Annotated in this window: 44 protein-coding genes and 1 other RNA gene (1 of these 45 running past the window's edge); 34 read left to right on the top strand and 11 right to left on the bottom strand. The window is 60.5% G+C overall.

The window, feature by feature from the left end:
* On the top strand, positions 1-629 hold the 3' portion of the coding sequence (locus DWY05_RS07200; RefSeq protein ID WP_158558702.1) for an ATP-binding protein. The gene continues 625 nt to the left of window position 1, outside the view; only the last 629 of its 1,254 coding nucleotides appear in the window; its start codon lies beyond the left edge, outside the window; its stop codon occupies positions 627-629.
* Between the two features lie 156 nt (positions 630-785).
* Here DWY05_RS07200 and DWY05_RS07195 read toward each other — a convergent pair whose 3' ends face one another.
* From DWY05_RS07195 to DWY05_RS07185, 3 genes are all read right to left on the bottom strand, one after another.
* Positions 786-1,463, bottom strand: a complete 678-nt coding sequence (locus DWY05_RS07195; RefSeq protein WP_117821035.1) for a YitT family protein — start codon at positions 1,461-1,463, stop codon at positions 786-788.
* Positions 1,464-1,832: 369 nt separating this feature from the next.
* Complete coding sequence (eda, locus tag DWY05_RS07190) at positions 1,833-2,474, bottom strand: bifunctional 4-hydroxy-2-oxoglutarate aldolase/2-dehydro-3-deoxy-phosphogluconate aldolase (RefSeq protein WP_117797082.1); 642 nt, start codon at positions 2,472-2,474, stop codon at positions 1,833-1,835.
* 253 nt (positions 2,475-2,727) lie between these two features.
* A complete protein-coding gene (locus DWY05_RS07185; protein ID WP_117797080.1) occupies positions 2,728-3,762 on the bottom strand; it encodes a sugar kinase in 1,035 nt (344 codons plus the stop codon).
* 235 nt (positions 3,763-3,997) lie between these two features.
* Here DWY05_RS07185 and DWY05_RS07180 point away from each other — a divergent pair, with 235 nt between their 5' ends.
* From DWY05_RS07180 to ligA, 7 genes are all read left to right on the top strand, one after another.
* Complete coding sequence (locus tag DWY05_RS07180; RefSeq protein WP_158558701.1) at positions 3,998-5,020, top strand: LacI family DNA-binding transcriptional regulator; 1,023 nt, start codon at positions 3,998-4,000, stop codon at positions 5,018-5,020.
* A gap of 42 nt (positions 5,021-5,062) precedes the next feature.
* Positions 5,063-5,557 carry a type II toxin-antitoxin system RelB/DinJ family antitoxin gene (locus DWY05_RS07175; protein WP_117821033.1) on the top strand — a complete coding sequence of 165 codons (495 nt, stop codon included), beginning with the start codon at positions 5,063-5,065 and terminating at the stop codon, positions 5,555-5,557.
* Entirely contained in the window at positions 5,544-5,915 is a 372-nt protein-coding gene (locus tag DWY05_RS07170; RefSeq protein ID WP_117821032.1) for a DUF86 domain-containing protein, read from the top strand. The genes DWY05_RS07175 and DWY05_RS07170 overlap by 14 nt, the downstream gene beginning before the upstream one ends.
* A gap of 133 nt (positions 5,916-6,048) precedes the next feature.
* Positions 6,049-7,386 (top strand): glutamine synthetase family protein, encoded by a 1,338-nt coding sequence (locus DWY05_RS07165; RefSeq protein WP_117821031.1) that lies wholly within the window; start codon positions 6,049-6,051, stop codon positions 7,384-7,386.
* Positions 7,387-7,436: 50 nt separating this feature from the next.
* Positions 7,437-8,099, top strand: a complete 663-nt coding sequence (locus DWY05_RS07160; RefSeq protein ID WP_022095077.1) for a response regulator transcription factor — start codon at positions 7,437-7,439, stop codon at positions 8,097-8,099.
* A 208-nt stretch (positions 8,100-8,307) separates the two neighbouring features.
* The gene (locus DWY05_RS07155) at positions 8,308-9,768 is read left to right on the top strand and encodes a S1C family serine protease (RefSeq protein WP_117821030.1); all 1,461 of its coding nucleotides are present in this window, start codon (positions 8,308-8,310) and stop codon (positions 9,766-9,768) included.
* 449 nt (positions 9,769-10,217) lie between these two features.
* Positions 10,218-12,446 carry an NAD-dependent DNA ligase LigA gene (ligA, locus tag DWY05_RS07150; protein WP_117821029.1) on the top strand — a complete coding sequence of 743 codons (2,229 nt, stop codon included), beginning with the start codon at positions 10,218-10,220 and terminating at the stop codon, positions 12,444-12,446.
* Between the two features lie 155 nt (positions 12,447-12,601).
* On the opposite strand, the gene DWY05_RS07145 is transcribed toward ligA, so the two are convergent.
* The gene (locus tag DWY05_RS07145) at positions 12,602-13,948 is read right to left on the bottom strand and encodes an MATE family efflux transporter (RefSeq protein ID WP_035136882.1); all 1,347 of its coding nucleotides are present in this window, start codon (positions 13,946-13,948) and stop codon (positions 12,602-12,604) included.
* 368 nt (positions 13,949-14,316) lie between these two features.
* Here DWY05_RS07145 and DWY05_RS07140 point away from each other — a divergent pair, with 368 nt between their 5' ends.
* The 17 genes from DWY05_RS07140 to DWY05_RS07065 all read left to right on the top strand — a co-directional run bounded on the left by DWY05_RS07140 (position 14,317) and on the right by DWY05_RS07065 (position 37,767).
* Positions 14,317-15,354 (top strand): hypothetical protein, encoded by a 1,038-nt coding sequence (locus DWY05_RS07140; RefSeq protein WP_117821028.1) that lies wholly within the window; start codon positions 14,317-14,319, stop codon positions 15,352-15,354.
* A gap of 234 nt (positions 15,355-15,588) precedes the next feature.
* Complete coding sequence (gene moaA, locus DWY05_RS07135; protein WP_233504032.1) at positions 15,589-16,644, top strand: GTP 3',8-cyclase MoaA; 1,056 nt, start codon at positions 15,589-15,591, stop codon at positions 16,642-16,644.
* 4 nt (positions 16,645-16,648) lie between these two features.
* Positions 16,649-17,953 (top strand): molybdopterin-guanine dinucleotide biosynthesis protein B, encoded by a 1,305-nt coding sequence (gene mobB / locus DWY05_RS10220; RefSeq protein ID WP_117837238.1) that lies wholly within the window; start codon positions 16,649-16,651, stop codon positions 17,951-17,953.
* A gap of 264 nt (positions 17,954-18,217) precedes the next feature.
* Positions 18,218-19,498 (top strand): MFS transporter, encoded by a 1,281-nt coding sequence (locus DWY05_RS07125; protein ID WP_158563737.1) that lies wholly within the window; start codon positions 18,218-18,220, stop codon positions 19,496-19,498.
* Between the two features lie 241 nt (positions 19,499-19,739).
* On the top strand, positions 19,740-20,561 hold the full coding sequence (locus tag DWY05_RS07120; protein WP_117837236.1) for an HAD family hydrolase: 822 nt from the start codon (positions 19,740-19,742) through the stop codon (positions 20,559-20,561).
* Positions 20,562-21,063: 502 nt separating this feature from the next.
* Positions 21,064-24,567, top strand: coding sequence for a Spy0128 family protein (locus DWY05_RS07115; protein WP_117837235.1), 3,504 nt, complete (start codon positions 21,064-21,066; stop codon positions 24,565-24,567).
* A complete protein-coding gene (locus DWY05_RS07110; RefSeq protein ID WP_158563736.1) occupies positions 24,560-26,230 on the top strand; it encodes a SpaA isopeptide-forming pilin-related protein in 1,671 nt (556 codons plus the stop codon). The genes DWY05_RS07115 and DWY05_RS07110 overlap by 8 nt, the downstream gene beginning before the upstream one ends.
* 114 nt (positions 26,231-26,344) lie before the next feature.
* Positions 26,345-28,087 carry an isopeptide-forming domain-containing fimbrial protein gene (locus tag DWY05_RS07105; protein ID WP_158563735.1) on the top strand — a complete coding sequence of 581 codons (1,743 nt, stop codon included), beginning with the start codon at positions 26,345-26,347 and terminating at the stop codon, positions 28,085-28,087.
* Positions 28,088-28,697: 610 nt separating this feature from the next.
* The gene (locus DWY05_RS10035; protein ID WP_022095061.1) at positions 28,698-28,847 is read left to right on the top strand and encodes a hypothetical protein; all 150 of its coding nucleotides are present in this window, start codon (positions 28,698-28,700) and stop codon (positions 28,845-28,847) included.
* Between the two features lie 282 nt (positions 28,848-29,129).
* Entirely contained in the window at positions 29,130-30,047 is a 918-nt protein-coding gene (locus DWY05_RS07095; protein ID WP_158563734.1) for a class C sortase, read from the top strand.
* Positions 30,048-30,373: 326 nt separating this feature from the next.
* Positions 30,374-30,685, top strand: a complete 312-nt coding sequence (gene gatC, locus DWY05_RS07090) for an Asp-tRNA(Asn)/Glu-tRNA(Gln) amidotransferase subunit GatC (protein ID WP_117837230.1) — start codon at positions 30,374-30,376, stop codon at positions 30,683-30,685.
* The gene (gene gatA / locus DWY05_RS07085; RefSeq protein ID WP_117837229.1) at positions 30,685-32,199 is read left to right on the top strand and encodes an Asp-tRNA(Asn)/Glu-tRNA(Gln) amidotransferase subunit GatA; all 1,515 of its coding nucleotides are present in this window, start codon (positions 30,685-30,687) and stop codon (positions 32,197-32,199) included. Before gatC ends, gatA begins: the two co-directional genes overlap by 1 nt.
* The gene (gatB, locus tag DWY05_RS07080) at positions 32,199-33,875 is read left to right on the top strand and encodes an Asp-tRNA(Asn)/Glu-tRNA(Gln) amidotransferase subunit GatB (RefSeq protein WP_117837228.1); all 1,677 of its coding nucleotides are present in this window, start codon (positions 32,199-32,201) and stop codon (positions 33,873-33,875) included. The genes gatA and gatB overlap by 1 nt, the downstream gene beginning before the upstream one ends.
* Before the next feature lie 543 nt (positions 33,876-34,418).
* Positions 34,419-34,664: a DUF6110 family protein gene (locus DWY05_RS07075; RefSeq protein WP_022094642.1), complete on the top strand. Its 246-nt coding sequence runs from the start codon at positions 34,419-34,421 to the stop codon at positions 34,662-34,664.
* 78 nt (positions 34,665-34,742) lie between these two features.
* Positions 34,743-36,758 carry a heavy metal translocating P-type ATPase gene (locus DWY05_RS07070; RefSeq protein ID WP_233511295.1) on the top strand — a complete coding sequence of 672 codons (2,016 nt, stop codon included), beginning with the start codon at positions 34,743-34,745 and terminating at the stop codon, positions 36,756-36,758.
* Positions 36,759-36,901: 143 nt separating this feature from the next.
* The gene (locus tag DWY05_RS09945) at positions 36,902-37,255 is read left to right on the top strand and encodes a hypothetical protein (RefSeq protein ID WP_158563733.1); all 354 of its coding nucleotides are present in this window, start codon (positions 36,902-36,904) and stop codon (positions 37,253-37,255) included.
* Positions 37,252-37,767 (top strand): PIN domain-containing protein, encoded by a 516-nt coding sequence (locus tag DWY05_RS07065; RefSeq protein ID WP_158563732.1) that lies wholly within the window; start codon positions 37,252-37,254, stop codon positions 37,765-37,767. The genes DWY05_RS09945 and DWY05_RS07065 overlap by 4 nt, the downstream gene beginning before the upstream one ends.
* A 58-nt stretch (positions 37,768-37,825) precedes the next feature.
* Here the strand turns inward: DWY05_RS07065 and DWY05_RS07060 are convergent, their stop codons facing one another.
* Positions 37,826-38,260, bottom strand: a complete 435-nt coding sequence (locus DWY05_RS07060) for a hypothetical protein (RefSeq protein ID WP_117821012.1) — start codon at positions 38,258-38,260, stop codon at positions 37,826-37,828.
* A gap of 237 nt (positions 38,261-38,497) precedes the next feature.
* On the opposite strand from DWY05_RS07060, the gene ssrA reads away from it, so the two are divergent.
* The 8 genes from ssrA to DWY05_RS07020 all read left to right on the top strand — a co-directional run bounded on the left by ssrA (position 38,498) and on the right by DWY05_RS07020 (position 47,613).
* Positions 38,498-38,861, top strand: a transfer-messenger RNA (tmRNA) gene (gene ssrA, locus DWY05_RS07055).
* Between the two features lie 359 nt (positions 38,862-39,220).
* A complete protein-coding gene (locus tag DWY05_RS07050; protein ID WP_117821011.1) occupies positions 39,221-40,099 on the top strand; it encodes a patatin family protein in 879 nt (292 codons plus the stop codon).
* A 193-nt stretch (positions 40,100-40,292) separates the two neighbouring features.
* Positions 40,293-40,736: a 50S ribosomal protein L13 gene (gene rplM / locus DWY05_RS07045; protein WP_022094635.1), complete on the top strand. Its 444-nt coding sequence runs from the start codon at positions 40,293-40,295 to the stop codon at positions 40,734-40,736.
* 2 nt (positions 40,737-40,738) lie between these two features.
* A complete protein-coding gene (rpsI, locus tag DWY05_RS07040) occupies positions 40,739-41,134 on the top strand; it encodes a 30S ribosomal protein S9 (protein ID WP_022094634.1) in 396 nt (131 codons plus the stop codon).
* Between the two features lie 123 nt (positions 41,135-41,257).
* A complete protein-coding gene (gene glmM / locus DWY05_RS07035; protein WP_006234694.1) occupies positions 41,258-42,595 on the top strand; it encodes a phosphoglucosamine mutase in 1,338 nt (445 codons plus the stop codon).
* Between the two features lie 101 nt (positions 42,596-42,696).
* Positions 42,697-43,164 (top strand): PTS glucose transporter subunit IIA, encoded by a 468-nt coding sequence (locus DWY05_RS07030; RefSeq protein ID WP_370448090.1) that lies wholly within the window; start codon positions 42,697-42,699, stop codon positions 43,162-43,164.
* Between the two features lie 272 nt (positions 43,165-43,436).
* Positions 43,437-44,165 (top strand): glucosamine-6-phosphate deaminase, encoded by a 729-nt coding sequence (gene nagB / locus DWY05_RS07025; RefSeq protein ID WP_055251013.1) that lies wholly within the window; start codon positions 43,437-43,439, stop codon positions 44,163-44,165.
* 448 nt (positions 44,166-44,613) lie between these two features.
* Positions 44,614-47,613 (top strand): BTAD domain-containing putative transcriptional regulator, encoded by a 3,000-nt coding sequence (locus DWY05_RS07020; RefSeq protein ID WP_117821009.1) that lies wholly within the window; start codon positions 44,614-44,616, stop codon positions 47,611-47,613.
* Between the two features lie 69 nt (positions 47,614-47,682).
* On the opposite strand, the gene DWY05_RS07015 is transcribed toward DWY05_RS07020, so the two are convergent.
* The 6 genes from DWY05_RS07015 to DWY05_RS06990 form a co-directional block, all read right to left on the bottom strand.
* The gene (locus DWY05_RS07015; RefSeq protein WP_006234690.1) at positions 47,683-47,982 is read right to left on the bottom strand and encodes a YhbY family RNA-binding protein; all 300 of its coding nucleotides are present in this window, start codon (positions 47,980-47,982) and stop codon (positions 47,683-47,685) included.
* A gap of 158 nt (positions 47,983-48,140) precedes the next feature.
* On the bottom strand, positions 48,141-49,028 hold the full coding sequence (locus DWY05_RS07010) for a methyltransferase domain-containing protein (protein ID WP_233504030.1): 888 nt from the start codon (positions 49,026-49,028) through the stop codon (positions 48,141-48,143).
* A gap of 318 nt (positions 49,029-49,346) precedes the next feature.
* Positions 49,347-50,711 (bottom strand): PFL family protein, encoded by a 1,365-nt coding sequence (locus tag DWY05_RS07005; RefSeq protein ID WP_035136908.1) that lies wholly within the window; start codon positions 50,709-50,711, stop codon positions 49,347-49,349.
* A 108-nt stretch (positions 50,712-50,819) separates the two neighbouring features.
* On the bottom strand, positions 50,820-53,375 hold the full coding sequence (locus DWY05_RS07000) for a homocysteine S-methyltransferase family protein (RefSeq protein ID WP_199413373.1): 2,556 nt from the start codon (positions 53,373-53,375) through the stop codon (positions 50,820-50,822).
* Positions 53,376-53,384: 9 nt separating this feature from the next.
* On the bottom strand, positions 53,385-54,173 hold the full coding sequence (locus DWY05_RS06995; protein ID WP_117837225.1) for a hypothetical protein: 789 nt from the start codon (positions 54,171-54,173) through the stop codon (positions 53,385-53,387).
* Positions 54,173-55,045 (bottom strand): methylenetetrahydrofolate reductase, encoded by an 873-nt coding sequence (locus DWY05_RS06990; protein WP_117837224.1) that lies wholly within the window; start codon positions 55,043-55,045, stop codon positions 54,173-54,175. The genes DWY05_RS06995 and DWY05_RS06990 overlap by 1 nt, the downstream gene beginning before the upstream one ends.
* 426 nt (positions 55,046-55,471) lie before the next feature.
* Here DWY05_RS06990 and DWY05_RS06985 point away from each other — a divergent pair, with 426 nt between their 5' ends.
* Positions 55,472-57,559, top strand: a complete 2,088-nt coding sequence (locus DWY05_RS06985) for a glutamine synthetase III (protein WP_117837223.1) — start codon at positions 55,472-55,474, stop codon at positions 57,557-57,559.
* Positions 57,560-57,671: the final 112 nt, after the last annotated feature.

Raw genomic sequence — 57,671 nt, 5'->3', positions numbered from 1 at the left:
TATCCGCAATTGAACAGGTGGACAGGGCGGTGGCTATGTTTGCACGCTACTACCGTTATGAACGTATCGAAGGGATGGAACGCGTCCAAACCGATCGAATTCCTCTCGAGGCGTTTCGCGAAGCCGTTGCAAACGCTTTGGTGCATCGGACGTGGGACGTTCGAGCGAATGTTCAAATTGCCCTGTACGACGATCGCGTCGTTGTCACTTCGCCCGGATCGCTGCCTGCCGGTTTGACGACGGAACAATACCTGTATGGGCAGATATCCGTGCTCAGAAACCCAATTGTCGCCGAGGTCTTTTTAAAGCTGGATTACATCGAGAAATTTGGCACGGGAATCGCGCGAATCAGGCGTGCGTATCGAGATTCTTTAAGCCGACCGGTATTTGATGTTCGCGGCGGCATGGTGACCGTCACATTGCCCGTTATCGATGCCTTTGAGGGGTCTGAGGAAGAGGCCCAGGTTCTCAAGGCTTTGTCGGTCGGACGAATAATGTCGCGGGGCGAGATTGAGCAGCAGGCGGGGTTGAGCCGCGCGCGTGCGTTGACGGCGCTTGAATCACTGATTGGGCGGAACGCGGTTGTAAAGCGGGGAACTGGGCGTTCCACGAAATACGAGCGCGCATAGGCCAAAAGAACCATATTGCAAGACAGGCCCCAAGCCTTTGCCCGCTTGAGGCCTGTTGTATGTTGGCTGGCAGCGGTCGATTTATAGCAAGATATAGCAACGTTAGTGAGATATAGCAACGTATAGCGCTGTTCGCGGGTTCTTACGGTGGTGCTATTATCCGAATGCCGCGCGGATAAAGTGCTGGGCGAAGAGCTTGTTGGCGACGTTGATGACGTGGCCCAAGAACAGCGCCGAGATGGCTGTGGTCACGCCAAAGCCGCCTAGGTTGTGCATGAGCGCGAGCGACAGAATGAGGGACACGGCGACATGTGAGCAGTCGAACACGACTTTTACGTCGCCAAAGCGGCGTTTAAGCTTTTCGGCAATGACCTGCACCAAGCCGTCGGGCGCGTTGGGGACAACGCCCATGTTGACGACGAGACTTACGCCAAATGCGGTGACAGCGAGGGAGAGCAGCATGGTCGCAACCTGTGCGGGGAGTGCCGTGGGATGCAGTGGGTTGACCGCCATGAAGAAATCGGTGAAGCCGCCGATGAGCGTCGAGAAGCACAGCTCGAGCAAAATACGCGGCTGGAACTCGCGTCGCAATATGGCCAATTGCGCCAGGATGTAGGCGACATAGGTAGCAGTGATCCAAAAGCCGAGTGTCTTGCCGGTGAGCATGGATATGGTTGTGGCAAAGCACGTGAGCGCAGCGACTCCCAAGCCGGATGCCGTCTGGAGACTCATGCCGAGTGCCAGTACTGCAACGCCCATCAGATACATCAGCATTCTGATAACGGTATGGAACCAATCGATATTCTCGCCATTCATTACGATGAGCGGCCGCATGTCGTGACCTTCCTTTCGGAATTTGGGAGATGCAGTAAAGGCTGCGGCGCCGCTTGGGGGAAAAGATCGGAAGCAAGGATCCATTCCTCCAGACGGCGCCGCAGCTGTTTGGGTGACATGGCTTTTGTCGAAGTGGCTTAGTTGAGTGCGCCTGCCAGCCGCATAAACAAAGCGGCTCGGGGGCGTGTCGCTTCCGTCACGTTCTATCAGCATGCAAGACGGTTTCGGTTCTTGTCCGTGACGGAAACGGCGCGCTTCCGAGCCGTTTTAAAGGGGCGCGGCCTCGGTCGCGCCCCCACGATAGAGAGCGAGTCAAGCGGGGAAGTCAAGCAGAAAATCCACCATTTCACCCCGTCTCAGGCGGCAGGGTTAGCCGCGGACCTTCTTGACGACGTCCATGGCCTCGCGGGCGATCTGCTCGACCTTGGAGAAGTCGCCGTCGGCGAACAGGGCCGGCTTGACCATCCAGGTGCCACCGCAGGCGATGATGGCGCTGGAGCTCAGGTACTCCTCGACGTTGGCGGTGCTCACGCCGCCGGTGGGCATAAAGCGATGGCCGACAAACGGAGCGGCGAGGGCCTTGATGGTGTTCAGGCCGCCATACTGGGCCGCGGGGAAGAACTTGGTGACCTTGAGGCCGAGGTTCTCGGCGGCGGTGACCTCGGAGGGGGTCACGGTGCCGGGCAGCACGGGCAGGTCGATGTCGATGCAGTGCTTCACGACGTCCTCGTTGTAACCCGGGGAGACGATGAACTTGGCACCGGCGGCGCGGGCCTGCTCAACCTGCTCGACGGTCAGGACGGTGCCGGCGCCAACGCACATCTCGGGCTCGGCGGCGGCCATAGCGGTGATGCACTCGGCGGCGCAGGCGGTGCGGAAGGTGACCTCGGCGGACTTCATACCAGCTGCCATAAGGGCGTGAGCGAGCGGAGCGGCGTCCTCGACCTTGTCGAGCACGACGACAGGCACGATGCCCAGGGACTCAAGCGTGGTGTAGAACTGATCGAACATGATGTTCCTTTCGATGTGCGGCGCATGCGGGCGCATGATTGCTAAATGTGCTGGTCAAGAGCCGGTTTTGGATTGGTTATCGGAGGCACTGCTTGGGGTTCAAGCAATTCCAAAACCGGCTGCGCGACCAGTCGTATAGGGAATGCCGGGCAAAACCGGAATGGGACTGGTGGTTTTGCCCGACCGGAAAGATCGGGGAGCGGGCCGCAGGGGTATGGGTATGGAAAGCTGCGGCCCGCGGAATGGAGACGACTTAGCGCGCAACGCGAGTGCCACCGTCGGCGGCGTTGGCGACGGCTGCGATCTCGTCTGCGGTCACCAAGTTGGAATCGCCCTTGATGGTGAGCTTGAGGATCGAGGCCGCGATGGCGTAGTTGACGGCGTCCTGCGGGTCAAAGTCGTTGATGAGGGCATGGACGAGGCCGGCGTTGAAAGCGTCGCCGGCGGCAACGCCCTCGAGCACGTGCACGTCATGAGCAGGGGAGAACCAGTGCTCGCCGCTCTCGGCGTCAAAGAGCATGCCCATCCAGATGGAGCGCTCGACGCAGGAGATGTTGCGGACGACCGAGGCGACCTTCTTGCAACCGTACTCGGCGCAGATCTGACGGGCCATCTCGACGTAGGTGTCGCGCTCCTCGATTCCGTGGGCAAGGGAGCCGGAGACGCAGGTCATACCAAGGCCGGCAGGCGCGTCCTCGTCGTTGGCGATGCAGATGTCGACGAGCGGCAGGAGTTCCTTCATGGTGGCCTGCGACTTCTCGGGTGACCACATCTTGCCGCGATAGTTCACGTCGCACACGGTGGTGATGCCCTTGGCGCGGCAAGCGGTGAGGGCATCCTTGCAGGCAGCGGCCATCTCGTCGGACACGGCGGGCGTCACGCCAGAGAAGTAGAAGACATCGACGCCCTTGAGGATTTCGTCCCAATCAAAGACGTCGCGCTTGGCCATGTTGATGGCGGAATACTTGCGGTCGTAGACGCAGCCGTTGCCGCGCTGCGAGGCGCCAACCTCAAATACATAGGAGCCAAGACGGTCGCCCTGGCGCACGACGCGCGTGGTGTCGACGCCGTAAGCCTTCAGCGAGCGAAGGGCGCACTCGCCCAGGCGGTTGGCCGGAACAACGGAGACGTAAGCGGCCTTGTCGCCCTGATAGGCCAGGGAAAGCGCGGTGTTGGCCTCGGCGCCGCCGTAGCGAACGTCAAACTCGGTGGCCTGTTCAATGCGCAGATGGTCTTTGGGCGAGAGCCTCATCATGATCTCGCCGAAGGTAAGAACCGTTTTACCCATGGTCGCGCAGCTCCTTCTTGTTCGTGCGTACACCTTTGATATGGCGTTGGCACGGAGGTGCCAAGACGGTAGGGTGCATCTTTGCACCTCCGTGCCAACGCTTGCCGAAATCGGTTTACGAAATCGGTTTCGTTTCGAGTTGTAGTATACTCACCTACAGCGTTTTGCAAGCGAGATTTTTAAAAAAATGCCTAAAATGGCTCAGACTGCTAACGATTGGGAAACGGGGTGCGCCATGGCGCAGATGAGGATTAAGGACATTGCTGCCGCGGCGGGCGTGAGCCCGGCCACGGTCTCGCGCTATCTCAATAACCGCCCCGGGCAGATGACCGAGGAAACCCGCGCTCGCATCGCGGCGGTTATCGAGCGCACTGGCTATCGCCCACGTGCCGCCGCACGCAATCTACGCAGCTCACGCACCAACCTCATCGGCGTGATCTTGGCCGACATCGCCAACCCGTTCTCCAGCGCCATGCTCGAAGGGCTTTCCGCCAGCGCCGCCGCGCGCGGCTGCTCGCTCATGACGGCCATTAGCGGCAACGACCCCGCCAAGGAGGCTGAATCACTCACCAGACTTATCGATGCCGGCGTGGACGGCTTGGTCGTCAATACCTGCGGAGGCAATGACGAGGCGATCGCCGCGGCAACGGGACGCTTGCCCGTCGTGCTGCTCGACCGCGATATTGCCGCCGGCGGTGTCGATCTGGTGACCTCCAACAACCGCGAGCTGGTTGCCGGCCTGGTAGACGCCTTGGCCGCCGCTGGCAGTGAGCGCCTGTGCCTGCTCACCGAGGCAAGCGATGACAGCCCCGTGCGTCGCGAGCGCGCCGAGGCCTTTGCCGACGAGCTCTCGCGTCGCGGCCTGACCGGCAAGGTCGTCACCCTGGCCGACGGTGGCGCTGCGGGTGTCGGCCGCTTGGATGAGACCATCCGCGGCCATGCCGGTAAAAAGCTCGGCCTCATTGCCGTCAACGGCCTGGTTTTCCTGCGCCTGACCGAGGCATTAGCGCAGCTGGGGCCCTCGCTGCCGGCGGGTCTCAAGATCGCGACGTTTGACGATTATCCCTGGAACCACGTGCTCTTTGGCGGCGTGACCACGGCCGCGCAGGACACCCTCACCATTGCCGAGCGCGTAGTCGAGCGTCTGTCCGAGCGCATCGACGTCGTTACCACTACGGTAGGCGATGCCGCAAAGCTCGCCCCCAAGCGCATCGAGGTCCCCGGCCACATCGAACACCGCGCCTCGACCTCGCGCTAGTCTGTGTGATAATATATAGACAATGTCATACAGGAGGTATCCATGGCTGCGTCTGTGCTGAGTGTTCGAGTGGATTCGTCAATTAAAGACTCATTTGCCGAGCTGTGCGAAGAGCTTGGCATGACTTCGTCCGTTGCGGTCAATATGTTCATGAGGCAGATGTTGCGCGAGCGCTCGCTGCCGTTTGTGCCTTCACTCGGTAAAAGTTCTGCGAGCGAAAGCGCCGCGGCGGGCATTTTGGATACTGCCCAGATTGAGTCCGCCGTCCGCGAGGCAGCCAGCCCGATTCCCGCCATCAAAACCGTGATCCTATTTGGATCGTATGCCCGTGGCGAGGCGCGTGCAGATAGTGATATCGATTTGCGTCTCGAAGTCGATCGCGATCAGGGCTTTGGTCTTTTCGCGTTATCGGCGTTTGGTGAGGCAGTGCGCAAGGAAACCGGAAGGCAGGTTGACCTTGTCTCGAGCGATTATCTTGATGACGATCTTGCCGCGGTAATCGAGCGCGAAGGAGTGATCCTTTATGATCGCGCGTAAGTCAGACGGCCTCCGCGCCCAAGAGGTTTTGGAGGCTATCTCCGAAACGAACGAGCGCATCAAGGCTTTTGATATCACCGAGGACCAGTTTCTGCATGCGAATGACGTGCGGACGAGGGCGTTGGCGGACTCCCTTTTGATGTGTGCGCTTAGGGTGACGGAAGAAGCGGGCAAATTGTCGGAACGCTCGCAGCGGCTTCATCCCGAAATCGAATGGCGTGGAATTATCGGCATGAGAAATTATCTTGCGCATGATTACGGCAATGTCGACCGCTCGGTTGTTTGGGATGCAGTGACGATGGAGTTCCCTACGCTGGAACGAGCTTGTAGACAAATTGTCTCCGAATCCGAGCGGTAGCTGTTTGTCACACCCGCCTGTTCGCGCACGTTTTTTGAGCGCTTGATACGCTTTAACCCTGCGGAAACATTTTTCTGCGATAGTATCTGCGATATAGACCAGTCGAAACCCGCCCGAAAGAAAGGGGAGCGACATGAACCAGCAGAACATTGATTACGTACTCCGCTCCGTAGAGCAGCGTGACATCCGCTTTGTGCGTCTGTGGTTTGTCGACATTCTCGGCCGCCTCAAGAACTTTGCCATTAGCCCCGAGGACCTCGAGGTCGCTTTTGAGGAGGGTATTGGCTTTGACGGCTCCGCCATCGAGGGCTTTGCCACGCCCGAGGAAGCCGACATGCTGGCGTTTCCCGATGCTTCGACCTTCCAGATTCTGCCGTGGCGCCCGAGCCATAACGGCGTCGCCCGCGTGTTCTGCGACGTGTGCACTCCCGATCGCAAGCCGTTTGCCGGCGACCCGCGCGATGCCCTGCGCCGCATGTTCCATAAGGCCGAGAAGGCCGGCTACCTGCTCAACGTTGGTGCCGAGCTGGAGTACTACTATTTCCCCGACGAGCACACGCCCGAGCCGCTCGACAACGTTGGCTACTTCGATCTTTCGGTGAGCGATGCCGCCCGCGACCTGCGCCGCAACACGGTCCTCACGCTCGAGAAGATGTCCGTGCCCGTGGAGTACACCTTCCACGCCGCCGGTCGCTCACAGCACGGCATGAGCCTGCGCCACGCCGAGGCCCTGAGCATGTCCGACGCCATCACCACGGCCAAGCTCATCATTAAGCAGCAGGCCTACGAGAGCGGTTGCCACGCCTCCTTTATGCCCAAGCCGTTGGCGGGCGAGGACGGCAGCGCCATGTTTTTGCATCAGTCGCTGTTCGACCACGACGGCAACAACGTCTTTTGGGGCGAGGACGACGAGAAGTACCACCTCTCCGATATCGCCAAGCACTACATGGCCGGCATTCTGGCACACGCGCGCGAGATCAGCGCCATCACCAACCCCACGGTCAACTCGTACAAGCGCATCACTACGGGCGGCGATTCCGTGCCGCAGTACGCCACGTGGGGCCTGCGCAACCGCGCGAGCATGGTCCGCATCCCGGTCTACAAGCCCGGCAAGCAGCTGTCCACGCGCATTGAGCTTCGCAGCCCCGACCCCATGGCCAACCCGTACCTGGTCAACGCCGTCACGCTGGCGGCTGGTCTGGACGGCATCGAGCGCAAGCTGGAGCTCCCGCCCGAGGCCACGGCCGAGACGCTCAAGCTTACCGACCGTCAGATGGTCGAGGCCGGCTACACGCCGCTGCCGCGCTCGCTCAAAGAGGCGCTCGACGTGTTTGAGGACTCGCAGTTTATGAAGGATGCCCTCGGTGAGCACATCCACAGCTTCTTCCTCAAAAAGAAGCGCGACGAGTGGCATAAGTTTGAGTCTACGATCACCGAGTGGGAGATCAAGCACTACCTGGCGAACTCCTAATCGCGCTGGCTTGTTCCAGTACGATTGAGCTCATTTCTTTGGAGGCCGATATGTCCGAAAAGAGTGCCCTGTTCATGGCGCGCACGACGCGCTTCCACGAGTTTGCCCGCAGCTTGACGACCACCCTGGGTGTCGAGGTGAGCTTGGCAACCCCCGATTCGCCGACTGCGGCGCACGACTTTGACCTGCTGATCCTCGATTCCGATGGCATCCGCAGCGACCGCATCGATCAGATTGCCAAGTGGCTCGACGACCGCGGTGGCGTTCCCATGCTGGTGATCGTCGACGACGAGGCGCTCGGCACCCTGCGTCTGCCGAACCACGCGCATGCCGACTTTGTATGCCCCACGGCGACGCCCAACGAGCTCAAGGCGCGCGCGCAGCGCCTGATGGGCGAGGAGGAGACCGTTACTGCTGACGACGTGCTCAACATCGATAACCTCGAGATCAACCTTGCCACCTACCAGGTGACTCTCGACGATGAGCCCATCGACCTGACGCTGATGGAGTACTCGCTGCTGAGCTTTTTGGCGACGCACCCCAACCGTGCCTACAGCCGCGAGGTGTTGCTGCACCGCGTGTGGGGCTTTGAGTACTGCGGCGGCACGCGCACCGTCGACGTGCACATCCGACGCATCCGCTCCAAGGTGGGCCCGCAGATCGCGGCACACATCACCACCGTCCGCGGCGTGGGCTATCTGTTTAAGGACTAGCTTTTCACCACAAAGGGGACAGGCACCTTTGTGGTGGTTTTGACGCAGGCGCGGGTTCCTTTCGGGTCTGCGGCAGAACTTAAGCCTTCCTAAAAGATTGCGTTCTCATACACTTGCGCCCACATATTGGGGTACAACTCAACGTGAACAATGATGGCCCGCCACGTGTTTGGCGGGCCTTTGGTTATTTGACGAAAGGATCGCAGCCATGAGCGAGAACGATTCCCAGCGTCCACAGGATGTTGGCAATGCCGGCGAGACTCAGCAGCAGCCGCGCGTGCAGGTGGAGTCGACGCCTGCCGGCAGCAACATTCCCTACGTGCAGGCTTACGACACACAGACCGGAAAGCCGCTGGGCAGCCAGCAGGTTGTAAACAAGCACACAGTGGTCAAGACCAAGACCAAAAAGCTGCCGATCTTTATTACGGCACTCGCCGGCTGTGCCTGCGGCGCCCTGCTGGTCATTGCGCTCATTATGAGCGGTACGCTCGATATCGGTGGCGGAAAGAATGCCGTGACGGCGGGCGCTTCGGGTTCGTCGACGCAAAAGATCACGATTGACTCCGAGGACACCACGCTGGCCGAGGCCGTTTCTGCCAAGGCCCTGCCCTCCGTCGTTTCCATCACTGCCACTTCGAGCGGCAGCCAGAATGGCTCGCTTTCGCAGTCTGCCGACGAGTCGGATAGTTCGGGCAGCGTCGGTTCGGGCGTGGTGCTCGATACCGAGGGCCACATCCTCACCAACAACCATGTGGTCGATGGCTATGACCAGTACGTGGTGACCATGGACGACGGCACCACCTACGAGGCCGAGTTCGTGGGCAACGATGCTTCGAGCGACCTGGCCGTCATCAAGCTCAAGGATGCCGATGCCTCCAAGCTTACCCCGATCGAGATCGGCGACTCCTCCAAGCTCAACGTGGGCGAGTGGGTCATGGCGATTGGCTCACCGTTTGGCAACGAGCAGTCTGTCTCCACCGGTATCGTCTCGGCGCTGTATCGCTCCACGGCCATGAGTTCTACCAGCGGTAACACCATCTATGCCAACATGATTCAGACCGATGCCGCCATCAACCCGGGCAACTCCGGCGGCGCGCTCGTCAACGACAATGGCGAGCTTGTGGGCATCAACTCGCTCATCGAGAGCTACTCGGGCTCCAGCTCGGGTGTGGGCTTTGCCATTCCGGTTAACTACGCCAAGAACATTGCCGACCAGATTATCGACGGCAAGACGCCGGTTCATCCGTACCTGGGCGCCACGCTTTCGAGCGTCAACGCGCTCAACGCCCGCACCAACAAGCTGAGCACCGATAGCGGCGCGTACGTGGCGAGCGTCGTCGAGGACGGTCCTGCTGCCAAGGCCGGCATTCAGGAGGGCGATGTCATCACCAAGCTGGGCGACGACGAGATCACGAGCGCCGATGGCCTGATCATCGCACTGCGCAGCCACGAGGTGGGCGAGAAGGTCGAGATCACGCTCATGCGCGGCAAGGAAGAGAAGAAGGTCACGGTTGAGCTGGGCTCCGACGAGGAGCTGCAGAACCAGCAGCAGGATGACAGCTCGACCGACACCGGTAACGGCGGTATTACCGACGAGCAGCTGCGCCAGTACCTGGAGGAATTGCTCGGCCAGCAGGGCCAGGGCCAGGGCTACGGCCAGGGTTACTAACGAGCCGTATCGCACATACCGATGCCAGAGGGGGCTGTCCCGCCAACGCGGGGCAGCCCCCTCTTTTCGCGATGATCCCTTGGGGACGGAGGAAAACGGATCACTTGTGGCTGGCAAGAGGCCTGGTTCGGAATGGTCTGGGCAGTTAGTTCAGATACGTATAAATCTGGGGCAGCTTGGGATGCGTTTTGAGCAATTTTTGATTGGGATGGGGCTTGAATGGGTGTTTGGAAGGGAAAACGGGACGTTTACATGGTCTCAGGGAGCCAAAATTAGTTGAAACAGGGGTGTTCGTGCCTGATTCAGCTCTAGCATTTATACGTATCTGAACTAACTGTCCACCCCAGTCTGGCGGCTGCCGATTCGGTGCGGTTTGAGACCGGTATTCGGCCCCATCGTGACCGGTGGTACTCTAGTATCCGTTTGAAATCGAGCGAAGGAGTGCCGCTATGGAGCAATCGAGCCTGTTTGGTGACGGTGTGGACATCGATACCGAAACGCCCGCGAGCACGGATACCGCTGCACCGGCCGATGCCCGTGCCCAAGCCGCCGCGCGCGCGGCCGAGCTGCGCCACGAGCTCGACTACCACGCGTACCGCTACTACATGCTTGACGCACCCGAGATCACGGACGCTGCCTTCGACAAAATGCTCGTTGAGCTGCAGGAAATTGAGGCCACCTACCCCGACCTGGTGACGCCCGACAGCTATACCCAGCGCGTGGGCGGGTACGTGAGCGAGCAGTTTACGCCGGTCACGCATATGGCGCGCATGTATTCCATGGACGATGCCATGGATCTGGACGAACTCGACGCGTGGCTCCAGCGCACCGAGGATGCGCTCGGTGCCGGTAGCGTCACCTATACCTGCGAGCTTAAGATCGACGGTCTGGGCGTTGCGCTTACCTATCAAAACGGCACCTTTGTGCGCGCCGCCACACGTGGCGATGGCACCACGGGCGAGGACGTGTCGCTCAACGTGCGCACCATCAAGGATGTGCCCATGCATCTGTCCGAGCCGGCGCTCGCCCACATGGGCGCCGACCGCGAGCGTACCATCGAAGTACGCGGCGAGGTCTATATGCCCAAGGGCAGCTTTGTACGCCTGAACGACGAGGCCGATGCCGAGGGCCGCGACCCCTTCGCCAACCCGCGCAACGCCGCCGCCGGATCCTTGCGTCAGAAGGACCCCAAGGTCACGGCGCGCCGCGACTTGGCTACCTTTATCTACGCCATCGCCGATACCGACCCGCTGCACGTCCACAGCCAGCGCGAGTTTCTGGACTGGCTGCGCAGCGCCGGCTTTAGCGTCAACCCCAACGTGGCTCGTTGCGCCACGCCGGCCGAGGTTCACGAGTTCTGCGCCCAGGCGCTCGAGCACCGCGGCGACCTGGACTACGACATCGACGGCGTGGTCGTAAAGGTGGACAGTTTTCAGCAGCAGCTCGACCTGGGCTTTACCGCCCGCGCGCCGCGCTGGGCCATTGCCTTTAAGTTCCCGCCCGAGGAAAAGCAGACCGTCCTGCGCGAAATTCGCATCCAGGTGGGCCGCACCGGTGTGCTCACGCCGGTCGCCGAGTTCGACCCGGTGACGGTCGCCGGCTCCACCATCGCGCGCGCCACGCTGCACAACATCGACGAGATCCGCCGTAAAAACGTGCGCGAGGGCGACACCATCATCGTGCACAAGGCAGGCGACGTAATCCCGGAGGTCGTGGGCCCGGTGCTCGACAAGCGCCCGGCCGATTCGGTTGACTGGCATATGCCCGAGGTCTGCCCCGTGTGCGGCAGCCCCGTGGTCCACGAGGACGGTGAGGTTGCCTACCGCTGCGTCTCCATCGATTGCCCCGCGCAGCTCAAGGAGCGCCTGCTCCACTGGGTGAGCCGCGGCTGCATGGACGTCGACGGCCTGGGCGACGAGATCGTCGACAAGATGATCGCCGCCGGCCTGATCCACGATGTCGCAGACTTCTACCAGCTCACGGTCGACGACATCGCTGGCCTGGACACGGGCCGCGTGTACGCCAGCTCCAACAGCAAAAAGGGCGTCAAGAAGGGCGATCCCATTCCGGTGGGCCTCAAGACGGCCGAGAAAATCATCGCCGAGCTCAATAAGTCCAAGAGCCAGCCGCTCGGTCGCGTGCTGTTTGCCCTGGGCATCCGCCATGTGGGCAAGAGCGTGGGCGAGGTCATCGCCGAGCGATTCCTGTCGATCGACAAGCTCATCTTGGCGAGCGAAGAGGACATCGCCGAGTGTGAGGGCATCGGTCCCAAGATTGCGGCGAGCGTCAAGCAGTTCCTGGCCGTGCCCGAAAACCTTGCCGTGCTGGAGCGTCTGCGCCAAGCGGGCCTTTCGCTCGAGGTCGACCTGGGCGCCGCGCACGCGCAAGCCGCAGCCGACGCCGGCGTGGCAGGCGAGCTCGCCGACGCACAGCCGCTCGCGGGCCTGACCTTCGTGCTCACCGGTACGCTCGTCAACCGTACCCGCGACGAGGCGGGCGCGGCGCTCAAGGTGCTCGGCGCCAAGGTTTCGGGCAGTGTGTCGAAGAAGACGAGCTATCTGGTCGCCGGCCCCAAAGCGGGCTCCAAGCTCACCAAAGCCGAGCAGCTGGGCGTACCCGTGCTGGATGAGGACACACTCGAGCAGATCCTTGCGACCGGTGAGGTGCCGGAGGCTTAGTGCATCGATAACCAAATTGAAGAACCGCCCGGAAGCACGATGCATTCCGGGCGGTTCTTATTTGGACGGGGTAACGGGCACCGTGATCTGCGTCACGTAGGTCGCTGGGTCGTCGCTGATGATGCCATCGATGAGGGCGATCTCGCGTTGCCCCGCTACGCTGCTAACTTGTCAAAAGCTCCGCGCCGGTTGAGCACGGTAAACGCGACAACGCAAATGACCGCCGACAAAATCGATCCGCACGGCGAGGCGATGCCCATGGGAAACAACGTGTCGGAATAGGCATTCGACAACAGCCACGCACCGGGCACGCGAATGAGTGCCACGGCCAGCACGTTGTGCGCAAAGCCGATGTAGCTCTTGCCGTATGCAGCGAAAAAGCCGCTAAAGCAAATGTGGATGCCGGCAAAAATCGCATCGAAAATATAACTGTGCATATAGCCGGTACCGGCCGCGACCACTGCGGGGTCTTTGGCAAAAAAGCCGATAAACGCCGGCGCCACCAGCCACATCAGCACCGTGATCAGGCAGCCGTACACTACCGAGATCGTCATGGCATCCTTGAGCACCTGACGCGCACGGTCGCCCTTGCCCGCGCCGGCGTTTTGCGCCGTGAGCGCGCTGACGGTGGCGCCCATGGAACTCGGCACAATGAACAAAAAGCTGATCATCTTTTCGACCAGGCCCACGGCGGCGGCGTCGACGAGCCCTCGGTGGTTGGCGATGACGGTGATAAACATAAACGCCACCTGGATGCAGCCGTCCTGCACGGCCACAGGCACGCCGATCTTAAGAATGCTACCGAGCACCTCGGGCTGGGGGCGCAGGTCGCTGCGCTTAACGTGGATGTTCGTACGGCGGCTCTTAAGCCACACGAGCGCGAGCGCAACGCTGGCCGTCTGCGCGGTTACCGTGCCGAGCGCCGCGCCCACGGGGCCGAGCCCCATGTGGCCGATGAACAGAAAGTCGAGCGCGATGTTGATGATGCATGCCACGCCGATCACGTACATGGGCGAGCGCGAATCTCCCAGCCCGCGAAAGATGGCCGAAAGAATGTTGTACGCGGCGATAAAGGGGATGCCCATAAAGCAGATACGCAGGTAGGCGGCGGTGCCTTCGACTGCCTCGGCCGGCGTGCCAATGAGTGCCACGATCTGCGGGCACAGTGCGAGCAGGACAGCGGCTAGCACCACCGAGACGCCCATAAAGAGCGTGATAGTGTTGCCGATGGCGGTCTCGGCGCGGTCGAAGCGGCGCGAGCCCACGGCGTGGCCGACGATAACCGTCGTTCCCATGGCCAGGCCCACAAGCGTCACGGTAATGATATAGAGCGTCTGCGCGCCATTGCCCACGGCGGTGATGCCGGCGGCGCCGCTAAACTGCCCCATCATGTACAGGTCGGCCATGCCGTAGAGCATCTGCAAAAAGTACGAGAGCATATAGGGCAGGGCAAAGACCGCAATGGTCTTGAGGACATTGCCGCGTGTGAGGTCGTGTTCCATGGGCGGGGCACTTTCTGGTTTGGTTCGTTTAGCTACCAGTGTAGTGAAAACCCTATAACGATTGTAGAGTCAAGGTTTGAGTTGAGGTCCGGGCGAAAAAGTTGCGTGCGTAGGCATTTCTACTTGAATGCAGGGTGGCGCGCCCCACAAAGTACGGCAGCTCCTGACTTTTCGAACCTCTCGGCCTATCTCAAATCACCCCAAACCGTCCCAACATTCGACGTTTTTTGCCAAAAATGGAAAAAGCATCGAATGTTGGGACGGTTTTTCTGTCGCTCGACGGGATGGAACCGCTTTCTTGCACACAAAGGTGTGCGAAGCCGCGTGCAGGGGAATAAGGTTGGTTATCCGACTCCATTGGAGGGCTCATGGACCTGCCGATCGTCCTGTCCCATAAGACTGCCTGGCTGTACCACAACGTGGCGCGCCCGTCCGAGCCGCTCTCGCGAGCGAGTAGCCTATACGATGAGGATTCGTTTGCCAGCGAGGCGGGGCCAGCCGAAGCGCTGCCCAAACTGGGACTAGATGCCAAGGGGCTGAGAATTTCTGCGGCGGTTGAGATTGTCACCGATTATCTGGTCTCACTTGGTGTTCCACGCGAGGAGCTCGACCGCATTGACACGTTGGTCAGCTTCGATTTTGAGCGCTCTCGGCCGGCGGGCCTTCGACGCCACGTGTTTGGAGCGCCTGTACCTTCGGATCATCTTATCGAGGTGGCAGAAGGTCTCTTGGTGGTTGATGAGGTCGTGTGCTTTGTCCAAGCGGGTTCGTGGATGAGCGAGCCCGAGCAGCTGGAATATGGCTACGAAATCTGTGCCCGATACCATTTGAATCATCTGTCGACAGGCGATTATATCGAGATGGGGCAGAGGCATACCGTTGCCGACATGATTGCCTATTGCAATGAGAACCGATCTCGTCAGGGGGCCATACGCGCGGCCGCCGTGCTCAGGCGCGTGCACGATGGCGCGCGGTCGCCCATGGAGACAGCCACCGCAATCATGGTCGTAGCAAAACGTTCCCAGGGAGGGCTGGGATACGCCAAGGTCGAGCTCAACCATCGGGTGGATGTTCCCAACGAGTTCAAGTATCTCGCAAAGGCCGGATATTTCGAGATTGACGTATATGCGCCTGCGAGTGGTACGGGGATTGAATACAACGGCTCGGACCATCTTGATAAACAGCGCAGCGCGTCGGATGCGGAGCGTATGACCGTGCTGAGCGCGCTGGGCTTTAGGATGATCGTCCTCACCGGGACTCAGTTTGCCCACCAGCTGCAATTGCACCGGGCGATGAACGCCATCGCGCTCGCTATGGGCCTCAAGTGTGACCGAAGCGAAGCGTTCCAAAAGCGGCAGAATGACCTGCGGGAGTTCGTGATTCGCAACTGGAGTGGGGACCTCTAGGGACACTTTGGCCCTTCTGCTGGGTGCTGTGAGCGGACAAACCGTCCCAACATTCGACGTTTTTTGCCAAAATTGGAAAAAGCATCGAATGTTGGGACGGTTTGCGTGCCGAGGATGGGGCCCGGAACGTCGACCTTGCTCGCGGGGCCCTTGTGTCGTACGCATGTCGACCCAATTCCCGCGTGAGGTACTATATTCCCTGAAGAATAAAACGCCGCGCGAGGGGAGGGCTGCGTGGACGGGCACGTGCAACATGACGGCTTTGGCCGCGATATCAACTACCTGCGCATTGCCGTTACCGACAAGTGCAATTTCCGCTGCATCTACTGCATGCCGGCCGATGGCGTGGCGCCCCGCGCGCATGGCGAGTTGCTCAGCGCCGAGGAAATCGCCCGCTTTGTGCGCTTGGTGGCGGGGGAGGGCATTCGCCGCGTGCGCCTGACGGGCGGCGAGCCGCTGGTCAGCCGCCGTATCATCCCGCTCATTCGTGACATCCGCGCGATCCCGCAGATCGAGGACATCTCGCTCACCACCAATGGCGCCCTGCTGCCCAACCTGGCGCCGCGGCTCAAAGATGCCGGGTTAAACCGCGTCAACATCTCGCTCGACACACTCGACCCTACGCTCTTTGGAAAGATCACGCGCCTGGGCCGGCTCGAACAGACCATGGCGGGCATCGACGCGGCGCTGGCTTGGGGCTTTGAGCCCGTTAAGGTCAACTGCGTTGTTGTGCGCCGGCTCAACCAGGATGTGGCGGCCCTCGCGCGCTTGACCGTCGACCGTCCCATCCACCTGCGCTTTATCGAATACATGCCCATTGGCGACGAACACACGAGCTCGCATTGCGCCGTGGACCCGCATGCGCCTGCGCTCAATCCCGAGCTGTGGGACGCGAGCGATACCGTGCCGAGCGACGAGCTGCGGGCGCGCATCAATGCCGGGGCCGCCGCGACGGGGCTGGGCGAGCTCGAGCCGCTCGACATCAACGACGCTCCTGCCGGCGCGGGCCCTGCGCGCTACTGGCACTTTCCGGGCGCGGCGGGAACGGTTGGCTTCATTAGCGCCATGTCCAACCATTTTTGCGCGAACTGCAACCGTCTGCGTCTGACGGCCGATGGCAACGTGCGCCCGTGCCTGTTCAGCGATGCCGAGTATTCGGTGCGTGAGGCGCTGCGCCGTGGTGATGATATGCAGGTACTTTCGATTTGGCGCGATGCCGTGGCCCACAAACCGCAGGAACACGCGATAATTGAGGGCACGCAACGATTTATGTCCCAAATCGGAGGATGATCATATGGCCAAGAGCAGGTACGCCGATGCCACCAAGGCCGCTCGCAGGGCCGCGATGTCTGCCCACAAAGTCACGGCTGCGGCGAATGCTGGCAACGCCGACGCGTCCGCGCAGCCGACTGCCAGCGCTGCCATCGAGTCCGCCCGCGACGCCCGTCGCGACGAGCTGACGCATGTGGATGCCAAGGGCGAGGTACGCATGGTCGACGTGTCCGACAAGGCCGAGACCCATCGCATCGCCATCGCCGAGGGCACCATCCTCATGCATCCCGAGACGCAGGCCATGGTGCTGCAGGACCGCGCCAAAAAGGGCGATGTGCTTGCTTGCGCGCGCGTGGCGGGCATCATGGCCATCAAGCGCACGAGTGACATCATCCCCATGTGCCACCCGCTGCTCATTACCAAGAGCAAGTGCGATATCGAGCCCATCGCTCCGGCGGGGACGCCGACCGATGACGTGCCCGAGGGCTGGGCGCCGGCGCGCACGGACGGGCAGGTTGGCTTTCACGTACTGGTTACAGCCGGCGTGACGGGCAAGACGGGTATCGAGATGGAGGCGCTGACCGGCGCGAGCGCCGCGTGTCTGACCATCTATGACATGTGCAAGGCGGTCGATCGCGGCATGGAGATCGTCGACGTGCGCCTGCTGCACAAGGAGGGTGGCCGCTCGGGTGTGTGGGACCGCGCTGAGCGCCAGGCCGCTGCCGTCGAGACTGCCACTGTCGACGGCAACGCACCCGCGAGTGTGCCCGTCGCCGTCGCGCCCGCAGCTCCTACTCCGGCTGTCCCCGCGATTGCGTTTATCGGCTACCAGAACTCGGGCAAGACCACGCTCGTCGAGAAGGTTATCGCCGAGCTCACCCGCCGCGGCCTGCGCGTGGGCTCGCTCAAGCATCACGGGCATCATGGCTTTGATATCGATGTGCCCGCTAAGGATACATGGCGCCATCACCAGGCCGGATCCAAGCACGTGGGGCTCATCTGCGCCACGCGCTGGGCGGAGTACGCCGACACGCGCGAGGAGGACGAGATGCCCGCGCGCGAGCTGCTGTCGCGCTACAACGATGTCGACGTGGTGATCATCGAGGGCTACAAGACCGAGGGCTTCGACAACATCGTGGTCGCGCGCTCCGGTGTCGACCGTCTGCGCGGCAAGAGCTCGCTCGACCTGGTCGACGGCCACACGCTGGCCCTTGCCTGCAATGAGGCCCTGGCGCGTCAGGCCTTCGACGCCGGCTTTGCGACCCGAGCCATCAACATCAACGACGCCCGAGCCATCTGCGACCTCATCCAAGACCACCTGGCCTAAAACCTGCCAAAAAGGGACAGGTTTATTTTGGCAGGTTTTATCTGGGCAAACGTCATTTCCACCACAAAGGGGCAGGCACCTTTGTGGTGGTTTTTGCTTTGGTAGATGTGTGGAACATGCCTTACAATCTACCAAGTAGTTCATGACGGGCGAAAAACGGAGAGAAGGGGCTTGATGCGTCCTTAATGTTTCATGCGGATTGAGTGATTTGACAGACGGTGGCGAATGCCCACCACCCGTATTCGTATGAAACAAGGAGTCTTCATGCTCGCCTCTCTTTTCTCAAAGCCTCAATCATCGCTGTCCGCGCAGGCCAAGCGCCTGGTGGCGATGCGCTTTCTCATCTACACCGGTTTTCAGACCAGCTACTTTATCGGCGTCATCGGAACGCTCACCTATGCGGACGGCGCCTCGGTCGTCGCGACATCGCTGGCCGTCCTGTTCATGAACGTTTTCGTGATCCTGGGATCCTTTGCGGGTGGCGCGGCGCTCGACGCCTGGGGCCCGCGCCGCCATTTCTTGCTGAGCATCATCGGCGCTCTCGCAACTGGCACGGCAATCATCGCCTTTGGTAGCGCGACCGGCGTCGTCTTGCTCGGCGCGGTGTTTCTGGGCTTTACGATGGGATTCGCCCAGCCCATTGCCACATCCTATCCGGCCTACCTCACCGATGATCCCGTCGAGCTCAAAGACATCAACTCCGCCATCGCCATGTTCTCAAACGTGAGTATTATCGTCGGACCCACGTTGGGTGGCTTTGTCGCGGCTGCTGCGTCGTCGCGCGCGGTGTTTGTGCTCATGATGCTCTTTACAGTGCTGGCGCTCGTCGCCGGTTGGGGCTTTAGGCCGAAGACCAGCCATGCCGCCGGGGATGCGGATGCCGATTCGGCAGAGGAAGGGGAGCGTGCGAGACAAAGCTCCAACCCCAGCGCATCCACTCGTGTCACCTTCGCGACCAGCATCAAGACAGTCTTCACCAACAGCGTCCTCGCGCTACTTTTCTGCATCATTTTTCTTTCGAACTTTGGCTACGGAGCCTTCGATCCGCTCGAGTCGTTTTTCTATCGCGATGTCCTATGCGTCGGTGTTGAGTGGATGGGCTGGCTCTCGTCGGCCAGCGGTGTGGGCGCGGTGCTGGGCGCCGTCCTCGCGCTCCGCTTGCCGCCGCACCTGGTCAACCTTAAAACGCTGCTCGTGGCGCTTATGTCCGTGGGTCTGGGAAGCCTGCTCTACGTGGGAACGCCGTATGTGGGCGTAGCCCTTGTCGGCCAGATTGCCCTAGGCGTGGCCTGGGGCGTCGTCAACCCGCTCCACAACACGATCGTGCAAACGACGGCCCCGCTCGAGCAGCTCGGTCGCGTGAACTCGGTCATGGGCTTTGGCAACATGTTTGCCGGCGTAGCCCCGCTGGCGATTGCCCCGTGGCTGGCGGCGACGTTTGGCGTGCAGCAGACGCTCATCGGAGCGGGCGCGGTCGTGACGGCGGTTCCCGCGGCGTTGCTGCTGTTTGGCCGCCGGCACTTGGATCGTGCCGCAAGGCAGTAGAAACCATCACAACATTCGATAAAAACCGCGATTTTGCCGAAAAACGTCGAATGTTGTGATGGTTTGCGCCCCGGGTCAGGCCATCCTGCGGATCCGGCCACCCTGCGAGTCCTGCCACCACAAAGGAGCCAGGCACCTTTGTGGTGGTTTTTGCTTTAACGGGCCGCGCCTGCGCCTTGGTATACCATGTACGCCGTTTGCGAATACACCCCACACCGCCGCACAACCCAGAAAGGCCCCCATGGACACCACCTTCAGCCATATCAAAGCCGTGTTCTGCGATATCGACGGCACGCTGCTCACGAGCCAGCACACGGTGTCCCCGCGCACCGTGGCGGCGATCCGCGCCCTGCGCGAGCGCGGTGTGCTCTTTGGCCTGTGCACCGGGCGCGACGCCCATGCGACCGAGGCCATGTACGAGCTCTGGGGCATCGAAGGCCTGGTAGGCGTGCTCGTGGGCTGCGGTGGCGCCGAGGTCATCGACCGCGCGCACGACATCAACGAGCTGAGCTATCCGCTGCCGGGCGAGACCATCGCGCGCATCTGCAAGCACATGGCGGACCTTCCGGCAACGCCCGTCTGCCCCCGAGACGGCGTGTTCTACGTGCCCGAGAGCAACGCGTGCGTCGAGCACCTGTCGCGCGTCGACGGCGTGCCCTACCAGGTGGTCGATTTTGCCGAGTTTTTGCGCGAGCCGCAGGCCAAGGTGATGTTCACCATGGCGCCCGAGGTGATGCCGCAGGTGATCGAGCGGGCGTCGACGTTTGCCGATGACACTGTTAAGGCAGCTGCTCTGCAAACCACGCAGCGGCTCTACGAGTTCATGGATCCCCGCGTGTCCAAGACGCGCGGCCTTGTGCGCGTGGCGGAGCTCAACGATATGGAGCTCCAGGACATCTGCGTGTTTGGCGATGCGGACAACGACACCTGCATGGTGGCCGACGCCGGCGTGGGCGTGGCTATGGCAAACGGCAGCGACGCCACCCGTGCCGCCGCCGACTATGTAACCGCGAGCAACGACGAAGACGGCATCGCGATCTTTATCGAGGAACATCTGCTATAGCGCCGGGGGGACCACCGCAAAAGGGGACAGGCTCCTTTGCGGTAGCCTCAGGCGATTTGGGCGAATTGATACCTAAAATCTGTGTGAAAATTCAAATATTGCTGTCTGAACATCATGCTTCTAACCACCGATGGGTTTAAGATATTCTCATCAATTTGGTAGGATATTTATCCCGGTAATGGCCTACCGCTCACGGTCGATTTTCGACCGTTCACAGGGTGCTTGCTCTTAAGCAAAATGTTGTGCAAATAAATAAAATGCTATTAAAAAACTGATAGCTAACTCAATTACCAGTAGAAACAAAAAATAGATAGCGAATAAACGAAGGTAAATCTGAGTAAATGTCAAGAGAATTAAGAACTTGCACAAAAATGTCGGTTTTGCTGCTCAGATGTTTAAACAATCGTTATAATTGCATCACTTAGCGAGCGCAATTACAGATTGCGCAGATACGCTTGATAGTGAAAGAGCAAGATCGCGGTCTCTTGGGGAGGAGACATCGATGAAAGCGAATTCGGACAAATCTAAGCAGAGTAATAAAGCGACGCGCCGTGTACTGGCAGGCGTTTTGTGCGGAGCCTCCGTGTTGAGCCTGGTACTGTCGCTCGTCATGCCTCCGATCTCGCAGGCCATTACCAATGACGCCCAGACGGTTTCTACCGAGGGAACTGTGACGGGGGGGGGTTCCTCAAGTGAGTCTACTGATGTAGGCAACACCAACAATGGGGATACCGAAAACCAGATTAGTGACGACGCAGAGGGTGGCGAGTCTGGCGACGATGCCCAGCTTGAGGGACAGTCCGAGGAAGGGCAGCAGAACGAGGGTACAACGACTTCGGATGGTGAAACCGTTGTTACGGCTGCGGAAAACGAGCAGGCTAAAACGGCCGCCGAGGATATAGCTAGTGCAACCGAACTTCGCGATAAGCTTCAGGGTGTTCTAGAGGGTCAAACGGCCAGCTTCAAGCTGACGGAGGACATTGTCTGCAACGACGAGATTTTTCTCAATAGGAGCAATAGCAATATCACCCTTAAGCTTAATGGCTGCAAGATAAAGCACTCGATCAATGATAAGCCGCTTTTCAGTGTGAGCAATGGTGCTGAGTTTACAATCACGGATTTTAATCCGGGTGAGGATAATAATCCGGGTGAGGATAAGATCGTTGGCTCTCAGCCGCTGCAGAATCAAGACCAGACTTTTACTAGCGAAAATTATGGCAAAAATGGCAAGGTCGACGGCTATGACAACGATGACATCCCGACCACGCTCACCTATTACGTAACCAGGTCGTCCGCTAGCGGTACGAGCACGGCGGAAACGCTTGAAACACATACGGTCAACATCAAGGGTGCAATTGTCTCAACTGCGCCCACGGGTTCCGCGTTGAGGCTCATTAACGTCTACAATCACGGCAAGTTTAACCTTCTGGGCGGTACGCTTACGCAGAAAAAGGACTGCAATGTCGGCAGCCTCATCTATGCCGAGAACGGCTCCACCGTCAATATGAGCGGTGGCTACGTTTGCGGTGCAACCTCTAGGAGCCAAGGTGCAGGCATCGAACTCAAAGATGAAGGTACGACCCTTGATCTGACCGGTGGCGTGATCGCAGGCAACTACGCTCCCAATGGCGGCGGCGTGTACTCGAACGGCTCGAGCGTATCTATTTCGAAAAATGCGGTTATTTCGGGCAATGCGACGCTCAATGGGGAAAGCGATCAACCTGGCTATGGCGGCGGCATTATGGCCAGAGGCGGCAGCGTAGCCGTTTCCGGCGGCTATATCACGAATAACAGAATGTCTAAATTCTGCGGCACGGATGGCAGCGGTAACCACGGCGGCGGCGGCCTTGCTGCCGACTATGGAGCGAAAGTCACCATTTCCGGTGGCCAGATTACTGGCAATTATTCTGAAGAAGCCGGCGGCGGCGTTTATGTTACCGATCAATGGCGAGACGGTTCTCGCAAGGAAATGACATGGCTCAACATTACGGGAGGAATTATTGCCTCTAACGTGAGCTACCGATCTGAAGGTGCCGGCATCCGAGTGGGCCAGAAGGTTGACGCGATGATTGGCGACACTCCAGACAACAACGGCACTCCAGGCAGCAAAGTTTACATCACTAACAACTGCTGCATGTCTCGCTTTGACTGGGGCGGCGGCGGCATCTTTGTTCAGGGTGATTCGAAAAACGCGGTTAACGCAGGCAGGCTGTTTGTATACAACTCGTATATAAGCAGCAATACCGCTGGCGGCTATGGCGGTGGCGTTGCAGTTTGCCCGACGGGCAAGACGTTGGTAACGAACACTAAGGGCACGGCAATCTTTGGTAATTCGTCTGCCAGAGATGAGCACGATTGGAAAAATGATTACAACACAGAGTATAATTCCGGTAATAACGATACGCCCCATCTTTCAGGTGGTGGTATTGGTGATACTAATAAGACTGAAGATAGAGATGCATACGATTCGCTCACGTTCCGCGAGTCCGGTCATGCCGATTTCTTCCTCGCAGCGCGGGATCACAATACGCCGGTCGCAGTGGTATCCGGCAAGATGCTTGGCGATATAGACGCCAAGTACTCGGGAAGCATTGAGCTAAAGAATCGCATCAGCATCCCCGCCAACGGTGTTGCTCAGGTAAAAAATAGCATCGGTCTGACTTCGGATGTTAGAGCCACGGATAAAGCGGTGACTGACTTAGTACAGGGTACTAAAGTGACAACTTTCATCACGGGCAACTATTCTTGGGACCATGGTGGCGGCATCATGTCGAATGGCGACTTGTACCTAGGCGTGCCTGAGGATACGTACGTCTATCCGAGCCTTAAGTTGAAGGCAACCAAGGCGCTGAAAAATCAGCAGACCAATCAAAACATGAAGTTCGACAAAGACAAGTTCTCCTTCTCGGTCTACCGTAAGGATTCGGATGACGCGACGGAGCCATTTTGGAATGACAAGAAATTCAACAATGGCGGCTGCACCTTGGTCGGAACCGCCAAGAATGATGCGAACGGTAACATCACCTTTGACCTTGGCGAACAGCTCATTGATAAGACTGTTAAGGCTAACGAGATTACATACTATTTGGTCGAAAATGCTGGCAATGATCCCGGCATCACGTACGATCCCGACATCACGTACGACTCAGCCGTGTACAAGATTGTGGTGACGGTTCAGGACAACCAAACGTCACTCATGAATGTGCCGAGCAGGGAAGATCCAAACTTGGACGTTACTCTTTACGTTCACAACTATACGATCAGAAGCGTGAGTCTGGGAGATTCAACTAACTCGTTGGAAAAGAACGAGCAAGGCTATTATTCGATTGTCGACCCCGACGGGGGAAAGACCTTCACCAATAAGTACACTCCGTACTCCTCCAACGGCTCCTGGACTCCTAAGGCGACTAAGGTCGTTGTGGGTGGCGAGATGAAGGAGTTTACGCTTCAACTTGCGAAAGACAGCAGATTTAGAGACGAAGACATCGTCGGCACTGCCGTGACCTCTGGCGATAAAAAGAAGCAGACGCTTCCGTTCGTCTTTGATAAGGGGATTGCGTACACGCTCTCTGATATCACGAAGGGTCCCTACACTGCTGGTGACTCTACGGGTCGTGGCGCTTCCAAGACCTTCACGTACTACATGCGCGAGAAGGACGATAGCTCGATTTTCTCGCATTACAAGTTTGATCATTCGGTCTATAAGCTTGACGTCACGATGGCGGATCAGAAAAATGGCAAAATCGTCCCCGCGAAGGTGACCTACAGGAAGGGAACCGTTGACTCCGATGGCAAGTGGAACGCAGACCCCCATGCCAAAGAACAGGACCTCACCGACAAGTCCATCCCCACCTTCACCAACACCTACTCCACCTCTTTGCCCCTTTCTGGTATGTCGGGCGTCACTCTGACGTACCTTGCCGGCGCGGCGGTGCTTTGCGCTGCTGCGGCCTGGATGCACATTCGTCGCAAGGCGAATGCGAAGGGAGGCGAGCGTCGTGAATAAGAAAGTTTGCTCCTTCCCGATCTTGTTTGCGCTGCTTGCCCTCTTGATCGGCACCTGCGCGGTTGTGTTCCCCGCATCCGCGCAGGCCGCGCCGACCTCGACCGGTTCCATTACGGTGAGCGGCACCGTGGCGCGCAGCTACGACGCCTACCAGATTTTTAGCGCCAACGTCGGCGACGGCGACAGCGACGCCAAGATTGCCACCGACCTCGCCTGGGCAAGCGACGCCGCACGCGACGCCGCGCTGCCTGTGCTGCACAGCGCCGGCATGCCCAATTCCCAGACCACCGCGCAGGAAGCTGCCGAGTGGCTCAACACCGATTCCCACCTTACGAGCGCGCTGAGCGCACAGCTCGCTCGTTCCCTCCAGAGCTCTGGCGCCGTGTCCGTGGCCCTTAACGCGGGCACGGCGGCCGAGCTGCCCTGCGGCTACTGGCTCATCGTCGCCAAAGACGACGCCATCGCCCAGAACGAGGCCGGCACCGCGCCGATCATGGCCCTGGTCGGCGGCAGCGCCGTCACCGTCAAGCCCAAGGCGGCGACCCCCAAGGTCGCCAAGCATGTGCTGGAGGACAGCACCGCCGCATGGCAGAAGGCCGCCGACGCCACGGTCGGCGACGACCTGTACTGGCGCCTCTCGGCCACGGTCCCGGCGGGTCTTACCGCCTACGACACCTATACGGTGCGGTTCGTCGACACCATGAGTGCGGGGCTCGATCCCTCCAAGGTGGCCGCGAGCATGCGCGTGTACGTGGCGGCGGGTGCGGACGGCGGCTTCGACGCCGTCTCGGCCGGCAAGGACGGGCGCGCCGGCACTAAGGCCGCGAAGGGCTGGACCGACATCACGGCCCAGTGCGCCACCAAGGTAGCGGCGGACGGCAAGACCTTCACCGTGCGCACCGGCGACCTCATCGCCACGCTCGGCGGGGCCGACGCCTTCGCCGCTGGCGCCCGCGTGGTCGCCGTGTACGACGCGCCGCTCGTCGGTGGCTGCAACCACGGTATTGCCAAGGGCAACCCCAACGAGGTCTACCTGCGCTACCCGCGCTCTCCCTTTGCCGACCAGTCCGGCGATGCCGGCTTCACCCGCACGCCGAGCGACGACGCGTGCGCCTACACCTGGGATCTCGCACTCACCAAGCGCGGCAGCGACGGCGACAAGCCGCTACCCGGGGCGGTCCTTGGCATCGCCGACGACCGCGGCCGCACGCTGGCGGCCGACGGCACGTGGGATGCGGAGGGCAAGGCCACCGTCACCACGGGCGAGGACGGCCGCGTGACCGTCTCGGGCGTGGACTCGGGCAAGCTGGAGTTCCGCGAGCTCAAGGCGCCCAAGGGCTACACCGCCTTTGAGGGCACGCGCTCCGTGACGGTCAAGGCCGAGGGCCTGGACGTCGACCAGGTGGCCGCCGCCAAGCCCAAGCTCACCATCACGGCCGAGTCGCCCCTGCGCGCCGACAGCGCGGACGGGTCGACGGGCAGCCTGGAGGCGTCGCTCATCAACACGCCCACCGGCACACCCCCTAGCATTACCACCGGAGGCTTTATGCCCTCGACTGGCGATATGGCAATGTACGCCGCGGCCGCCGCAGCGGTCGCCGGAGCCGCGCTCATCGTGGTCGCGCTCCTGGTCAAGCGGGGAGGTGGCAGCCATAAAGAGTAGCTGGCAGCCCCACAGAGAGCGGGGCGAGACGTAGCGAAGCAGATGCTAAGACACAGACAGATGATGACCGATCGAATGGAATTCAAGCGGAAAACGGAGGAAAAGAAGATGAGCATGAGCAAGAACATCGCACGCCTGGCAGTAACCGCCGGCCTCACAGCAGCGCTGAGCTTCGGTGGTGTCATGGCCCCGGTGACCATGGCGTTTGCTGCAGATGCGGCGGCTGCCACGACCAATAGCATCACCATCAATAAGAACACTAAGAACGGCGATGTGAAGTACAAGGCATACCAGATCTTTAAGGCCGATGTCGTGGACAAGAACGGGAAGAAGGTCGCGTCCAACGTCGATTGGGCCGACGGACTATCTGACACTGCTAGGAATGGCATCATTACCGCCATAAGGAGTGACGAGAAAGGCGGCGAGCTTCCCGGGACTCCCTCTGCACAGGACGTCGCCGACTGGATGGCCACATATCTCCAGGATGCTTCTCAGATTGTGAACAATGGTGATTTGCTCGATACGATTGCTAGCTTGGTCAAGGACACTACTCCTGTCACGCCAAGGGGAGCTTCTACCGCTGCTTTCGCCGCGGACATCTCAGTGTCATTTGATAACTCTGGCTACTATCTCTTCCTGACGGACGTTGACTCTATCGGCACTGCGGATAGCTATTCCGGCAAAAAGCAGACTGGCACTTCGCCGATCTTCGCTGTCGTGGGCGGCAATGCTGTTGAGGTTACCGAGAAGACCGGTATTCCTACGGTTACAAAGAAGATTAAGGACGACAAGCTCGGCAGCGATTGGGCCGACAAGGCTGACTCACAGGTTGGCCAGGTTGTTCACTATCAGCTGACCGGCACCGTTGCCGAAAATGTTGCCTCGTTCGGCACCTATTACTACGAGTTCCACGACGAACTCTCTGCCGGTCTAATTGCCGACGAAAATTCGGTCAAGGTTACGGTTTATGCGAATGACCACGATACGACCGGAACTGAGGTTCAACTTCCTGATGGCGCGGTTAATTACGATACGACTGGAAACAATAATCTTCTGACGGTTAAGTTTGAAAATCTGAAGACTGTGACCGCTAAGGATGACTCCCCTGCAATTGTCATTACCAAAGACTCCAAGGTCGTCGTCACTTACACCGCAAAACTCAATCCCGCGAAGGCTGAGAAGGTTACCGTTGGCAGCACGGGCAACGACAACGAAGTTAAGCTCATCTATTCCAACAATCCCATGAGCGGAGGAAAGGGTGAGTCTGTGCCCGACACCGTCCGTGACTACACCTACGCGCTTGAGCTTATCAAGCAGGATGCTGATTCTGATGATACTAAAATTGACAATGTAAAGTTCACCATCCAAGCAACCGATCCTGACGATGCTGGCTCCAAGGGTATGTATGTCGGCAGCGATGGCGCTCTTGTCAATAAGGCCTATGAGTTCAAAACAGCGAATGGCGGCAAGATTAATGTCAAGGGTCTCGATGCTGGTACCTACACGGTGCACGAGGTCGAGGGCAGCAACCCTGGCTACAATACGCTGGACGACTTTACCTTCAAAATCACGTCTGAGGGTCTTGATAAAGACGAGGGTGTGGCGCTCGACGAAAAAACAGCTGTAAATACGCTGAAGGTTACTGTGCAGAAGAGTGACTCTGCCACTATGGTTACCCCGTCAGTCGAGGACGGTACCGTCACCCTTACCGTCAAGAACAAGAAGGGCTCCAACCTCCCGCTGACCGGTCTCAACGGCGTGACCTTCACCTGGATCGCTGGTGGCGCGGTGCTGTGCATCGGCGTGGCGCACCTCATCCGCAGCCGTAAGCAGGCTGAGGAGTCCGAGCAGGAGTAACGCTCGCTCACCCATCCCTTTGGCAGGTGGGATGTGATGGCCATGAGACTTGCGGACACTCTTCTCGTCCATCCACGTTCTTGCTTTGCCATTCTCTTTTCGGGGCAGACTCCACACTGGAGTCTGCCCCGTTTTTTGGGACAACGCAGCCAGCCTCCACCGTCCGATGCGGGTACGTTCGTCATCGCGTTTCTTGACTCGTATGAGGTTCGGATTAAGGTCCGTAGGCGCACGCGCGGTGCGGACGGTAGAAGGCATTTGCGCCGCAACAAGCGCAAATAAGAATGCCCGGGGTTCGGAGCCCGGGCATTTAACAACACCGGAAACTGGTCGCCCGCGCTCCTAAGTACTTACGCGGGATGCGTCGTTTCCTGTAGCTATTGTATCCCGAATCGCTTCGCCGATTCGGGACATTTTGAAAACGCAAACACGTCGGGCAAACCCGGACAATGCGGCCAGGCTCCGCTGGGCGAGGAACCGTGTGTGTAACTATCGAACAAATGTTTGTCAAAATCGCGTTTACCAGCTGTGGGTGCATACACTCGCAGTAAAATGGCTTTGCGACGCATCCCGTGCGCGGGCGGCCGACGACTCGATCGGAGGTCCCCAAATGCTGAAATTCCTTAACGCGCTCGCCGCCCTCGCGGCGGTGGGCACGTTCGTCATCGCGTTTCTTGACTCGTATGAGGTTCGGTTTAAGGTCCGTAGGCGCACGCGCGGTGCGGACGGTGGACGGCATTTGCGCCGCAAGCGCAAATAAGAATGCCCGGGGTTAGAGGCCCGGGCATTTAACAAAAGCTGAAAACTAGGCCGCCCGCGCTCCCAAACATTTACGCGGGGTGCGTCGTTTTCCATTGATATTGTATCCCGAATCGCCCCGCCGATCCGGGACATTTTGAAAACTCAAATGCTGGCTTATCCTCGACTGGACGGTGCAGTCTAGCTGCGTTGCCAGGCGCATGAGCCCGCTAATCAGCTATTATTTGTTTAGACAACTTGAGTTGTAGAGGAGTGACCGGCGATGGTGCAGGGCGCCAAACATATGAAGAGCAATAACGCCGCGGCCAACGGTGGCTCAAGCCCTCAGCCCAAACCTCAGCCCAAGCCCAAGCGCCGTCGCAAGCGGCTGCCGCGCTGGGCCGACCGGCTCATCACCATCGTCATCATCCTTATTGGCGTGGGCCTTATGACCTGGCCGTGGATCTTGGACCGGCTCGAGGCTTCGGGCGTGTTCAACCAGATCAGCACCGTGTCCAGCACCGTGGACGCGCTGTCTGCCGAGGAGCGCGAGCGCATTCTGCTCCAGGCGCGCTCCTATAACGAGCAGCTGGCGGGCGAGGCCACCGAGCTTCCCGCCGACCAGATCGAGCCCTACGCCCAGCAGCTCATCTTTGACCGCGACCCCATGATGAGCTGGGTCGAGATCCCCTCCATCGACGTGAGCATGCCCATCTACCACGGCACGAGCGAAGAAGTCCTTATGGCGGGCGTCGGCCACCTGGAGGGCACGAGCCTGCCGGTGGGCGGCACCTCGACGCATTGCGTGCTCACCGCGCACTCGGGCATGCGCAACCTGAGCATGTTCGACGACATCCATTCGCTGGAGCCCGGCGACCTAGTGCTGCTGCACACCATGAACAAGACGCTCGCCTACAAGATGGTGGACTCCGAGGTCGTGCTGCCCGAGGAGATGGAGTCGCTGACCATCGAGCCCGGCGCCGACAAAGTGACGCTCGTCACCTGCACGCCCTATGGCGTGAACGACCATCGCCTGCTGGTGCATTGCGTGCGCACCAAGTACAACAAGAAGGACGTCGACAAGCAAAAGTCGCTGGCCGGCCGCCACTGGGGCAAGCGCGAGTTTGCCGTGCTCATCGTGGTCGTAGCCATTGTGCTGTTGCTGCTGGACATCGTGATCCACGCGGTCCGCAAGCGCCGCAAGGCCAAGGCCTCGGCATAGGACATTCTCCAGAATCACCACAATGGGGACAGGCACCTTTGTGGTGGTCGGGGGCTTCCAAACCATCACAACATTCGATGAAAATCTCGATTTTGACGAAAAACATCGAATGTTGTGATGGTTTTCGTTGCGGACGGGACGGTTTTCATTGTGGGCGGGACGGTTTTCGCTATGGACGGTGCGGTTTTGCTGCAGAACCGCCAGCCCGCCGCCTGCCAACCTGCCGCCCTCGTTACGTTTTCGCTGCATTTGGGTAAAGCACCTGCTCCAAGCGGCGTTGCCTTGTATACTAGAGCGGTTTATCTGTTATGCGGAAGGGAGCGCCTATGGCACTCAGCGAGAAAGACGTGCGCGGCATCGCCGAGTACGCAAAGATCGCACTGACCGATGACGAGCTCACCCAGATGACGTCCTACATAAACGACGCCGTCCAGATGCTCGAGCCCGTCCTGCAATATGACTTGCCCGACGTGGAGCCCACGTTCCATCCCATCGGAAGCCTGTCCAACGTGATGGGCGATGACCTGCGCGAGCCCGAGCGCGACCTGCCGCTCGACGTTGCGCTCGAAAACGCCGGCAGCGCGCGCGACCGCTACTTCCGCGTGCCGTCCATTTTGGGAGAGGGGGAGAGCGAGTAATGGCGCAGAGCTTCGATTCCCTTACCGCCGCCCAGATCGCCGCGGGCGTTGCCGCCGGCGACTTTACCGCTACCGAGGTGGCTCAGGCCTCCCTTGCCGCCATCGAGGCGCGCGAGGGCGGGGTCCAGGCATTCCTGCAGGTGGCGCCCGAGCTCGCGCTCGAGGCCGCCGCGCGCGTGGATGCCGACCGCGCCGCAGGCAAGCCGCTGCCCCCGCTCGCGGGCGTGCCGCTGGCCATCAAGGACAACATGAACCTCGTGGGCACGCGCACCACCTGCGCTTCCCGCATGCTCGAGGACTACCAGAGCGTCTACACCGCCACCTGCGTTCAGCGCATGCTCGATGCCGGCTGTCTGCCCATGGGCAAGGCCAACATGGACGAGTTTGCCTTTGGCAGCTCCACCGAGAGCTCGGCGTTCCACCGCACCAACAACCCTTGGGATACCGAGCGCGTGCCCGGCGGCTCCTCGGGTGGCTCCGCTGCCGCCGTCGCTGCGGGCGAGGTCGCGCTCTCACTGGGCTCGGACACCGGCGGCTCCATTCGCCAGCCGGCGTCGCTGTGCGGCGTGGTGGGCTTTAAGCCCACGTATGGCGCTGTGAGCCGTTATGGCGTGGTTGCCTTTGGCTCGTCGCTCGATCAGGTGGGCCCCTTTGGCCGCACGGTCGAGGACGTTGCGCTGGCCATGAATGCGCTTGCCGGCGCGGGCCACGATCCGTACGACTGCACCAGCCAGGACTGCGCCGTCGACTTTACCGAGCATCTCAACGACAGCATCGAGGGCAAGCGCGTGGGCATCATCCCCGCGTTTATGGAGGCCGAGGGCCTGACGCCCGAGGTCAAGGCCGCTGTTGAGCGTGCTGCACAGGAGCTGCAGAACCAGGGTGCCGAGCTGGTCGAGGTCGACCTGCCGCACCTGGACGCCGCCATCGCCGCCTACTACGTCATCGGCCCGGCCGAGGCGTTCTCCAACCTGGCACGTTTCGATGGCATTCGCTACGGCTATCAGGAGGAAGGCTGCGCCAACCTGTCCGACCAGAGCTCGCTGTCGCGCGCCCACGGCTTTGGCGCCGAGGCCAAGCGCCGTCAGATGCTCGGCGCCTACCTGCTCTCCTCGGGCGTGTACGACAAGTACTACTACGCCGCGCAAAAGGCCCGCACGCTCATCACGCAGGACTACGACGCTGCGTATGCCAAGGTGGACACCATCCTCATGCCCGCCTCGCCGCGCACGGCTTTTAAGTTTGGCGAGATCAGCGACCCCACGCAGATGTATCTCTCCGACCTGTACACCATTTCGCTCAACATTTGCGGCAACGGTGGCATCTCGGTGCCGCTGGGCCTGGGCGAGGATACTCAACTGCCCGTTTCTGCCCAGCTGGTGGGACCCGCCTTTAAGGACCGTCAGCTGCTCACGTTTGCCCGCGCCTTGGAGCGCGGCTTTGCCGATGCCGCCACGGGTGCGCCCGCGCTTTCCGTCGCGCCCGATTTTGCCGGGAAGGGAGGCGAGCTGTAATGAAGGAGCTTTCCGAGGTCCTGCAGGATTGGGAGGCCGTGATCGGCCTGGAGATCCATACCGAGCTCACCGCACTCGATACCAAGATGTTCTGCAACTGCAAGCTCAGCCACGATGACGAGCCCAACGCCAACGTGTGCCCGGTGTGCCTGGGCCTGCCCGGCGCCCTGCCGGTGCCCAACAAGCGCGCCATCGAGAGCATCGTCAAGGCCGGTCTCGCCACCAACTGCGAGATCCAGCGCCACTCGATGTTCTATCGTAAGCACTACTTTTATCCCGATATGGCCAAGAACTTCCAGACCACGCAGGGTCCGGTCGCCTTTGCCATGTACGGTCACCTGGACCTGGACGTGACCGGTCGCGGTGCCGCCGAGCGCCCCGACTGCGCGTTTGGCGAGGCCGAGGCCCAGAGCCTGGCGAGCGCTTCGGCCAACGCCGAGGGCCTGTCCACGTCCATGACGTCGACCATGCGCGAGGGCAACCAGCGCGCCGGCCACCTGGCCAGCTATGACGCGTCCAACCTGCAGATGCCCGAGCGTCGCGAGGACGGTTCCTACACGGTGCCCATCCGCATCCTGCGCATCCACATGGAGGAGGACGCCGCCAAGATGGTGCACGTGGGCGGTGCCGAGGGCCGCATTACCGCCGCGGCTGAGTCGCTCGTCGACTACAACCGCTGCGGCACGCCTTTGATTGAGCTCGTGACTGAGCCCGATCTGCGCACGCCCGAGGAGGCTCGCTTGTTTATGGAGAAGCTCCGTCGCATCTTTGTGACGCTGGGCATTTCGGACTGCTCCATGGAGAAGGGTTCGATGCGCTGCGACGGCAACGTGTCGCTGCGCCGCCGCGGCGAGACCAAGCTGGGCACCAAGACCGAGCTCAAGAACCTCAACTCGTTTAAGAGCCTGCATGACGGCCTTGCCTACGAGATCTGCCGCCAGGCCGAGGTGCTCGAGGAGGGCGGCATCATCTATCAGGAGACCCGCCACTGGGAGCCCAGCCACAAGCGCACCGTTGTCATGCGTGTGAAGGAGGCGGCCGACGACTATCGCCTGTTCCCCGATCCCGACCTGGCGCCCTTCGATCTGGATGACGAGTTCATCGACCGCTGCCGTGGCGAGATCCCCGAGCTGCCCGATGCCAAGCGCGCCCGTTTTGAGGCCGACTTTGGCATTAAGACGGCCGACGCCGAGCAGATTGCCGGCGACCCCGAGTTTGCCGACTTCTTTGAGGCCGCTGCTGCCGGTATGGCTGGCAAGGAGGCTCAGACGGTCGCAAACCTGCTGGTGAACGAGATGATCGCCTACCTTAAGGGCGCGGGCGTGTCGCTCGCCGAGTCCGGCATCGCGCCGGCTCAGGTGGCAGCCCTTGCCAAGCTGCTGGCGACCGATGCCATCAGCTCCAACCAGGCGCACGAGGTCTTTGAGGCCATGGCCCAGACTGGCGACGACCCCAACAAGATCGTCGACGAGCGCGGCATGCGTCAGGTGAGCGATGCCGGCGCGCTGCAGCCGATCGTGGACGAGGTGCTGGCAAACTGTGCCGATCAGGCGCAGCAGTACCGCGACGGCAACCAGAAGGTCATCGGCTTTTTGGTGGGCCAGTGCATGAAGGCGAGCCGCGGCAAGGGCAACCCGAAGCTCTTCAACGAGTTGCTGAGAACGTCGCTCTCGTAGCTGCGAGGCCGTGGAAGCCCCGAGTCGCCGGGGTATTTCCTCCAAATTTCAAACAGTCCTATGCAAGACGAAGGCCACATTTAGTGGCCTTCTTTGCATGCGGAACTCATTTGGAGCAAACACCCCGGCGACTCGGGGCTTCCACGGCAAGACGACTCGGCCGTTCGGGTCAGGCGGGCTGAATGGAATAGAGTGAATGGACGTGCCGTCGGCACGCCCATTGTTTTGAAGGGAACTCATTTTGAGCAAGCACCCGCCCTGCCGGGGCTCCCGGGTTCAGCTACGACTCGGCCGTTCGGGTCAGGTAGGCTGAATTGTATTTGGTGAATGAGGGTGCCGTTGGCGCCCTCATTTTTTTGTGGATGTGGCGCAGGGGCGGTCTCCTTGGTCACATTGCGCCCCAAGATTTCCAAAAAGTTAACCTTTGTTGACCTCAATAGTTAGATATACTAAACTATTTTCCAAAAGTGTGCTCGAGCAAACTTATTTACTCGGGTGCTGAGGCACCGTGCCGCGTCCAATGCGGTAAAAGGGAGAAGCAACATGAAGAAGTCGACGTTCAATACCCTGCTTGTCGGTGGCGGTTTTCTGCTTGGCACGGCCGGCATCAAGCTGCTCACCAGCGCTCCGGTAAAGAATGCCTGCGTGCAGGGCATCGCGTGCGGTATGCGCGTCAAGAACTGCTACCAGGACATGGTCGAGCAGGCCAAGGCCAATGTCGATGACATGGTTGCCGAGGCTGCCTACATCACCCAGAGCGAGGCCGCTGCTGACGAGGCAGCCGAGTAACGCTCCCAGGCACAAACTATGAGATTCTCGATTATCAGCGAGATCCCCGGCAGGACCCGTCTTCAATTGGCGGGCCCTGTGCCAGAGAGCGATCTCGATGCACTTCTTAAGCTTGGCGGCGACATCGACGGCGTGCGCAAGGTGCGCGTCTACGGCCGCATCGGCCAGATGGCGCTCGAATATGACGAGCGGTGTCGTGCGGGCGTGCTCGACGCCTTGGGTGCGCTCGATGCCCAAGCTATCGCCGATGCCAAGTCGGGCTACGTGATGCAACTTGAGCCGCGCAAGCACAAACTCGTTATGGACCTGGCGACACTCGTCGGTGCCCATTACGCACGTCGCTGGTTTTTGCCCACGCCTCTGCGTGCGGTGTTTGTCGTGGCCGGTTACATGGCCTTTTTGCGTGCCGCCCTCCGTGAGCTCGCGCAGCCGCGCCTGACCGTTCCTGTGCTCGACGCTTCGGCCATCGGCATTTCGTTCGTCAAGCGTGATGTTGACACCGCGGGCCAGACAATGTTCCTGCTCAACGTGGGCGAGCTGCTCGAGGACTACACCCGCGCCATGAGCGAAAACGAGCTCATCAACTCGCTGCTCGATGTGCCCGACAAGGCGCAAAAGGTCGTCGGCGACACCGAGGTAAGTGTTGCCGCGACCGAGCTTGAGCCCGGTGACTTGGTGGCCGTGCGCACTGGCATGTCCATTTGCATCGACGGCGTTGTCGAGCAGGGGAGCGCTATGGTCAACCAGGCGACCCTGACCGGCGAGTCGCTGGCCGTCGAGCGCAGCGTGGGCGACGACGTGTTCGCCGGTACCGTCGTGGAAGACGGCAGCATCTTGGTGCGCGTGCGTGCCAACACGGCGCAGACCAAGCTGCGCTCAATCGTCTCGCTCGTGCAGACGGCCGACTCGCTCAAGTCCGAGGGCCAGTCGCATATGGAGGACCTTGCCAACAAGATCGTCCCGTGGAACTTCCTGCTCGCGGGCCTGGTTGCGCTTACCACCCGCAGCCTCATCAAGACCTCAGCGGCGTTGATGGTCGACTACTCGTGCGCACTCAAGCTCACGGGTTCCGTCGCCGTCATGACTGCCATGAGCGATGCTGCCAAGATGGGTGTCATGGTCAAGGGCGCCAAGTACTTTGAGTCGTTTGCCAAGGCCGACACCATTGTGTTTGATAAGACCGGCACGCTTACCGAGGCACAGCCGCGTCTTGCCTGTGTGCTCACTACCGATGGCTGGAGCGAGGACGAGGTCCTGCGCCTTTCTGCTTGTTTGGAGGAGCATTTTCCGCATCCGGTGGCGCGTGCTGTGGTCAATGCGGCACGCGAGCGCGGGCTCGAGCACCGCGAGCGCCATGCCGCCGTCGAGTACATCGTGGCGCACGGCATCGCTTCGTCCATCGAAGGGCGTCGCGCCATCATCGGTTCCGCGCACTTTGTATTTGAGGATGAGAGCGCGCAGCTTGAGTCCGACATTAAGGAGCAAATCGAGTCCCAGATGCAGGGCCTGTCGCCGCTGTATCTGGCGGTCGATGGCACCGTTGTGGGCGTGCTCGGCATCGAGGATCCGCTCAAGCCCGGGGTCCGCGAGGCCATCGCCGACCTACATGCGCTGGGCGTCAAGCACGTGGTCATGCTCACGGGCGACTCGGAGCGTACGGCCGAGCGCATTGCTCGCGCGGCCGGCGTCGACGAGTTTAAGGCCGAGCTGCTGCCCGAGGACAAGTACGCGTATGTTGAGCGCATTAAGGGCGAGGGGCGCCACGTTGCCATGGTGGGCGACGGCGTCAACGATTCGCCGGCGCTCGGTTTGGCCGACGTGGGCCTGGCGATGGGTGGCGGAAGCGACATCGCCAAGGAGGTCGCCGATATCATCCTGACCGATACGGATCTGGCCGCGATCGTGCGTCTGCGCCGCATGAGCCAGGGCCTCGTTGATCGTCTGACGAGCTCCTATTCTAAGGTGATGCTCACCAACTCAGCACTCTTGGCACTGGGCATTACCGGTGCGATTACCCCGCAGGTGTCGTCGCTGCTGCACAATGGCTCGACGATTGCCTACAGCCTGAGTAACGCGAAGGCTTACCTGCGTTAGCAGACGTGTTCGCCCACGTTATTTGGCCTGCGCCCAGACGGCATCGGTGTCGTCCGAGCGCAGGTCTTTTGCATTTGACCATGTGCTAGCTTCTTTATATAGTGGTGCTAGCAAAGCTAGCAATTGAAGGGAGCGGGAACGACGTGGGTGCTGTTAGCGGCATGGCACAGGTGAACGTTCGCGTAGATCGCCAGGTCAAGAACCGTGCCGAGGAGGCGCTGCGGCTTTCGGGCGCCTCGCTGCCCGAGCTCATCAAAAAGGTGGTGGCCAAGGTTGCGCAGGGTGGCGGGCAGTGCGAGGAAGTGCTTGCGGCCGTCGACGACCGGCAGCAGACCGTCGCACCCGATACTCCGTTCGCCGCATCATGGGCGGCGGCGGATCAGCTTTACGCGGACCTGGGCATCGCTACGTCGCCCGTATCCGACGATCGCGATTGGGACACAATCTATTCCGAGGCCATGGACGATCGCTATCGCCAAAAGGGGATGATCCTGTGAGCGGGGCTCCCCTCAAAATAATGGTGGACGCCAACGTATGGGTTGATTCGTTTTGCGTCGACCATGCCGAGTCGCTTGCCGCGCGTGCGTTTATTGGACAGGCGACGGAGACGGGGGCATTGCTGTTCTTTCCGGTGCATATCGCCAAGGACGTGCTGTACGTTGTCCAACACGAGCTCAAGCGTAGCGTTCTTGCCAGCGGGGGAGCGCTTGACGAGGCATCTGCCCGTGCAATTGGCGATGCGGCGCTGGCGTTTGTTCGGAACATGACCGAAAACGCCACGGCCGTGGGTGCAGATGCGTCGGACCTTTGGCTGGCTGACAAATACTTAGCGCTCCATCGCGATTACGAGGACAACTTGGTGCTCGCCGCGTGCAAGCGCGCGCAGGTCGATTACTTGGTGACCAACGATCACAAACTGCTCGAACATGCCGATCTTGCAGCAAAGACCCCGCGCCAAATGATGCCGATTCTTGCTTTGGCCAAACGCGGCGGCGCGGCTATCGGTTGACGCGAACTGTTCGCGGGCCTCTTGGACGACGATGCGCCAAGGGGCCCGCGTCTGCTATTTACAAAAGTGCGGCCTTGATGGCGGGACTTTCTGCGAGCTGTTCAGCTGCCTTTTCGTCGGAGCTGTCGAGTGCTGCCAGACTGCGGTAGACCCACTCGTTGACCTGGGTGTTCTTGACGCCTGCGGTCTGCATAAGGGCGCCTACTTCGCGGATTGCTGCGAACAGATCGGCCTTGGGACCCGTGAGCTCGACCTCGATGCCGTGGTAGGCGGTCACGCCGCGGTTCTCACTCACGTGGTCGATAAAGCCCTCGACGGTCTCAAGCTGCTGGGCGAGAGCTGCATCATCGTCAGCGTCCAGCGCGACGAGTGCGTTCGACACCGTGAGGGCGGGATGTCCGCACGGTACAAAGCCCTCGATGACATCCATAGCTTCGGTAATGGTTGAGCCCAGGCCTGCGAGGGCATTGACGAGTTTCTGCTTGGTATCCATAACGGTCCTTTCGACGGGTCAATTTTGCTTGGCGAAAATATACGTGACGCGATCGGTAGCAAAAGTGTGAAGTGCGGCGCACATTGGGGTCTTCACAGCTCGTGCATAGAACAGCTGTCCGCTTTCAGAACGTGGTAAGATAACACTTCACAAGCGGGGCTCGCCCCGTATGTTCCTTGAAAAGTCGACGGGTGTTGGGTGCTCGTGCCCAATGCCATCCAGACTTTCCCGACATTCGGGGGCGACTGGTTTCGACACGATAGCTCTGAGAGAGGAAGCAAGCCGAGGTCTCCTCGCCTCGTTAAACAGGGGTACCGTCAAATTGAATTGACAACAACTCTTCTTTTGAGCCTATGGCTCTCGCTGCTTAGTTTATAGCGGCGCGTCAACCCGGTGATTTCCCCGACACCGGCGCGACGTCATTTTAGGGGAATGCTCCTGCGCACGTAATCGGTATGGCGCGGGCTAAGACCGAACCGGTTGGGATGCCGCGAGCGTGTCGCTGCGCGCAAAGCGTCCGAGACTAAACCAGCGACTGAGCTTGGAGATGCCAATCAGGGGGCTTTCGTGGACCGGAGTTCGATTCTCCGCGCCTCCACCATAAGTAACAGGCAGGTAGATACTCATATCTACCTGCCTTTTTATTTCTTGTCCGCACCGCGGAGAATCGAACTCTGTGCAGGGCGCGGGCGTAAAGAAAACGCGTAAGCGTTTTTAGCCCGCGGGCGAGGACGCCGGCAGGCGGCCGAAGCCGGTGCGTATTTGCGAAGCAAATACACGGATTCTCCGCGCAAAGCCCCAACCCAATATCGATGCGATGTCGATTAAGCTCCGGCTGCCCATGCCCCGCTTCAACGCAAGCCCCAAACCGCGGAGAATCGAACTCTGCTCCAAAACCCATGCGCCCTCCATTCCAAAACTGGGTAGAAGAAAGCCAAAACGCAATCGCAGGAGGTCAATATGACTGCAGAAGATAAGGCAAAGAACGCCGGCAAGGTCGCGCTCGTCTTGGAGGGCGGCAGCTTCCGCGGGCAATTTACCGCGGGCGTGCTCGACGTTCTCATGGAGGCTGGCGTCGAGATTCCGGCTGTCTACGGTGTATCGGCCGGCGCCCTCAACGGCGTGAACTACAAGTCGCACCAGATCGGCCGTGCCAACCGCATCAACCTGGCTTTCTGCAACGACAGCCGCTTCATGGGCGCCGCATCGTTTGCGTCCACGGGCTCCATTGTGGGTTACGACTTTATCTTCAACGATGTCCAGGACCGCCTGGATCCCTTTGACAGCGAGACGTTCGACGCGAGCCCCATCGAGATGTACGCCGTCGCGACGGACATGCTCTTTGGAACCGCCACGTACCTCCCGGTCAAAAGCGCCGTGCTCGATCTCGACGCCGTGCGCGCCTCGACCTCGCTGCCGCTGGTGACGCCGCCGGTCGAGATTGACGGGCACAAATACGTCGACGGCGGCGTGGCCGATTCGGTTCCTATCGAGCATGTGCTCGAGGAGGCGGGCTTCGACCGTGCGGTCGTCATCGTCACCCAGGACCGCTCGTATGAGAAAAAGCCCTACGAGTTTTTGCCTGCCGCGCGTGCGCGTTATGCCGACTACCCCTATCTGCTCGAGGCTATCGAGACGCGCCACGACCGTTACAACATCCAGCGCATGCACCTGTGGAAGTATGAACGCGAGGGTCGTGCGCTGGTCATCGCTCCGCAAAAGCCGGTCGAGGTCGGCCATGTCGAACACGATTCGGCAAAGCTTTTGGACCTGTATATCCAGGGCCGTCAGGAGGCGAAGCGCCTGCTCGCGGAAATCCAAGAGTTCGTTGAGCGCTAGCGACGGCGAACTCTCAAAAATGAGAACAGCTAAAGAGCTGGAAAAATCACGGCTCGTGGATGACATGTGCAGAAACTCTGGTCGGAGCCAAAATACCTGTTGACTCGTACGGCGAGCGGGGTAATATGGACGGGTTACTTGCAGAGCCCCGTGAATCTCTGTAACAACACGTACTGTACATGGAGGAGTCTAAGTGATTTCGAAATCGACTCACTACGCCAAGCAGGGCGAGGTCCAGCGCAACTGGGTTCTCGTCGACGCCGATGGTGCTGTCCTGGGCCGTCTTGCCACCCAGATCGCAATGATCCTGCGCGGTAAGAACAAGCCCCAGTTCACGCCCAACAGCGACTGCGGCGACTTCGTTGTCGTCATCAACGCCGATAAGGTCCAGCTTACCGGTAACAAGGCCGACACGAAGACCTATTATCGCCACAGCGGCTACAACGGCGGCCTCAAGGCTGAGAGCTTCCGCCAGGCTATGGAGAAGCACCCGGAGAAGGTCATCGAGCGCGCCGTTCGCGGCATGCTGCCCAAGACCACCCTCGGCCGTGCCCAGATGACCAAGCTTAAGGTCTACGCTGGTGCCGAGCATCCGCACGCTGCCCAGAACCCCACGAAGATTGAGCTGGAGGCTTAAAGATGGCTGAGAACACCGTTGTCTACCAGGGTACCGGCCGTCGTAAGAACGCCGTCGCCCGCGTCCGTCTCGTCCCCGGCACCGGCAAGGTGACCATCAACAAGCGTGACGCCGAGCAGTATTTCGGCCGTCATCAGCTCGTTGAGAACGCCCTTGCTCCCTTCAAGGTGACCGACACCGCCGGTCAGTTCGACGTTATCGCTCTGTGCGATGGCGGCGGCATCTCCGGTCAGTCCGGCGCTCTGCGTCTGGGCATCGCCCGCGCTCTTCTGAACGCTGGCGACTACCGTGCTGACCTCAAGAAGGCCGGTTTCCTTACGCGCGATGCTCGCGTGGTCGAGCGCAAGAAGTACGGCCTCAAGAAGGCCCGCCGCGCTCCCCAGTTCTCCAAGCGCTAAGGTTTTATCTCCTTTCGAGATACAATGTACAAGCGGGGCCTGCCGATTCCTCGGCGGGTCCCGCTTTTCTTTTTCGACTAGGGTGGGCGGTTGCATATCGCCTGCTAGGGAAGGAGCGATCCTATGCCCCAGAACATCTTCGGTACCGACGGCGTCCGTGGCGTCGCCAATGCCGACCTCTCATGCGACCTTGCGTTTCGCCTGGGCCGCGCGGCGACCAAGTTCCTTGGTCCGGACATCTGCATCGGCCGCGACACGCGTCTTTCGGGCACCATGCTCGAGAGCGCTCTGACCGCCGGCATCATGGCCGAGGGCGGCCGCCCGCATTGCTGCGGCGTCATCCCCACGCCCGCCGTGGCGCTGCTCACTGTTCAGAACGAGCTCGATGGCGGCATCGTCATCTCCGCTTCGCACAATCCGCCGGAGTTCAACGGCATCAAGTTTTTTAGCCGCAAGGGCATGAAGCTTCCCGATGCTGTCGAGGAAGAGATCAGCGCCTGGGTCATGTCCGAGGAAGCCATGGCTGCCGACACGCTGCCGACCGGTGCCGGCGTGGGCCACATCATCAAGATGAAGGACGCTCGCAAGGCATACGTCGACCACGCCATCGATACGCTTGATGGCCTGAGGCTCGACGGCCTGGTCGTTGCCGTCGACTGCGGTCATGGCGCTTCTTGCCAGACTACGCCCGCCGCACTGCAGCGCCTGGGTGCCACGGTGCACGCTATCAACACCGATTATTGCGGCACCGACATCAACGTCGAGTGCGGCTCCACCCATCTTGAGCCCCTGCGCGAGCTCGTGCTGCGTACCCATGCCGATATCGGTCTGGCTCACGATGGCGACGCCGACCGCGTGCTCTTTGTGGACAGCGAGGGCAACGAGATCGACGGCGACTACATCCTGGCTATCTGCGGCTCCGATCTCGCCGCTCGCGGAAAGCTCGCCAACTCCGAGATCGTCTCGACCGTCATGTGCAACCTGGGCTTCTCCATCGCTATGAAGGAGCAGGGCTTCGAGATGGTTCAGACCGCCGTGGGCGACCGTTACGTTCTGGAGCGCATGCTCGCGGACGGCGCCGTCATCGGCGGCGAACAGTCCGGCCACATCATCTTCCTGGAGCACAACACCACCGGTGACGGCCTGGTGACGGCTCTGCAGCTGCTGGCCGTGCTCAAGCGCACCGGTCGTACCCTCACCGATCTTGCCGGCATCATGAAGAAGTACCCGCAGGTGCTCGTCAACGTGCATTCGGACAACAAGGCCGGTCTGGACGATTGCCAGCCCATCTGGGATGCCGTCGCTGCTGCCGAGAAGGAGCTTGACGGCCGCGGCCGCATTCTGGTGCGCCCGAGCGGTACCGAGCCGCTGGTCCGCGTGATGGCCGAGGCCGAGACGCACGAGCTGACCCAGCGCGTTGTCGACGACATCGTCGAGGTTGTCAAGCGCGAACTTCCCTAATGGTCAAAAACGGGTGCCAAGTGGTAAACTGTTAAGGTTATTTTGGTTGATCGGTATGTCCGAGGGGGAGCATGTTCACTAAAGTCCTAAGGTCTTTTGGTATGCGTGATCGAGTCCTTACGTTGGATGCTCCCATCTCGGGTGACGTCATTCCGCTCTCCGAGGTAAACGATCAGACGTTTGCTACCGGCCTTTTGGGCCAGGGCGTTGCCATTCAGCCTACGGGTACGCGCGTGATCGCGCCGGCTGACGCGAAGGTCGAGGCTATTTTTCCCACGGGACACGCCGTTGCGCTTAACACGGTCGATGGTCTGGACGTGCTCATCCACGTTGGCTTGGACACTGTTCAGCTCGAGGGCAAGCACTTTACCGTACATGCGCAAGTGGGTGACATCGTTCATAAGGGCGATGTACTCATTGAGTTCGATCGCGAGGCAATTGCCGCCGAGGGCTACGATGTGACGGTTCCCATCTTGGTGTGCAACTCCGTTGAGTTCTCGAGTATCAAGGGCTCCGTTGGCGTGCATGTCGAAGAGATGGACCAGCTCATCGTTGCTCGCGAGCGCTAGCAAGTGCACGTGGCCATTAGCCTACAATTCAAACACGTTTACGGAGGGCGCCCTTGAAAGAGGACGCCCTCCGTGGCAAGATGGGATTTGTCCGAAGCTAAAAGGCTTCGGGTCACCGTGGACGGGCAGGGGCCTCGACGCGGCTAGACACGAGACACATACATTACGCGACCTCGCCCTGGTGGCCGCACACGTTGGTTGCGGCCGACGCGGGCCGCGGGCAAGTGCTTGTAAGGGGAGCCTTGCCTCTCTTGTACGAGAAAGGACGCGTAATGAAGATCATTAAAGCTAAAGACTACGAGGATATGAGCCGCAAGGCCGCCAATATCATCTCGGCGCAGGTTATCCTCAAGCCCGACTGTGTGCTGGGCCTTGCCACCGGCTCCACCCCGATCGGTGCCTACAAGCAGCTCGCTGCTTGGTACGAGAAGGGCGACGTCGACTTTGCCGAGGTCAGCACCTACAACCTGGACGAGTATCGCGGCCTTTCGCACGACGATCCCCAGAGCTATCACTACTTCATGCGTGAGAACTTCTTCGATCACATCAACATCGACCTGAACAACACGCATGTGCCCGACGGTTCCAACCCCGATGCCGCCGCTGCCTGCTCTGAGTACGACAAGATCGTCGCCGCCGCCGGTTACCCGGATCTGCAGCTGCTCGGCATTGGCAACAACGGCCACATCGGTTTCAACGAGCCCGATGACCACTTCTCCAAGGGCACGCACTGCGTCGACCTCACCGAGAGCACCATTCAGGCCAACAGCCGCCTGTTCGACAGCATCGACGATGTTCCCCGTCAGGCCTACACCATGGGTACCCAGACCATCATGTATGCCCGCATGATCCTGGTCGTCGCCAACGGCGAGGCCAAGGCTCAGGCCGTGCATGACATGTGCTATGGTCCGGTTACGCCCGCGTGCCCGGCTTCGATCCTGCAGCTGCACACCAACTGCGTTGTCGTTGCCGACGAGGCCGCCCTTTCGCTCTGCGAGTAGCGCGAATTCTGCACCTCGACATAGCCTTGCCTAAGGCCTCCGCTTTGCGGGGGCCTTTTTGCTATCCCTTTTTGCCCATTTGACCATAATCTTGCCGCAAGCTTGACGAATGCAGGATGTCCAACAGTTTGATTCATTCCATACCAGATTCTATGCAAAAATGCCACTAAAAGGTCGTAGACGGTAGCGGGTGCTAGGCGAGTTGAATGACATAGATGAACCTTGTTTATCTGCGTTACACTGCCGCTTAGATGGGACAAGCTGACAAGCTCATTTACCTGCTTAAAGACCGATTAGTTGGGGGATTAATAACAATCGGTCCTCGCTGTACAAAAACTTGCCGCTTGCGTACCAAAAGACAACCTAAAACACAAGGTCGCTCTATTCATAGCGCGGCTTGTATGGTCTTGCGGCTACAGTGTCCATACGGTCGAGTTGAGGAGCGGGCATGGAAAACGATTTGAGCAGTATAGACGAGCTCGAGCTGATGCCTCTGGGCGGAGGCTGTATGGTGCGACGCGAACGCTTGATGAATGAGCTTATCGCCAAGGGCCGAAAGGCCGGCATCGTGGTTCTTTATGCGCCCGACGGGTTTGGGAAGACCTCGGTGCTGCTGCAGTACACCCATGAGGTTAAATGCGACCCGACGCGAGGCCCCGTGCGGATTATCGAGGCCGATCGCGCCATTGGGCGCGAGGTGTTTATGCAGCTCGAGGTGGTTACCGAAGAACTCAAAGACAAACCGCACTCCCTTATCGCGATTGATAATGTGCCAAACCTCGATCAGCACGATACCGAAGACCTCATCGAGAGGATTCGCGGCCTGCGCGCTATGGGGGTAGGGGTCTTTATCTCCTGCCGTCCTTCAAATCGTCAGCTGATTCATGGGCTGGGCGATTCGGTTAAGATCAATGCGCAGATGCTCAAGGTGCATGCCTATGAGTATTCGGCGTGGGCATCGGCGTTTTCGATCAGCACATCGCTCGACTTTTATCAGCTTACGCAGGGCGTGCCCGAGCTCGTCTCGGCATTGCAGACGGGTCTGTATGGCCAAGGCGACGTAGCCGGCCTGCTCGAAAACGAGATTGTCAACGTATATGGCGCGGCACTTGTCGATCTGGCTTCACTCGACAATAATGCGCTGTTTTGCGTGGCATGTCTCATGATTTTGATGGGCGAGGGCAATATCGCAGAACTCGAGGCTTGTGGGGTGAGGCTGTCGATGGTCGACCAGTCCTACTTTGTACGCGACTACCCGATCTTTGGCTTGGACCCCGCCGAGCGGAGTTTTACGTGTCTGGGCACGGAGGATAACGGGCGCTTGCGTTTGCGTAAGTTGGTGGCCGAGGTTCGCCCCGAACTTGTTCCGAGGGCGGCCCGGATTTTGCTTAAGGCGGGCCGATGCGATGCGGCGATGGGCCTGGCGGACGCCTTTTTGGACCGTGAGGCGGTCCTTGAACTTGCTGGGCAGTATGGGGTCGATCTGACTCTGACGGGACACGGGGCCGATATCTGCCGAGCAGCGCTGGGCACGATCGATGCCGACGATCCGGCTCCAGAGCCAACGCCTGCCGAGGCGCTTGGCGTATATCTGGCAGCGGTCAGCGTGTCCAATACAAAGCTCGCTCGCTATATGGCATCGGTCATCGAGCGCGGGGGCGAACGGGCGGCCTGCGAAATAGACCCTGTTTCATGGAGGGTGGCCCAGACACTGACGGCTGTTTGCTATGGGGACAACGGGCTTGGGCTTCCTACGAACCTGGCCGTGCCAGAAATCGAGACATTCCATACCGCACTCGATATGTTGTCCGCGCATATCGAGGTCAAGCGCTGCCTGACCGAGCGGGGAGATGACGGCGGCGTTCTTCAGCAGCTCAAAACGTGCAAGGCCTACGACTGCGAGCTCGACATTGCGGGGATTGTTATACGGGCCGATAGCATGCTGGTGGAGCTCTTTGACGGGTCGTTTGCGGGAACCGACGAGCGCGACGACGAGATGACGGTGGTGCGGGAGGCGCTCGACGTACGTGGGCTTAAGGCGATGGCTATCTGGGTGCGCATGGTGTTGGCGGCACGGCGGCTCCTTTCCGGCCTGCCGGTAACCGACGACGCGGCATTTAACGAGCTCGACCGTTTTGCCGTGCGCATGCGCGACAACCAGATTCAGCTGTTTGGCCTGTTGCTAGAAGGCTGGCAGTCGCTGGCAGAGGGACGGCCGGTTAATGCAAAGTTCCGTGCGGTCCAAGTGCTCAAACTTGCCGAGGAGTCGATTGCGTACATGCGCGATAACGCATTGCTGCTGGAGCGCGCGGCGTATCTGCGTAACACCTCGATGGTTTCGGTGCGCGAGGAAGCGGAGCTACTCGATATAAGCCAGACGCAGGTTGGTGGCGCAGAAGCCTGGATGGTGGCGCTGCATTTGGCCTGTGCGGGCCGAGACAGCGACCTTGCGGCCTGGATGTCCATGAATCGCGCGGGGATTCTGGAACCATCGTATCGGCTCTTTGCGCGCCTTGCCATGCATTGTCTGGGCGAGCCGGCGACCAGGATTCGCAAGAAGCTTCCCGTGCGCGAGCTGTCGCGGTACTCGTTGCGCGACGATTTGGAAGGGGAGGGCGAGCGCCTGTTCCAGGCCGGTGAGGTTGAAGCCGTTGATACCATCGACCATATCGAGATTCGTATGTTTGGGGCGTTTCGTGCCGAGCGCGACGGGTTTCCCATCACGGACAAAATGTGGCGCCGCAAGAAGGCGGCGACACTTGCCGAGCGGCTTGCGCTGGGCATGGATGCGCTCGTCGATCGTGAGACGCTGGCCATGGAGCTGTGGCCCCATGCCGAGTTCAATAGCGCCCGCAACAACCTGTACTCGACGATATCGCGCTTGCGGTCGGCTTTGGGACCGACGCCGGATGGCAAGTCGTGTGTGCTCATCCAAAATGAATGCATCGGACTCAACGGCGACTACGTCAAGACCGATGTACGGCTGTTTGACCAGATAAGTCGCGAGGTTTTGGGAAATCGCACGGGTGCGCGCGGGCCCCATTTAGTTGAGCTGTGCCTTAAGATTGAGCAGCTTTATGCCGGACCGCTGTATGTTCCCAATGGCTGTAACCCCACCTACTTTTTGCGTATGCGACGCATTATGCAGTCAAAGTACATCGATTGCATGATTAAGGGAGCAAATGCCGCCCTAGAAGAAAACGACCTGCAGTCGGCGATTTGGCTGGCGGAGTCGGGGCTTCGGCAGGAAACGGCGCGTGAGGATATGGTGCGCTGCGCCATGCGCGTCTACAGTGCGGCGGGGCGGCGGCGCGATATCGTCGAGCTATACAGTGGGCATATGCACCATCTGAGGGAGCAGGTCAATGGCGTGCCCGAGCCCGAGACGCGGCGTCTATACGAGCGCTTGGTGGAGGGGCGGCTCAATCGCGTGCTGGTCGAGCGATAAAAAACGGGCGCCCGAAGTACTTGGGCACCCGTAAGCTTGCTATGTGTTGGCTCGCTGGATCATTGGCTCTTAGACGAGCTTGATCTTCTCGATGTCCTTGCGCGAGGACTCGCGATACAGCGAGAACTTGCGGCCGATGACCTGGACGACCTCGGCGTGGCAACGCTCAGCGAGCTCTTCGGCGGCCTCGCGGGCGGAAAGACTGGAGCCATCGAGCACGGAGCACTTAACGAGTTCGTGCTTCTCCAGGTAGGCGACCGTCTGCTCGACGGTGCCCTCGTTGACATCGGACTTACCGATGATGATGGCGGGGTTGAGGTGATGGGCCATGCTGCGAAGCTGCTTGACCTGGGCTCCTGTCAGTGCCATGGGTTCTCGCTTTCTATGTAAGGGGCGCCCCGCGACGGGGCCTTAATCTACGTGAGCTGTCCCACGATAGCGCAGGAACGGCGCGGTGTGGAGCGTGTTTGCCCAGTTCAAAAAGAATGCGGATGCCGAGTGAGTGGGCGGTGCGGGCTGCGAACAGGCTATGAGCTGGGCGCAGAGACCGGATCCCATGCAATAAACGCCCAACGAACCTTGCGGACATGATCGAGCATATAGCGCCCCTGCGGCACGCCCTTGGAGCCCGGCTCGCCGGCATGGGGATTCTCAATCATGTGTTGGGCGATGTAGTCGCGCAAACGGTCGATCTTATCCTCGTTGCCATGCTCAAGCATGCGGGAAAAGTCCGCCACGCCCGCTTCAAGGCTGTCGAAGGTATCGCGACGCGGCGATTCAAAGTATGTAACCTGCGGCAGGGCACCCATCTGAATGAGGATGTTGAAGGCGTACACAAAGCCATTACTGCAGGTAACCGAGGCACCGATAGCGTTCATCAAGTGCAGATCATAGCGCGGGCTGGAGTTAGCGACCATCGTGACAGCACAACGCCGACGAGCCGTTCGATCAAGCTTGGCAAGCGCATCTTTTAGATTGGTCGTCGTAACCGACCGACTGGCAAAGGCAACATCCACCGCTTTCGCGACCGGTCCAACCAAATCCCAATCATCATCCCAAGCAAGCTCAAGCGGCGTAATGCGATCCTCGAGCCCATAGTACTCAATGCCAGCATCAAGCGTGCCCAACATGGCAGGGGAGAAGTCAGCCGCAATCACAGGATGCCCAGCCTGAGCAAGCGGAATAGCAATCGACCCAGCTCCACATCCCATATCCAGCACCGACTCGCCGGGCTCAAGCGTCAACAACTTTATAAAATCCCGGGCATAAGGGGCAGTTTCCAGTGGACGAAAATGCCGAGCCCTTTTATCCCACTCAAAAGAATCATCAGCCCGCCGCCGATCAGCTTGCAGACGCATCCACTCCTGATTCCAATCAACAGAAAGAAGCTCAGAGCGAGCATCCCCATCAACCACGGGCTAACCTCCTAGCAACAAAAAAGCGACTCCTCCCAAAAGAAGAGCCGCAACCAGCATATATCAGAAAAAGAACCGTTCCAACGCCAAACCGCCGCACCAGCCAAGTGGTGCAGGAGCGAAGCAACTGCAACCGGGATAGAACCCAACCGAGGTCCCGTTGTGCGGGAGCCCCGGGGAGGGCAAATATATAAGGTCGATCGCGAGTTCCGCACGAGCCGGAGAGCACTTAATGTGCTCTCCGTGCGAGTCAGGACTGTCCGAGCAGGCGACCTTATATATTTGCCCTCCCCGGGGCTCCTCGCCCGAACCCCTCAGCTAGTTCTTGAGCGAGTTCAGCGGCGCCGGGAAGCGTCCGCCACGGTGAGCAAGCACGGTGCCGGCGTTGGGGTTCACCGGCATGATGGGTGCACGGCCGAACAGGCCTCCGTACTCGACGCAGTCGCCCACGCCCTTGCCGATGGCGGGAATCACGCGGACGGCCGTGGTCTTGTTGTTGATAACGCCGATGGCCATTTCGTCGGCGATGATGCCAGCGATGGTCTCGACCGGGGTGTCACCGGGGATGGCGATCATGTCCAGGCCAACGGAGCACACGCAGGTCATGGCCTCGAGCTTCTCGAGCGAAAGCGCGCCGGCCTCGACGGCGGCGATCATGCCGGCGTCCTCGGACACGGGGATAAAGGCGCCCGAGAGGCCGCCCACGCTGGAGCTGGCCATGACGCCGCCCTTCTTGACGGCATCGTTGAGCATGGCGAGCGCGCAGGTCGTGCCCGGGCCACCGCAGGTGCCAACACCGATGATCTCGAGGATGCGGGCAACGGAGTCGCCGATGGCAGGCGTGGGAGCCAGCGACAGGTCGACAATGCCCTTCTCGACACCCAGACGATGGGCGGCCTCGCGGCTCATGAGCTCGCCGGCGCGGGTGATCTTAAAGGCGGTCTGCTTGATCTTCTCGGCAACCTCCATCATCGATGCGGAATCGGGTAGCGTCTCCAGGGCTGCGGCCATAACGCCGGGGCCCGAGACGCCTACGTTGATGACGGCGTCGGCCTCGCCACCGCCGTGGACGGCGCCCGCCATAAACGGGGAGTCCTCGACCATGTTGGCAAAGCAGACAAACTTGGAGGCGCCAACGGAGTCCTGGTCGGCCGTGAGCTTGGCGGCATCGATGATGGTCTGGGCGGCCATAAGCACGGCGTCCATGTTGATACCGGCGCGCAGGCTGGCGACGTTGACGCTGGAGCAGACGCGGCTCGTGGTGGCGAGCGCCTGGGGGATGGACTGGATGACGCGGCGGTCGGCGTCGCCGATGCCTTTCTGGACGAGTGCGGAGAAGCCGCCCAGGTAGTCGATGCCGAGCGTCTCGGCCGCGCGGTCGAGGGCGTGCGCGATGGGGGTGAGGTCCTCATCCTTGCAGCACGCGGCAATCTGCGCCACCGGGGTGACGGAAACGCGCTTGTTGACGATGGGGATACCGTACTCGCGCTCGAGGTTCTCGGCGGTCTCGACCAGATGCTCAGCCGTGTGCGTCACGTGGTCGTAGATCTTCGTGCACATGCGGTCGAGGTTCTCGTCACCGCAACCCATGAGCGAAACACCCATGGTGATGGTCCTGATGTCGAGGTTCTGCTCCTCAACCATGCCGCGGGTTTCCGCGATTTCTGCGGGCGTGATCGCCATCCTTGCGCTCCTATCTGCCAAAACGAGCATAGCCTTTTCTATTCTAACGTGCCGCACGTGCCAAGTGGCGCGTGCGGCACGTTTTGGTGCTCGGTTGTTTCCGTTGTGTTACTGCCCAAAGACCTCTTCGGCGATGCGTGCGCTTTCGGCGGCATCCTTGGCGTAGTAGTCCGCGCCGATCTGCTTGGCGTATTCGGGGGTGAGCACGGCGCCGCCCACGATGATCTTGACGCCCGGAACCTCGGCATGGAGCAGCTTGATGGTCTCCTCCATGGCGACGACGGTGGTGGTCATAAGCGCCGAGAGGCCGACGAGCTTAATGTCACGCTCCTGTACGGTCTTGAGCACCTCTTGCGGGTCGACGTCGCGGCCTAGGTCAAAGACGGTGTAGCCGTAGTTATCGAGCAGCATTTTGACGATGTTCTTGCCAATATCGTGGATGTCGCCCTTGACGGTGGCCACGCAGATCTTGCCCTTGTCGGCGATCTCGCCGGCGGGCATCAGGCGCTTGATGGTGTCGAAGCCCACGCGTGCGGCCTCGGCTGAGGCCATAAGCTGCGGCAAGAAGAACTTGCCCTGGTCAAAGAGGACGCCAACTTCGTCGAGGGCGGGGATAAAGTGGTTGTTGATGAGGTCCATAGCGTCGTGGTCTGCCAGCAGGCGCTCGGTCTCGGCAGCGATCTCGCCCTTGCGGCCCGAGACGACCATGTGGCGGATGGGGTCGTCATCGGCGCTTGCGGTGGTGCTTGCGGCAGGTGCGGCATCGCTCGATGCTGACTGGGCGGCCGCCGGGTTGGCGGCAATCTTATACGGATCGGTCCAGCCGGCGTAGCGCTCGATGTATCCGGTCGAGCCCTCGTCCTCAACGCTCAGCACGCGATAGCTGTAGACGGTATCCATAAAGCGCTTAGAGCCCGGGTTCATGATGGGGGCGTCGAGGCCTGCGCCAAAGGCGGCGGCCAAAAAGACCGAGCCCAGCAGCGGGCGGGCAGGCAGACCGAAGCTGATGTTCGACACGCCGAGCGCGCATTTGACACCCAGGCGCTCCTTGCACAGGGACATGGCGCGCAGGATCTGCTCGGCCTGGCGTTGATTGGTCGAGGCGGTCATGACCAGGCAGTCGATGAGGATGCGGTCCGGTCCGATGCCGTAGCGGGCAGCCTCGGCCACGATGCGCTCGGCGATGGCGAAGCGAGCCTCGGCGGTATCGGGGATGCCGCCTTCGTCGAGCGTAAGGCCGACAACGTTGGTGCCGTAGTGGGCGACCAGCGGAAAGATCTCATCCATGATCTGCTGCTTGCCATTGACCGAGTTGATGATGGGCTTGCCGGCGTAGCGGCGCACGGCGGCCTCGACGGCTGCAGGATCGGTGGAGTCGATCTGCAGCGGCAGGAGCGTGGAGCCCTGGAGCTGTTCGGTCGCCTGTTGGATAATCTTGACCTCGTCGATCTCGGGCAGGCCCACGTTGACGTCCAGGATGTCGGCGCCCTGCTCCTGCTGGCTGATGCCCTGGCTCACCACGTAGTCCAGATCGCCGTCGCGCAGGGCCTGCTGCAGGCGCTTTTTGCCGGTGGGGTTGATGCGCTCGCCTATGACGGCGATCTTGTGGCCGTCGCAGGGAAGGTCCACGACCGTTTGGGCGCTCGTGACCGACATGCTGGGCTTGCGGCGCCGCGGGCTGGGCGTGTGGTTGTCGATAAGCGTGCGCAAGGCCGCCATGTGCGCCGGCGTGGTTCCGCAGCAACCGCCCACGACGCCCACGCCGTCCTCAATCATGCCGGCGACGGCCTCGGCGTATTCGGGGGCTTGGATATCAAAGACGGTGTTGCCGTCGTCGTCCACATGGGGGAGTCCCGCGTTGGCCTGCACCATAACGGGCTTGTCGGTAACGGTGAGCATACGTGCGGCGAGTCCCCGGAGCTCAGCCGGTCCCTGGCTGCAGTTGATGCCCAGGACGTCGGCGCCGATAGCGTCGAGCGTGATGGCTGCAACCTCGGGGCTCGTGCCCAGGAAGGTGCGCCCGTCTTCCTCAAAGGTCATGGTGGCAAAGACGGGCAGGTCGGAGTTCTCGCGGCAGGCGAGGACGGCCGCCTTGATCTCGGCTAGGTCGGTCATGGTCTCGATAATAAAGAGGTCCACGCCCGCATCGACGCCGGCGCGAACTTCCTCGGCAAAGAGGTCATAGGCCTCGTCAAAGCTGAGGGTGCCCAAGGGGCGAAGCAACGCGCCGATGGGGCCGATGTCACCGGCGACGTAGCGGGCGCCGGCCTCGCGGGCACAGGCGACGGCCGCGGCAAAGACGTCTGCCACGGTGGCGGCACCGTCGAGCTTGTGGGCGTTGGCGCCAAAGGTGTTGGCGGTAATCACGTCGCAGCCGGCCTCGACATATTGACGCTGGATATCAGTGATAACCTGGGGCTCCTCAAAGTTGAGCAGCTCGGGCAGGGCGCCCGCCTTCATGCCGGCAGCCTGCAGCATGGTGCCCATCCCGCCGTCGAACAGCAGATGCCCCGTGCCCTCGATGGCGGCGCGCAGGCGATCGTCCTTAATGCGCAGATCGTCGATCGTGCGCGTCTTGTACGTGGCACCGTTGCGACGTGCGGCATCAACGGGTGCCGCCAATGCAGTGCCGTCAGAATCATGAGTGATAAGCGGAGTAAACATCGGGGGCTCCTAATGGCTGGAATAGCAGGTGGTGTGGGCGGCGCGGAAGCGACAGCTCTCGCGCATGCAGCAGATATTGCAGGTGGGGCGGGTCTGGGCGTCGTGGACTTCGCCGTCGAACAGGCCGATCACCGCGGTCACGCTTTTGGTGGGCATAAGCAGGCTGGTGGACGTGACGGTAAGCCCGATGAGCCGCGTGGCGTTGAGCGCGTTGACGATCGAGCTCTGGGCCGAGAGCGGGCAGTCACCGTAGCCGGGACTAAAGCGCCAGTTGCCGGCGAGTCCGTGTGCGGCGGCCGCAGTCTTGACTTGCTGGTCCATCTGCTCGACGGCGGCTTCCACATAGGCGGAGCACGCGGCATCGAGCACGGCTCCCTCTAGGGGCTGCTGGGCTCCCGTGGTGCGCAGGCGACGCTCGGCGTCCATGCCGAGGGTGCATGCCATGAGCGCGGCAAAGCGGGCGTCTTTGAGATGTCGATAGATATCGCGACCTCGCAGCTCAACGTTGGTACCGACCAAGCGAATGCAAGGCTCGCCCTGTTCATCGACGCCCGTGGCATCGATGGCAAATATGCGGCGCACGCCACGGGGCTCAATGTCCAGTTCTAGACGCTCGACCACAAGCTCAATACGTCGTGACAGCTCGGGCTCGATCTGCTGGCCGCCGTACCCCAGATACCGCAGCATCTCGGCACGGTCGACACGGGGATGGTGCGCAGCATCGACACGGTAAAGCGCCGGCGACGCAAGGTCGGCCGGCACTTCGACAGCGGTTGTATCGATGTGCGGTTTTTCCATTACCCCAGGCGCTCCATAATGGTCGCGGCGATCGCAGGACGGTTCATAGTGTACAGGTGCAGGCCGTCGGCGCCGTGCTCCTTGAGGTCGCAAAGCTGGCGGGCGGCATAATCTACACCGGCTGCCTGCAGGCTCTCGGGGTCGTTCTCGTACTTGGCGAGAATCTTGATGACGGGGGAGGGCAGCGACGCGCCGCACATAAAGACCATGCGGCTGATCTGCGACTTGCCCATAAACGGCATGATGCCCGCGGTAATGGGCACGGTGATATCGGCCTTGTCGGCAAGCTCGCGGAAGCGGTAGAAGCACTCGTTATCAAAGAAGAGCTGCGTCACAAAGAAGCTTGCGCCGGCGTCCTGCTTTTGCTTGAGGTATTCGACCGAGAGGTTGAGATCCTCACAGGCAATGTGGCCCTCGGGGTAGGCCGCGGCGCCCACGCAAAAGCCGGCGTCGATGAGCTCGGGGATGAGGTCGCGGGCGTAGGCGTAGTCGGAGGCGGGCTTGTCGTCCTCGGTCGCGCCGGCGGGGAGATCTCCACGCAGGGCCAGGATGTTTTCCACACCGGCGGAGCGGTACTCGTCGATTTTGGCGGCGATATCGGCATGCGTGCGGCCGACGCAGGTGAGGTGTGCCACCGAGGGTGTATCGAATTCGCTCGTAATCATATGCGCGATGGGGGCGGTGGTGGCACCGTTGCCCGAGCCGCCGGCCGAGCAAGTAACTGAGACAAAGCTCGGCGAAAGCTTGCACAGGTTGCCCGCCACCTCGCGAGCCGTGTCGAGGGTAAGCTCGCCCTTGGGCGGGAACATCTCAAACGAAACGGGTGCGGTGCCCTGGGATGCTGCCTGCTTAAAAACCTCGTCGACGCGCATATCGTGCTCCTCTAGATACGTAATAGTGTGATGTGTTGTAAGGATTCTACTGCACCACTGTGCCACGGTGGAGTTTCACTCGCTATTTGGGGATACCAATCAAAGATGCCTTGCTATCGACATTTCCTATAACAGGGCGGGCAATCTAGGATGGGGCTATATTGAATGGTATCTGATGCGAAATACCAGTTAATAGAGCCCCGTCCCAAATTGACTACCCTTAAACCATGGGGAGAGGTCTGCAATTTATGCAGTTGATTGGCTGTTGAGGGTGGCAACGCCGCCTCGATAGGGTAACCTCATTGATTGGTTTCGCGACAGCAACATAACGGTAATGTCGCGGAAACACGGCGAGTCTAAGCTATGACTCGTTCGTTAGTAATCAACACCGCTTCTCACGCGGTGCCGATACGAAGGGAGTTCCGTATGGCCGAACTTACTGACCGCTTCGGGACCATGGTGTTCTCTGAGGAAGTCATGAAGGACTACCTCCCCAAGGACATTTGGAAGCGCCTTGCTGCAACCCTCGAGGGCGGTGAGCCGCTCGACCTGGATGTGGCCAACGCCGTTGCCCACGCCATGAAGGTCTGGGCCATCTCCAAGGGCGCGACGCACTACGCGCACTGGTTCCAGCCGCTTTCGGGCATTACTTCCGAGAAGCACGACAGCTTCCTGGAGCCCAACCACGACGGCACCGCCATTACCAAGTTTACGGGCAAGAACCTCATCCAGGGCGAGCCCGATGCTTCCAGCTTCCCCAACGGCGGCCTGCGTGCCACCTTCGAGGCCCGTGGCTACACCGCTTGGGATCCCACCAGCCCCGCCTTTATCAAGGACGATGTCCTGTGCATCCCCACGGCTTTCTGCTCCTACACGGGCGAGGCCCTGGACAAGAAGACCCCGCTGCTGCGCTCCATGACTGCGCTCTCGCGTGAGTCCAAGCGCGTTTTGGCGCTGTTCGGCAAGACGCCAAAGAAGGTTGTTCCTTCCGTGGGCGACGAGCAGGAGTACTTCCTGATCAAGAAGGACGCTTACCGCAAGCGCAAGGACCTGGTCATCACCGGCCGCACCCTCTTTGGCGCCGCTCCCTGCAAGGGCCAGGAGCTCGAGGAGCACTACTTTGGCGCTATCCGCCCCACCGTCTCGGCCTATATGAAGGATCTGGACGATGAACTGTGGGCGCTTGGCATTCCTGCCAAGACCAAGCACAACGAGGTCGCTCCCTGCCAGCATGAGCTCGCCCCTGTCTACGGCGAGGTCAACGAGGCCATCGACCAGAATCTGGTCATGATGGAGAAGATGAAGCTCATCGCCTCCCGCCACGACTTGGTCTGCCTGCTGCACGAGAAGCCCTTTGAGGGCATCAACGGTTCGGGCAAGCACAACAACTGGTCGCTTGGCACCGAGTCCGAGAACCTGCTCGACCCGGGCGACACCCCGCTCGACAACCTGCAGTTCATCGTCTTCCTCACCGCGGTGATCGAGGCCGTCGATAACTATCAGGAGCTCCTGCGTGCCTCCGTTGCCTCGGCCGGCAACGATCATCGTCTGGGCGCCAACGAGGCTCCTCCGGCGATTATGTCCATCTTCCTGGGCGACCAGCTTACCGAGGTCGTCGAGAAGATCATCGATGGCAAGGCTTCCGTCCATGCCACGCGCGGCGTGCTTGACCTGGGCGCCGATACCCTGCCCAAGCTGATGCAGGACAACACCGACCGCAACCGCACCTCCCCGTTTGCCTTCACCGGCAACAAGTTCGAGTTCCGTGCCTGCGGCTCCGAGCAGAACGTCTCCGACTCCAACCTGGTGCTCGATGCCGCCGTGGCCAAGTCGCTCAAGTCCTTCGCCGACGCACTCGAGGGTACGCCCGAGGATAAGTTCCAGGACGCCGCGCTCGAGTACTGCAAGAAGGTGCTGACCGATCACCAGCGCATCCTGTTCTCCGGCGACGGTTACTCTGACGAGTGGCCCATCGAGGCCGAGAAGCGCGGCCTTGCCAACAACAAGACCACGGCCGACGCTCTTCCCGCCTTTGTTTCCGATAAGGCCATTGCGCTCTTTGAGGAGACGGGTGTCCTGACCAAGGCCGAGGCCCAGTGCCGCTACGACTGCAAGCTCGAGAAGTACAACAAGCTCATGAACATCGAGGCTACCACGATGATTCGCGAGGCACGTCGTACCTATCGCCCGGTCATCACCGCCTATGCCACCAAGGTCGCTAAGGGCCTGGAGGCAATCCGCGCTGCCGGTGCCGATGCTGCCATGCAGTGCGAGCAGAACACGCTCAACAAGCTCTGCAACGGCATCACCGCCATCAACGACTCCATCAAGGCGCTCGACGCCGTACATCAGAAGGCCGAGGCCCTCGATGGCCAGGAGCAGGCCAACGTGTACGCGCACGAGGTCGTTCCCGCTATGGATACGCTGCGCGCCGCCGTGGATGCCATGGAGGAGATCGTGGCCGCCGACTACTGGCCGGTCCCGACCTACGACGACATCCTGTTCTACGTGTAGGATTGGGACAACATACCGTCACGGTTGAAAGCCGGGGTCCGCATTACGCGGACCCCGGCTTTCTTGTTTCAAGACTTTAGTCTGCTGGCCGCGCAGCGGCCAGCTTTAAACC

Source organism: Collinsella sp. AF23-4AC, assembly GCF_003462685.1.
Classification (GTDB): Bacteria; Actinomycetota; Coriobacteriia; order Coriobacteriales; family Coriobacteriaceae; genus Collinsella.
This window is presented reverse-complemented; position numbering and strand designations above follow the sequence as displayed.

Bases quoted from the DNA above. Each gene is read 5' to 3' on its own strand.
- DWY05_RS07120 (WP_117837236.1), top strand. From the start codon at position 19,740: ATGGACACCACCTTCAGCCATATCAAAGCCGTGTTCTGCGATATCGAC.
- DWY05_RS07125 (WP_158563737.1), top strand. From the start codon at position 18,218: ATGCTCGCCTCTCTTTTCTCAAAGCCTCAATCATCGCTGTCCGCGCAG.
- DWY05_RS07145 (WP_035136882.1), bottom strand. From the start codon at position 13,948: ATGGAACACGACCTCACACGCGGCAATGTCCTCAAGACCATTGCGGTC.
- DWY05_RS06990 (WP_117837224.1), bottom strand. From the start codon at position 55,045: ATGCGCGTCGACGAGGTTTTTAAGCAGGCAGCATCCCAGGGCACCGCA.
- glmM (WP_006234694.1), top strand. From the start codon at position 41,258: ATGCCCCAGAACATCTTCGGTACCGACGGCGTCCGTGGCGTCGCCAAT.
- DWY05_RS07155 (WP_117821030.1), top strand. From the start codon at position 8,308: ATGAGCGAGAACGATTCCCAGCGTCCACAGGATGTTGGCAATGCCGGC.
- DWY05_RS07195 (WP_117821035.1), bottom strand. From the start codon at position 1,463: ATGCGGCCGCTCATCGTAATGAATGGCGAGAATATCGATTGGTTCCAT.
- DWY05_RS07060 (WP_117821012.1), bottom strand. From the start codon at position 38,260: ATGGATACCAAGCAGAAACTCGTCAATGCCCTCGCAGGCCTGGGCTCA.
- DWY05_RS06985 (WP_117837223.1), top strand. From the start codon at position 55,472: ATGGCCGAACTTACTGACCGCTTCGGGACCATGGTGTTCTCTGAGGAA.
- DWY05_RS07165 (WP_117821031.1), top strand. From the start codon at position 6,049: ATGAACCAGCAGAACATTGATTACGTACTCCGCTCCGTAGAGCAGCGT.
- gatB (WP_117837228.1), top strand. From the start codon at position 32,199: ATGAAGGAGCTTTCCGAGGTCCTGCAGGATTGGGAGGCCGTGATCGGC.
- DWY05_RS07105 (WP_158563735.1), top strand. From the start codon at position 26,345: ATGAGCAAGAACATCGCACGCCTGGCAGTAACCGCCGGCCTCACAGCA.
- DWY05_RS07185 (WP_117797080.1), bottom strand. From the start codon at position 3,762: ATGGGTAAAACGGTTCTTACCTTCGGCGAGATCATGATGAGGCTCTCG.
- eda (WP_117797082.1), bottom strand. From the start codon at position 2,474: ATGTTCGATCAGTTCTACACCACGCTTGAGTCCCTGGGCATCGTGCCT.
- DWY05_RS07180 (WP_158558701.1), top strand. From the start codon at position 3,998: ATGGCGCAGATGAGGATTAAGGACATTGCTGCCGCGGCGGGCGTGAGC.
- rpsI (WP_022094634.1), top strand. From the start codon at position 40,739: ATGGCTGAGAACACCGTTGTCTACCAGGGTACCGGCCGTCGTAAGAAC.
- DWY05_RS07140 (WP_117821028.1), top strand. From the start codon at position 14,317: ATGGACCTGCCGATCGTCCTGTCCCATAAGACTGCCTGGCTGTACCAC.
- DWY05_RS07175 (WP_117821033.1), top strand. From the start codon at position 5,063: ATGGCTGCGTCTGTGCTGAGTGTTCGAGTGGATTCGTCAATTAAAGAC.
- DWY05_RS07075 (WP_022094642.1), top strand. From the start codon at position 34,419: ATGAAGAAGTCGACGTTCAATACCCTGCTTGTCGGTGGCGGTTTTCTG.
- nagB (WP_055251013.1), top strand. From the start codon at position 43,437: ATGAAGATCATTAAAGCTAAAGACTACGAGGATATGAGCCGCAAGGCC.
- DWY05_RS07000 (WP_199413373.1), bottom strand. From the start codon at position 53,375: ATGTTTACTCCGCTTATCACTCATGATTCTGACGGCACTGCATTGGCG.
- DWY05_RS07015 (WP_006234690.1), bottom strand. From the start codon at position 47,982: ATGGCACTGACAGGAGCCCAGGTCAAGCAGCTTCGCAGCATGGCCCAT.
- DWY05_RS07160 (WP_022095077.1), top strand. From the start codon at position 7,437: ATGTCCGAAAAGAGTGCCCTGTTCATGGCGCGCACGACGCGCTTCCAC.
- DWY05_RS07050 (WP_117821011.1), top strand. From the start codon at position 39,221: ATGACTGCAGAAGATAAGGCAAAGAACGCCGGCAAGGTCGCGCTCGTC.
- gatA (WP_117837229.1), top strand. From the start codon at position 30,685: ATGGCGCAGAGCTTCGATTCCCTTACCGCCGCCCAGATCGCCGCGGGC.
- mobB (WP_117837238.1), top strand. From the start codon at position 16,649: ATGGCCAAGAGCAGGTACGCCGATGCCACCAAGGCCGCTCGCAGGGCC.
- DWY05_RS07020 (WP_117821009.1), top strand. From the start codon at position 44,614: ATGGAAAACGATTTGAGCAGTATAGACGAGCTCGAGCTGATGCCTCTG.
- DWY05_RS07115 (WP_117837235.1), top strand. From the start codon at position 21,064: ATGAAAGCGAATTCGGACAAATCTAAGCAGAGTAATAAAGCGACGCGC.
- ligA (WP_117821029.1), top strand. From the start codon at position 10,218: ATGGAGCAATCGAGCCTGTTTGGTGACGGTGTGGACATCGATACCGAA.
- DWY05_RS06995 (WP_117837225.1), bottom strand. From the start codon at position 54,173: ATGGAAAAACCGCACATCGATACAACCGCTGTCGAAGTGCCGGCCGAC.
- DWY05_RS10035 (WP_022095061.1), top strand. From the start codon at position 28,698: ATGCTGAAATTCCTTAACGCGCTCGCCGCCCTCGCGGCGGTGGGCACG.
- DWY05_RS07005 (WP_035136908.1), bottom strand. From the start codon at position 50,711: ATGGCGATCACGCCCGCAGAAATCGCGGAAACCCGCGGCATGGTTGAG.
- DWY05_RS07095 (WP_158563734.1), top strand. From the start codon at position 29,130: ATGAAGAGCAATAACGCCGCGGCCAACGGTGGCTCAAGCCCTCAGCCC.
- DWY05_RS07030 (WP_370448090.1), top strand. From the start codon at position 42,697: ATGCGTGATCGAGTCCTTACGTTGGATGCTCCCATCTCGGGTGACGTC.
- DWY05_RS07170 (WP_117821032.1), top strand. From the start codon at position 5,544: ATGATCGCGCGTAAGTCAGACGGCCTCCGCGCCCAAGAGGTTTTGGAG.
- gatC (WP_117837230.1), top strand. From the start codon at position 30,374: ATGGCACTCAGCGAGAAAGACGTGCGCGGCATCGCCGAGTACGCAAAG.